34 protein-coding genes (2 of these 34 running past the window's edge) are annotated in these 57,671 nt (G+C 59.1%); 23 read left to right on the top strand and 11 right to left on the bottom strand.

The genetic code is table 11. From position 1 onward, the window contains the following. The 8 genes from P9L99_11185 to P9L99_11150 form a co-directional block, all read left to right on the top strand. Positions 1 to 252 carry the final stretch of a hypothetical protein gene (locus P9L99_11185; protein ID MDP8223915.1) on the top strand. The gene continues 1,512 nt to the left of window position 1, outside the view, so 252 of the gene's 1,764 nt are visible here — the last part of the coding sequence; its start codon lies beyond the left edge, outside the window; the stop codon is at positions 250 to 252. A gap of 23 nt (positions 253 to 275) precedes the next feature. Beyond that, complete coding sequence (locus P9L99_11180; GenBank protein MDP8223914.1) at positions 276 to 743, top strand: hypothetical protein; 468 nt, start codon at positions 276 to 278, stop codon at positions 741 to 743. A gap of 19 nt (positions 744 to 762) precedes the next feature. Beyond that, a complete protein-coding gene (locus tag P9L99_11175; protein MDP8223913.1) occupies positions 763 to 3,360 on the top strand; it encodes an Hsp70 family protein in 2,598 nt (865 codons plus the stop codon). A gap of 24 nt (positions 3,361 to 3,384) precedes the next feature. Further along, positions 3,385 to 6,006 (top strand): Hsp70 family protein, encoded by a 2,622-nt coding sequence (locus P9L99_11170; protein MDP8223912.1) that lies wholly within the window; start codon positions 3,385 to 3,387, stop codon positions 6,004 to 6,006. A 360-nt stretch (positions 6,007 to 6,366) separates the two neighbouring features. Next, positions 6,367 to 6,690 carry an RNA-binding protein gene (locus P9L99_11165; protein ID MDP8223911.1) on the top strand — a complete coding sequence of 108 codons (324 nt, stop codon included), beginning with the start codon at positions 6,367 to 6,369 and terminating at the stop codon, positions 6,688 to 6,690. Between the two features lie 206 nt (positions 6,691 to 6,896). Then, positions 6,897 to 8,612: a hypothetical protein gene (locus P9L99_11160; GenBank protein MDP8223910.1), complete on the top strand. Its 1,716-nt coding sequence runs from the start codon at positions 6,897 to 6,899 to the stop codon at positions 8,610 to 8,612. 233 nt (positions 8,613 to 8,845) lie between these two features. Further along, entirely contained in the window at positions 8,846 to 10,849 is a 2,004-nt protein-coding gene (locus P9L99_11155) for a hypothetical protein (protein MDP8223909.1), read from the top strand. Further along, the gene (locus tag P9L99_11150; GenBank protein MDP8223908.1) at positions 10,843 to 12,723 is read left to right on the top strand and encodes a hypothetical protein; all 1,881 of its coding nucleotides are present in this window, start codon (positions 10,843 to 10,845) and stop codon (positions 12,721 to 12,723) included. The genes P9L99_11155 and P9L99_11150 overlap by 7 nt, the downstream gene beginning before the upstream one ends. Before the next feature lie 15 nt (positions 12,724 to 12,738). On the opposite strand, the gene P9L99_11145 is transcribed toward P9L99_11150, so the two are convergent. The 5 genes from P9L99_11145 to P9L99_11125 all read right to left on the bottom strand — a co-directional run bounded on the left by P9L99_11145 (position 12,739) and on the right by P9L99_11125 (position 17,265). Then, the gene (locus tag P9L99_11145) at positions 12,739 to 13,131 is read right to left on the bottom strand and encodes a hypothetical protein (protein ID MDP8223907.1); all 393 of its coding nucleotides are present in this window, start codon (positions 13,129 to 13,131) and stop codon (positions 12,739 to 12,741) included. Positions 13,132 to 13,140: 9 nt separating this feature from the next. Then, a complete protein-coding gene (locus tag P9L99_11140) occupies positions 13,141 to 15,993 on the bottom strand; it encodes a DUF87 domain-containing protein (GenBank protein MDP8223906.1) in 2,853 nt (950 codons plus the stop codon). An 11-nt stretch (positions 15,994 to 16,004) separates the two neighbouring features. Next, complete coding sequence (locus P9L99_11135) at positions 16,005 to 16,772, bottom strand: hypothetical protein (protein MDP8223905.1); 768 nt, start codon at positions 16,770 to 16,772, stop codon at positions 16,005 to 16,007. Positions 16,773 to 16,784: 12 nt separating this feature from the next. Then, entirely contained in the window at positions 16,785 to 17,033 is a 249-nt protein-coding gene (locus P9L99_11130) for a hypothetical protein (protein ID MDP8223904.1), read from the bottom strand. A gap of 91 nt (positions 17,034 to 17,124) precedes the next feature. Further along, positions 17,125 to 17,265 carry a hypothetical protein gene (locus tag P9L99_11125; GenBank protein MDP8223903.1) on the bottom strand — a complete coding sequence of 47 codons (141 nt, stop codon included), beginning with the start codon at positions 17,263 to 17,265 and terminating at the stop codon, positions 17,125 to 17,127. Between the two features lie 143 nt (positions 17,266 to 17,408). Between P9L99_11125 and P9L99_11120 the strand changes: the two genes are divergently transcribed. The 9 genes from P9L99_11120 to P9L99_11080 all read left to right on the top strand — a co-directional run bounded on the left by P9L99_11120 (position 17,409) and on the right by P9L99_11080 (position 36,970). Continuing rightward, positions 17,409 to 19,826: a vWA domain-containing protein gene (locus tag P9L99_11120; GenBank protein ID MDP8223902.1), complete on the top strand. Its 2,418-nt coding sequence runs from the start codon at positions 17,409 to 17,411 to the stop codon at positions 19,824 to 19,826. After that, entirely contained in the window at positions 19,819 to 22,260 is a 2,442-nt protein-coding gene (locus P9L99_11115; protein ID MDP8223901.1) for a VWA domain-containing protein, read from the top strand. Before P9L99_11120 ends, P9L99_11115 begins: the two co-directional genes overlap by 8 nt. Continuing rightward, entirely contained in the window at positions 22,248 to 25,748 is a 3,501-nt protein-coding gene (locus P9L99_11110; GenBank protein ID MDP8223900.1) for a tubulin-like doman-containing protein, read from the top strand. The genes P9L99_11115 and P9L99_11110 overlap by 13 nt, the downstream gene beginning before the upstream one ends. A gap of 19 nt (positions 25,749 to 25,767) precedes the next feature. Further along, positions 25,768 to 28,347, top strand: a complete 2,580-nt coding sequence (locus P9L99_11105) for a hypothetical protein (GenBank protein ID MDP8223899.1) — start codon at positions 25,768 to 25,770, stop codon at positions 28,345 to 28,347. Then, positions 28,340 to 31,924, top strand: coding sequence for a hypothetical protein (locus tag P9L99_11100; protein MDP8223898.1), 3,585 nt, complete (start codon positions 28,340 to 28,342; stop codon positions 31,922 to 31,924). The genes P9L99_11105 and P9L99_11100 overlap by 8 nt, the downstream gene beginning before the upstream one ends. Before the next feature lie 87 nt (positions 31,925 to 32,011). Continuing rightward, positions 32,012 to 32,539 (top strand): YkgJ family cysteine cluster protein, encoded by a 528-nt coding sequence (locus P9L99_11095; protein MDP8223897.1) that lies wholly within the window; start codon positions 32,012 to 32,014, stop codon positions 32,537 to 32,539. Between the two features lie 185 nt (positions 32,540 to 32,724). After that, positions 32,725 to 33,972: a TerC/Alx family metal homeostasis membrane protein gene (locus tag P9L99_11090; GenBank protein ID MDP8223896.1), complete on the top strand. Its 1,248-nt coding sequence runs from the start codon at positions 32,725 to 32,727 to the stop codon at positions 33,970 to 33,972. 224 nt (positions 33,973 to 34,196) lie between these two features. Further along, positions 34,197 to 36,512: a hypothetical protein gene (locus P9L99_11085; GenBank protein MDP8223895.1), complete on the top strand. Its 2,316-nt coding sequence runs from the start codon at positions 34,197 to 34,199 to the stop codon at positions 36,510 to 36,512. Next, positions 36,509 to 36,970, top strand: a complete 462-nt coding sequence (locus P9L99_11080) for a hypothetical protein (protein ID MDP8223894.1) — start codon at positions 36,509 to 36,511, stop codon at positions 36,968 to 36,970. Before P9L99_11085 ends, P9L99_11080 begins: the two co-directional genes overlap by 4 nt. 7 nt (positions 36,971 to 36,977) lie before the next feature. Here the strand turns inward: P9L99_11080 and P9L99_11075 are convergent, their stop codons facing one another. Next, positions 36,978 to 37,517 (bottom strand): Ser-Thr-rich GPI-anchored membrane family protein, encoded by a 540-nt coding sequence (locus P9L99_11075; protein MDP8223893.1) that lies wholly within the window; start codon positions 37,515 to 37,517, stop codon positions 36,978 to 36,980. 299 nt (positions 37,518 to 37,816) lie between these two features. On the opposite strand from P9L99_11075, the gene P9L99_11070 reads away from it, so the two are divergent. After that, on the top strand, positions 37,817 to 40,195 hold the full coding sequence (locus tag P9L99_11070; protein ID MDP8223892.1) for a GH92 family glycosyl hydrolase: 2,379 nt from the start codon (positions 37,817 to 37,819) through the stop codon (positions 40,193 to 40,195). 67 nt (positions 40,196 to 40,262) lie between these two features. Continuing rightward, on the top strand, positions 40,263 to 42,377 hold the full coding sequence (locus P9L99_11065; protein MDP8223891.1) for a S8 family serine peptidase: 2,115 nt from the start codon (positions 40,263 to 40,265) through the stop codon (positions 42,375 to 42,377). 122 nt (positions 42,378 to 42,499) lie between these two features. On the opposite strand, the gene P9L99_11060 is transcribed toward P9L99_11065, so the two are convergent. Next, a complete protein-coding gene (locus tag P9L99_11060) occupies positions 42,500 to 44,116 on the bottom strand; it encodes a hypothetical protein (GenBank protein MDP8223890.1) in 1,617 nt (538 codons plus the stop codon). Positions 44,117 to 44,763: 647 nt separating this feature from the next. Further along, positions 44,764 to 46,125 carry a Gfo/Idh/MocA family oxidoreductase gene (locus P9L99_11055; GenBank protein ID MDP8223889.1) on the bottom strand — a complete coding sequence of 454 codons (1,362 nt, stop codon included), beginning with the start codon at positions 46,123 to 46,125 and terminating at the stop codon, positions 44,764 to 44,766. Positions 46,126 to 46,228: 103 nt separating this feature from the next. On the opposite strand from P9L99_11055, the gene P9L99_11050 reads away from it, so the two are divergent. Beyond that, entirely contained in the window at positions 46,229 to 47,326 is a 1,098-nt protein-coding gene (locus tag P9L99_11050; protein MDP8223888.1) for a hypothetical protein, read from the top strand. A 64-nt stretch (positions 47,327 to 47,390) separates the two neighbouring features. On the opposite strand, the gene P9L99_11045 is transcribed toward P9L99_11050, so the two are convergent. From P9L99_11045 to P9L99_11035, 3 genes are read right to left on the bottom strand one after another with little or no spacing between them, the layout of a single operon-like run. Further along, positions 47,391 to 48,731: an SUMF1/EgtB/PvdO family nonheme iron enzyme gene (locus P9L99_11045; protein ID MDP8223887.1), complete on the bottom strand. Its 1,341-nt coding sequence runs from the start codon at positions 48,729 to 48,731 to the stop codon at positions 47,391 to 47,393. 9 nt (positions 48,732 to 48,740) lie between these two features. Further along, positions 48,741 to 49,529, bottom strand: coding sequence for a hypothetical protein (locus P9L99_11040; GenBank protein ID MDP8223886.1), 789 nt, complete (start codon positions 49,527 to 49,529; stop codon positions 48,741 to 48,743). 17 nt (positions 49,530 to 49,546) lie between these two features. Beyond that, positions 49,547 to 52,378, bottom strand: coding sequence for a protein kinase (locus P9L99_11035; GenBank protein ID MDP8223885.1), 2,832 nt, complete (start codon positions 52,376 to 52,378; stop codon positions 49,547 to 49,549). A gap of 245 nt (positions 52,379 to 52,623) precedes the next feature. On the opposite strand from P9L99_11035, the gene P9L99_11030 reads away from it, so the two are divergent. The 3 genes from P9L99_11030 to P9L99_11020 form a co-directional block, all read left to right on the top strand. Beyond that, positions 52,624 to 55,839 carry a hypothetical protein gene (locus P9L99_11030; protein MDP8223884.1) on the top strand — a complete coding sequence of 1,072 codons (3,216 nt, stop codon included), beginning with the start codon at positions 52,624 to 52,626 and terminating at the stop codon, positions 55,837 to 55,839. Positions 55,840 to 55,915: 76 nt separating this feature from the next. Beyond that, on the top strand, positions 55,916 to 57,169 hold the full coding sequence (locus P9L99_11025; protein MDP8223883.1) for a hypothetical protein: 1,254 nt from the start codon (positions 55,916 to 55,918) through the stop codon (positions 57,167 to 57,169). Between the two features lie 141 nt (positions 57,170 to 57,310). Next, positions 57,311 to 57,671, top strand: the 5' portion of a protein-coding gene (locus P9L99_11020; GenBank protein MDP8223882.1) for an alpha/beta fold hydrolase. The gene runs 542 nt beyond the window's last position; the window shows 361 of its 903 coding nt (coding positions 1-361); it begins with the start codon at positions 57,311 to 57,313; its stop codon lies off the right edge, out of view.

The raw sequence follows: 57,671 nt of genomic DNA, 5'->3' as shown, positions 1-57,671 counted from the left end.
GATCTGGAGACGGCGGAGAGGTCATTGCGCGAGGCCATCGAGAAATCGAGCAACCCGCAAAAAATGCAGGGCGAGTTGTCGGAACTGCTGGCCACGATCGCGGAAAAAATGATGGACGAGGCCGGCGCGGATTTGTCGTCGGCTACCGCGCTGCCGATCGATCAGAAACTTGAAGAAGCGATTCGGCTGGATCCAGACAACCAGGCCGCAAAAACAATCCGTGAGAAGTTGCGGTCCATGGTTCGGTCTTAGCCGGGCGGGAAAGGAGACGAAACGTGCCTCTTTGTTGGATACGTGGTCGGAACCCGTTTCGCCATAACTATTTCGGCGTGCTGGGCGTGGGACCCAATACGCCCAACAACCATATTTTCGCCATCGCGAAGAAGCTGGCGCGCCGCGACCCGTCGCCGGAATTGGATGGGCAGCCGCTGGACGCGCACGTGATCAACGACGCGGCCGGAAAATTATTGGAAAGCCGCTCAATGGTCGAGGAACTGCTGCTGGTGCACGCCGACCCCTCGGACGACCGTAAGCGGCATAAGAAGATATTCAAGGAAATCAGGGAAGCAGCCGCGCTGCCGGCCGAAACGCCGCCCCTTACTTTGGCGCATCCGCTGGCCGTGCTGTGGTTTTTGCCGACGCTGGAGGCGGACATCATCCCTGTCCCCGAACTGGAAGAACTGCGCCTAACCCGCCCGGGCGACGCGGCCGATGCGGCCTGCGACATTGTATTCGACGGGTGAATGAAGAAGGAGAAATGTGATGGATATCGGTATCGACTTGGGAACAACCTTCAGCGTGATCGCGGTGGATGGAAAAGCGGTGTGCGTGAAAGATTACCCCGAAGGTTATTTGCTCGAGGAATGCGGGGTGACCATCATCCAGACACCCGAATACGAAAAAACCTTTCCTTCGGTGGTGTCGTTTGATCCCGACGACGGCAGCAAGTTCATCATCGGCGCGATCGCCAAGCAGGATGCCGAAAAAGGCATTGCGCCCGTTCAGTGGTCGAAACGCGCCATCGGCAGCGATCAGCAACTGCCGCTGGGCGATACGACTCTGACCGCGAAAGACGCCGCCCGCAAAATCCTGGAGTACCTAAAGCAATGCGCCGAAAGCGCGCTTGGCCAACCCGTCAAGCGGGCCGTCATCACGCATCCGGCCCGCTTCGACCCAAACCAGGTCCAGGAGACGAAGCAAGCCGCCCACGATGCCGGGTTCGACATGTCCGACAGTCGCTGCATGCTCATGGAGCCGATCGCGGCGGCCCTGTCCTATACGCGTTTCGAAGAACGCGACCCCTTGCGCATCATGGTCTACGACCTGGGCGGCGGCACCTTCGACGTGACGATTTTGGAGCGAAAGGGCGGCGTGATCACCAGCAAGGCTTTCGACGGCGACCGCCTGCTCGGCGGCTACACCTTCGACCGCGCGTTGGTCGAGTGGATCATCGGGAAAATCGAAGCGACAGGCCGCAAGGTGCGTCACGACAAAAACAACCCGGAGGATCGCGGCCGCCGCGCCCGCCTCCTGCAGTATGCCGAGGACTTGAAAATCCGGCTGAGCGAACAGGGCAAAAAGAAAAGGGTGCCGGTCGAAGTGCGCCTCGATTTCCTCATCGACACCGAGGGGCGGAAAATTCAGGTGCGCGAGCGCATCACGCTGGAGGAATTCTGCCAATTGATCGCGTTGGACCTGGCCAAGACCGGCGACTGCCTCGAGGCCTGCTTGAGCAAGGCGGAGATGTCCTTTGCCGACCTGGACCTGCTTCTTCTGGTCGGCGGCTCGACACATTGTCCGTGCGTGGTGGATTACCTGGCGAACGAAGTTGTGCCGGAAGACGCCGGCGTGGAAATCCGCAAGTGGAATCCGGACCTCTCGGTAGCCGCGGGGGCCGCGATCATGACCGAGTATTTGGGTGTGATCGCCGAGGGCGGCGACGTGTCGCTGCATGTCCAAACGCCGAAAACCTGGACGCTCCCCTTGGTGGACATCCGCGGGCGCGTGGAGGCGAAAGACGGCCGGGACCTGACGACCTGCAACGTTGTGCTGCGTGACGACGGCGGCGCGACCGTGGCCGAGGGGCACGCCGGGATAGACGGCGGATTTTCGTTCGAGGATGTCTCCTTGGACGAGTTGGCGCCGAATCAGTTTACGTTGCACGTTCTGGACGCGGGCGGCGCCGAGCTCGTTCGACACGCGTTCACCATTGAGTACGACGAGTTCGGCAGTGTGACCGAAGAACCCACGCGCATGCTGGCGAAAGCCATTTCTGTAGAGACGGCGTCAGGACCCGTCCTGTTGGTGGACGAAGCCGAGCACTTGCCGACCCAAACCATCACCACGGAACTGGTCAAGCTGCACGACGACCCGTCCGTCACGATCAATCTGTTGCGCGACAACGAAGTGATCGGCGTCATTCACGTCGAGCACCTGCCCAGCGAAGCCACGGCGGGCTCGGTGATCAAACTCGAGGTTTGTGTGACCGAAAAAAGCACCATCGAAGGCACCGCCAAGGTGTTTTCGCCCAGCGCGAAAGACACGGTGTTGTGCGAGCAACCGGTGCGGGTTGCATTCCCGCCCGCGCCGACACCCGACCTCGGCGACTTGGAAGCGCGATTTCGCGAGTTGGAAGACAAACTGATTCAGGACCTAGCGCTCACTCGCGACGACAACCACCGCATGCGGCTGGCGGGTCTCGGCAAAACGATCGTGAGAGAGATGAAGGGAAAATTCGCGGAGATGGAGCCCGACGTTTTGGAGATCATCCGTCTGATCAAGCAACTGAAAGCCGTCGTTGATCCACCGAAAATCGAGTTGCGACCGTCGCGAGCGGACTTCGACGACGCGTGCGCGTCATGCCGGAGGCTGATCGAGGAAAACGACGACAAGTCGGAAATCGGGACGTATCGCAGCGCCCTGGAATCTTTTGTGCGGCAAGGTGACAAAGCCTATTACGGAGGGAAGCAGAAACTTTGGTCGGCCGCTTACGACGGGGTTGTCGGCCTAATCAGGAAGTTAATGCCGCAGGTAGCATCACCGGGTTGGTCGCATGTGGCGGACCCGGTCCTTACGCAAAGGATGCGGGCGCACCAGAAGGTCGACCGCGTGCGAACGAAGTTGCAGGACAAATGCGAGGCGGTCGCCGCGGAAATGCCGCTGCAAAAGGGGAAGATCGAGGCGCGGGCCGAGCCGATAGATTTGTTGCTGAGAAACATCGACGCGGCCATCGACAAAATCTCGGACGAAATCGATCCGGATAACGCCGAGAGTATTATCGTGAGAGTATTGATGCCACTGAAACCCATCGAGGAAAAGATCGCCATACTCCACATCGATACCGTCCCCAAAAAAAAGTAGCCGGCGGGGCGGAGGGTAAACAAGATGGACATCGGTATTGATTTGGGAACGACATTCAGCGTTTTGTCGGTGGACGGCCGCGTCACGTTGAGCGAAGGCTATCCGAAAGGCTTCTACCTGGCCGAGTGCGATGTTACCGTGATCCCCACGCCCGAGGCGGAACTGACTTTTCCTTCCGTCGTCTGGGAAGCCCCGGAGAATCGCGGTGTCTTCATCGTCGGTTACGGCGCACTCGAGCAAGCCGGCGCCGAGAACGCTCCGGTCATGTTCGCCAAGCGCCGCATCGGCAGCGACGAAGCCATCCCCCTCAACGATCGGTCGATTTCGGCCCGCGACGCGTCACGCGAAATCTTGAAGTATCTCAAAGCGTGCGCCGAACAGGCGTTGGGCCGCCCGGTGGAGCGAGCCGTCATCACCCACCCGGCCTACTTCGACCGCATTCAGGTGGAGGAAACGCGGCAGGCGGCCATCGAAGCGGGCTTCGATATGTCCCTGCCCGACCAGATGGTCATGGAGCCGGTCGCGGCCGCGCTCGCCTATTGCCGCTTCGATAAACGCGACCCCCTGCACGTGCTCACCTACGACCTGGGCGGCGGCACCTTCGACGTCACTTACCTGCGGCGCGAAGGCGGCGTGATTTCGATGAAGGCCTTCGACGGCGACCATCTTCTCGGCGGCTACAATTTCGACCGCGAACTGGTTCATTGGCTGCGGCAACGACTGCAACGGCAGGAACGCGAGGTGCTGTTCGACGAAGACAACGCCGCGGACCGCGGGCGATTGTCGCAGCTATTGCGTTTGATGGAGCAAGTGAAGATTCGCCTTGCGGAAGCGCCCGACGACCAAACCCCCATCGACGTCCGCAGCCCGAACCTGCTGGTGGACACTGCCGGGCGGCGGGTCCAGGTGCTCGAACGCATCACGCGCGCCGAGTTCGTCGAGCTGATCGCGCCGCACATCGAACGAACGGTGGAGTGCTGCCGGCGCACGTTGGAAAAGGGCGACGTCGACTCCGAGCGGCTGGATGAAGTTCTTCTGGTCGGCGGTTCGTCGTACGGGCCGTGGGTGCAAGAGGCGTTGCAGGCGGCTTTTCCCGCGGTTTCGCCGAAACTGTTTTTCCCGGATCTGTGTGTCAGCGCCGGGGCGGCGATTCATGCGGCGGCGATTCTGCCCGCGCGCGTGGATCGGGAGAGCTTTCAACTCGACTTGGATGTGCCGTCGCGTTCGATCATCCGCGAAGTGGATATCGGCGGGCGCGTTTCGGCCAAGGACGGGACGCCGGATCCGGCAGGGTGGCGGGCGACGCTGCAACTGCCGGGCGGCGGGGCGATGGAAGTCGCGCTGAGCGTCGAGGGTGAATTTACATTCGCCGACGTGGAACTGCTGCCGGAACAGAAAAACCATTTCGCGGTCGCGGTCCTCGACGAGGGCGGCGGGGCGCTGATCGAGCACGAATTCGACGTGGTCCACGCGCCCGATTCCACCGACGCGACCGACGTGACCTCGGTGCTGCCCAAGCCGCTGTTTCTCGAAACCCTGGACGGCATGGTGCCGCTGGCGGCCGAAGGCGTCACGTTGCCGGCGCGCTGCAACGTCTCGCTGACGCGCGACACGAGCCACCGCAATTTGACGATCCGCATTTTTCAGGAAGGCTTTCCCGTCGGCGCGATCGGCGTGGAAGACATTCCGACGGAAGGCGGCCGCGGCTCGAAGGTTCACTTGACGGTCAGCGTCGATGAAAAATTCCGCGTGATCGGGACCGCGGAGATCGTTTCACCGGCGGGGAAATCGATCAAGACGGCCGAAGTGTTCGTCAAGTTCGACATCACGGGCGTGCCCGCCGTGGCGCAACTGCAAGAGGAGTTGGCGGCGCTGCGCCGGCGGGTTGCCGAATTGCAGGAGAAGGTCGCTGAGCAGACGGAGATCGATGCGGAGAAAAGAGACCGAATCGCGCAACTGCTGGCCATCGCCGAGCACTTGCTGGAGCAGCAGCCGTTGGAACGGCAGGAAGTGTGGGCCGTGATCCGCCGGCTGGAACTTGAGTTGCGTCCGCCGGAAAACGAGCTCAAGCCGACGAAGCAGGAGTTTCTCGACACCGTGGCGGATTGTCGCGACAGGATCGCGTTCTTGCATCGCCGCGCCGAGGAGACGCTGGCCGGCAGCGAGGGGTCGGAGGACGCGAGGGCCAAGGCGGAGGCGAGTCTGCAGCGGGCCGAGCGGTACGGGGCCGTGTTGGAGCAATATGCCCGGGCGGGCTTGGCGGCTCACGCGGCGAAGGATCGGCGTCGTTGGGCGGCCGTGGGCGAGGCGGTGGATAATCTGCGCAGTCAAATACGGGAGCGGTCGAGCGCCAAAAAGCCGTCCAGCGGTTTGTTGAAGATGTGGGCGTTGGAGAAGGTCGAGCAGCAGAAAAACGTCGTCGAGGAAAAGTATAACCGCATGCAAAGCGAAGGCCGTCTGGACGAATGGGATAGCAATTTCAAGGTGTTAGCCAAGGCGTTGATGGATCTGGAGCGCGACATCATGGCGCTGAGCGACGACCTGCCTTCGGACCAAATGCGCTCGGCCCTGGCGACTCTTTTACTGGAAAATATGGACAAGATTCGTCTGGCCACGGAACGAATTGGCATTGAAGTGCGCAAGTAGAGGCCGCAAAGGAGACGAGAGGCCGTTAATCTTGCACTTGGAAAAAAGAAAAACCGCCTCGTTTTTTTTGTTTTTGTTCATTGACTTATAGTTCGCGGCATGCCATATATTTTGCTGGAGCTGAGACGTTTCCAGAAAAGGCGTGGGTGTAAACCTATTTTCGGGCGTCCAGTAAAGGTCTTTTAACTGGGAGCTTTGAGCACACGGGTAATCCCTTGTCGTTGTTCGGGACCGTCTTGGCAATACGCGCGTCAATCACTTCTTGTAGCGTTTCACTCAGTATAGCCTGACTCCGTAACCACCGAGAGACATTACTGTGTCAACGAAATTGACCTCCCAAAAACAAGAAGGAACGGATCAATGTCGAACAAACTTTTCGTGGGAGGGCTCGCTTGGGCCACGGACAGCGAAGGCCTGAAAAGCGCTTTTGCGGAGTACGGCGAAGTCGTCGAAGCTACGGTCATCACCGACCGGGACACCGGCCGCAGCCGCGGCTTCGGTTTCGTCACGTTTGCTGACGAAGCTGCTGCTAAAGCCGCCATGGCTTTGAACGGTACCGAGCTCGATGGCCGCACCATTCGCGTGGACACCGCCAGTGAGCGGCGTGACCGCGGCGGCTCGCGCTTCGGTGGCGGCGGCGGCGGCGGCGGCGGCGGCGGCGGCGGCGGACGCGGTCGCTACTAAGCCGGAATACTCTTTCCGACGAATTATTTGATAGTAACCGCTCCCCAGTTCCGCTGATGCGGGATTGAGGGAGCGGTTTTTTTGCGAATTTTGCCTATGGGAACCCGTGCGCCTTTCCGTTAATATGGCCGCGTACCACCGCCCGAGAACGGCAAGGTTCCCACGCGAATGGCGACGATTTCCCTACCGTCAAAGGAGATTCTCGGATGTCCTTCCCTCCATCACGGTTGCGTTTTTCACTCTTTTTTCTGCTGCTTATTTTGTTGGCGACGATGTTTGCTTGTGGTTCCGATGATAACGCAAGTGACGACGACGACGATGATAACGACGATGACAACGACGACGATGACAACAACGATGATGACGATAACAACAATGATGACGACAACAACGACAACAATGATAACGATAACAACGACGACGATACCGTTCCGGACGATATCGTCGATCCGCCGTCCTCCCTGCCGTTTACGATCGAACGCGAGCAAGCTGGCATTGCGCCCACGTCGGGGGAAATCACCGCGTTCACGCAGCGGATGAAGGATTTTTACGACGGGGTCGATTTTTTCCGGTGGGCAGCTCGGCATTCCATTGGTCTGGCCGAAGGCAATCCGTGGGGTGAACCGCCGTATATGATTTGGTGGACGAACGCCTACGCCATCAAATCCGGCGACACGGTCACTTTCACATGGCACGGCCCGTCAGATAATTCGACGGCGAAAGTCGGGCGCGTGTTGTCGTTGGCGGTCAGTCTCTATTTATCCAACGGCGACACCGCCGCGCGAGAAGTGGCGCTTGGCTACATGCGGGGCCTTTCGGCGACGTACGACGGCACCGTGTGGGGCGACGAGGACCCGGTCGTCGACTCGATCATGGCGCGCGCGATTTTCCATCGCAATCACACCTATGAACTCGATGGGGGTCGCCAAGCCGCTGTCGATTACGATTCGGTGCGCTACGAAGTGATCGAGCGCCGCCACGATACCGTTCACAATCCCGACAACCCGACCTGGGGAGATATCTGGGTGCGCAACAAGCGCTCGAAGGACGACTTCCCCTATCTGTACCGGAGCATCCCTTTGTTGGCGCGCCTGATTCGCGAAAGCGACGACGAGGAAATGAAGCAGGCGGCGATCAAGCTGTACCGGCAAATCAGCAACATGGCCCGGGACGTGGCCCGGCACGGTTACCACATCCGCACCAAGGGTGTGGACGGTGAAATTTTCGTCCCGCGCACCGAGTACGGATTCGTCGACGACTTCGCCAGTTTCGTCAACTACGAGTTCATCTTCCCCCGCGCGGAATGCAACGCGAAACTTTGCACCGCCTACCTGGCCACCGGCGGCGACGCGCTGGGCAACGATTGCCTGGACGGCCACAGCCGCGGCTACGAACTCATCGCCAATTTCGGCCATTTCTGGTCGGCCAACATGATATGGGGATTTCACATTTCGGCCGTATCGCTTTCGCTCGCCTACGAGAACAACGAAGCCGCGCGGTCTCTTTTGGAGGGCCTCGCGGCGCGCGTGGAGGAAATCCGGGCGAGTTTCTTCTGCGACATGTACCTCGAATGGAACCCGGAGATTGCGCAAACGCTGGTTCTCGCCGCAGCGTACGGTTTGCCGCTGACCAACGAAGAGGCGCGTTATGTGATCGAGCACTTCACCGCTGCCGCCGATCACTACGAAGCGTTCGAATATTGGGATTTGTGGGATGAAACGATTACCGACGGCGAGTACGAGTTTATGCCCGAGCGATACGAATACGATCCCGACGGGGATCCGGTCGCGGCCTACGTACGCATCACCGAAATCGCGGACCTGTACGAGTACTGCTACTCGCCGCTAAAAGACCCCGCCGGGGCGCAATTCGTGGATTGCGAAGCGTTACTGGGTGCTGAATATCGCTTTACGCCCGAATAAAGAATCGATATAATCCCGCAAATTGTAATTCGTTGTAATACACGATTTACGATGTTCCGTGACGGGGACGCACCATTCGATATACATCGTTGAAAACGAAGCTACGGGAAATTTGCGTCTCCGATAAGGTGAGTGACGAAGGTTTCGGGTGAGGGGAGGATCGTCGCCTGCTTCAGGGCCAACGACAACAAGGCATCGTTTCGAAGTAGGTGCCAAAGAACCGGGGGCAACCGATGAACAAAGTGATTCGTCGTTTTGTGTTTTTCCTAAACCATGATTGCGTGACCGGCCAGTCGTTGCCACAAATCCCGCCGGAGGATCTCGGCGAACATAACCGGATTTTTGCATTCAATCCCGCAGACATGCCCGGCAATACCTCGCCGTCGGCCGTACAGGACTTCGTAAAATTGTTTGAGAGCCATTATTCGGGAGACCTGGCCGCGATTAGACGAACGCCGGCCGACCAAGCGAAACAAACGTCGGTGTTGATTACGATGAACGGATACGAGCCGCACGAACGTGAAGCGCTGGTTACGCGGGCGGTCGTTGTCCTTAAGGCGTTTTACGACGAAATATTTGAGAGAGCGGCGGTCGATTTCTGGTTGCATTCCGGGACGAAGGATTTCGAATCGCAAAGCGGTTTTCTGGAACGTGAAATGCAAAGAAGCGCAGCTCAGACGGGAATAAACGCAACGAAGTTCACTCCGGTCATTCAATATACGCCCGATGACACGGTTTTCGAGAAAATCAGGGCGTGGCTTATGTTTTCAACCGTGGAGTCGAGAGAAATCGCGGAGCAGAGGCGCCTGTATCACCTTAGCGTCGCTCATTGGTTGACGCAACAAATCGTGCGCCACTTACCAGCGGAAAGACATATGGATAAGGCGCAGAAAGATTATGAGACGGCAGCCGATGGAGGCCTAGATTTGGCGGCGCGCCTAGAATCCGATTTTCGCAGCGTCGCCGAAGAATGTGAGACATCAGATATACCATTTATCGTTTTTATTGACGATAACCAAACTAGCCCAACTGGAGGACATGTAGACACACTGGAATCGCGTGCAAATATTCTAAAACAACTTTTCATGGATTGCCTACAGTCCGAAACTCGGTCGGGAAACGGTGGCGCTGCCGAAAATCAGCCCATAAGTATCGAATGGCAAAAGCGTTTCTTTATGATTACGCCGCAGCAATTGTACAATGCAACAAGCTTGCGTTCGAAAATTTCGGACATCGCCAGAAACAACATTTGGAGAGAATCCGAAGAACAAACGTTGAAGCCTAATGTCATTGAAGATGATTTGGACGTATTGATCTGGATTACCGGTTTTCAGTTCGTCAATGAAACGGCAGACCGCGACGCGTTCGAACTGTTCGACTTTGGAAGCATTAAAGAATTCGTCGATGGCTTTCGCGGATTATCGTATGTATACATTGGCAGCACGAGTTGGCAAATGTTGCAGCTCGGTACAGCGACCGGGGTTTTTGGCGGACTGCAGGATAACGTTCAATCACGGGTGGGACCGGATCTATTCGAAAAGACAAAGACCGTCCCGAACGAGACCGGGTTAATGCATAAAGGGGCAATCTGGGGCGATTATCAAGATATAAGAAGACAATACGATGACGGGGAAAAGAGCATCGAAAGCTCCAGTGGTATGCCGACGTATCTTCCGCTGCTTGAATTGATCGTCGATCGTCTCGAACACTACCCGCGCCAAATGCTTAAATGGGCAGAAAAAGCGTTGTTAAGAACTTTTGTTGCAGTCGAAGAGGGCGAAGAGGATAACGCCCATGACCCTTACGATCGAGAAAAATGCCCGGTTTTTCAGACTTCAAAAAAAGAGAAACGGGACGACGACGGGGTTCCGATGTGCTGCCGACGATGCTTGACAGCGCACCTTGGAAACTCGTCGGAATTCAGCTTCCATTACGAACGAATCCGCCGGCGAAAATTCTGGAAACGGGTCACTAGCAACTATTGGCGGCGCGAAGTAAAAAAGGCAACCGGCGATCCCGTACTCGAATTTCTACGTTCCGAAAAAATCGATTTGGAAGATGTCGATAGAATTCTGGACTGGTTGTCTTCCGTCATCATTGATTTGGTGGATTCGAACAGGATTTCCGCAAAAAGCAAGGCATACCTTCAACTCATCGTGAACACGCTCGAAAAATACGTCGACGGTAAACGTGTCTATCCTTGCCCGATGCTGATGGAGGCGATGATTAAGTGGTAACGCAGGCGCTTCACCACAAGTATTGGCACGCTTGGCGGTTTGAGGCCGTCTCCAGCGTGTCCGGCGAGCGTGTTGAGACCGTGTTGGTTTTCGACAAAGAACGGCTGGCGTCCTCCCTTCATCGCGAATGGGTTGGCGGCCGTATTTGGCTTTTGACTTGCTCCGAAGAAATGATTGAATTGGAGGAGACGCGGGAGGTCGGTTGCCACGAGAACGGGTCGGGAAATCGCCCAGCAGGGCGGTTCGACGACGAAAAAGCCGTGCGGTCGCGGAACATTTTGTTTTCATTGGAGAAAAACTCCCTGGAAGAAAACGAGTATTTGCTTACGAAATTCGTGCTGGATCATCGCGAGAAAGTGGGCGCAGGAAGTTCGGAGGTCGATAGCGCAGAGTACCTTGTGTTGTTGCACATGGCGGCGCTGTTTCGATTTGGGCCCAACTGGGCGGATGCCAAGATGTTGGCGGAGCGCTTCAAGAAAGATGTACGCAAGTTCAATTCGGGCCGGGGGAAACCGGAAAGTCCGTCGGGATTGAAAGATTCCGAACGCCTCGATCGGCTCGGCAATGCCGAACACGTATACGATGTGGCGAAAACCGTAGTCGATGCATGGCAGAAGGTCCCATTGCTCAACGGGATGCTGCTGCACTACGAAATGCTCGCCAAAGGGGCGTGGGCGCAGAGGTTCAATCATTTTGACGGGGAAACCAACGAGAGAGTCAACGCGCAAACCAAAGGGAAAATCCTCGGCGACAGTTCCTATTCGACGATTCGTTCGGCTTTTGTCAGCTTTCTTTTGCAGCGGTCGAGCGTCGCGGAGCGGCGAACGGTTTCGCGTTTTCAGGAGTTGATGAAGGCCGTGCCCCGCGAAACTATGGCGTTGCCACCGGTGCGGCATACGGATGAGCAAACGTCCTGGGCGCTGACGGAATGTGAGCCGGGATCGAAATGGGGCGTGGCGCCGTGCTTGGCCGCCATCGCCATGGAATGGGCGAACGGGCCGGTCACGATGCAACAAAAGCCCATGATTCGTGAGTTATGCAGTTTTCTGGTGCAGTCGCTTTACGTATCGGAGGCATGGCGGCTGGTTAAAAAAATTCCGAAACAAGGGAAAACGACCGACAGCTCCTGCCTTAAGTTCGGTAGTTTGCGGCGTTTCTACGAGCAGTCGTATTGGTCCAGTCCGTTGTGCGGCTTGCTTTTAGTGCTCTTTTTATGGGGCTCCTGGAGATTCCTTACCGGTTGTTGCGCGATCGTGCCCGACTGGACGTATTGCCAGGGACTTAAAAGCCTCAATAGCGGACTGCGCTTCGAATTCGGTTTTCTGGTTTTGGGCGGTCTTTTCGCACTTTGTTGTTTGGCGTTTTGGGTTCGTGACTATTACCGCACGCCGGATTTGCAGAGTATCCTTTTCACGCGAATCGTGATCGGTGCGGCCGTGACGTGGACATTGCTGTTCGTCGTCGGTTTCAAGAACAGCGAATATGAATACCCGATCGGGTTTGAACAACTTCCTGAAATCGCTCACTGGGCGATCGCTTTTTGCGCGCTATTCGTCATTGGATTTCTCATCAAGCGGGAGGCGCGGATCAGTGATACTTTCGCCGAGCCTTCCAGAAACGGCATTTACCAGGTAATGGCGTACTTATTTGGCTTGGTTGCTTTTTTGGGGATGACGCTGCGATTTGTGACGAAATTCGGCAAGAACCTGATGACGAAAGAATATGGGTGTAGTGAATTCGTCGAAACATTCTTTGGTCAAGCCGTGGAGAAATTCAATGCCGGGTGTTTCGTCGCGCACGTGGCCGGCGTATTGCTGGTGACGCTCATTCTTTATGCCATCATAGAAGACAGCCCGATTATCGAAAAATCGTAGCCGGCGATACGGGGGCTACCGGTCGAGGCGGCGTTGTTGTTTCTGTAATTCCGCGGCTTGGAAGTCGTATTTCGTAGACGTGTCCAGCGGGCCGTCGGCCATGAGGCGGCGCGCCTCGCCGCGCGGATTTATGCTGATCATCTCTTTTTCTCGGCGCAGCGCTTCTTGCGCGTCGACGCCCGGCATGTGCTTGACGCTTTTTTCGAGGCGCTCGAGGCGTTGCTGATCGTCCCGCATTTTTTGGTCCATCGAACGCTGATCCGGCCCCATCTCGGTGATTTTTTGATATTCCCGATTGGCGAAGTCGGCGTCGGCTTTCCGGTCCGTTCGGTCCATGGCGCGCTTGGTCGGCAAATCCTTGGCTTCGGATTCAAACAGGTCTTTGACATCTGATTTCTGATCACTCACCACAGCCTCCTAATCGCTTACGAGTTCGGCGAACGTCCGGTTGATTCGGCCTGGAGTCACTTTCGCCGCGCGGCAGCCGTGAGCGATGACGCAGGCGGCCAGGGCCGGGGGCGGCAAAAGGAGCGTTTCCAACTCCGTTTGGAACCAGTCGCCGACGAAAGCCATCGCCTCTTCCTCGAAAGACATGTCCCGGTTGGGGGCGTCAAACAACATCGAGAACGCCGTGCGGAACATCGGATCCCGCGTCAACCAGCCGACTTCGTACCCGTACGCGCATCGCTGCGGGCAAAGGCGGCAGAACGGAAACGCTCTTTTTTTTGTGACCAACCGCTCGCGCAATCGTTCCGGAAAACCGTGGAATTTCCGGGCCGCTTCGCACATTGCGTCGAACTCTTTTTCCGACCAGCCATAGTGCAGGGCGCGGCGTCGCAGCGCCTGGCGGATGACCGCTCCCAAGAACCGGCCGTCGTCGTGACGGTCATGATCGACCAGCAGATCGCCCGCTTTTTGTTTCAGCAGGTTCAGTGCGCCGTCGGGGTCCTCGCCGCAAATCAACTGGAAGAAGAAGAGGTTGACGTCGGCCTGGAATGTTGCGTCGCTCCACAATGCCTCGAACCGGTGCTCGAAGAGCGTCGTTTTGTACCGCTGCAGCAAATCGGGGCCGACCGCATCCGGTTTCTGTTTCCGGGTCGCCGGCGTGCCGCTGGGGGGGAAGCAGTCGATCATCACGCGCATCGCGCCGTCCATGGGCTCGCCGTGAATGACCGCTTGGCCGACGCGCAAATTGGCCAGCGCCTGCTTTTGCGGATGCAGCAGCACCATCATGTCGCCGACGAAATCGCGGTCTTCCTTGGGTCCGAGGCGATGCACGATTTTCGTGCAGGCGTTCTTCACCACGTCGGCGGCCAGCTTGCTCGGCAACTGCTCGCCAACTAATACCCCCTGACCGTACGCGCGAACTTCGGCCACGATGTTGACGAAAGTCTCAATCGCTTTGCCCTGCATGTCGCCTTCTTCGGAAGACCGCGACTGCACCCGACGCAGCAGACGGTGCGCCTCCTCGACGACCAACAAGTGGCGCAGGTGACTTTGGGGCCCGGCTTGGGCGGCGACGCGATACTCGTACAACCGCGTGAGGATCAGGCCCATCAGCAGCGCTTTTTCCTCGTCGGAGCCCATGTCCTTGATTTCGATCAGCGTGGGCGAGTCGAAGAGCACTTCGCAGGGCACGTTTTCGCCGGAGTTGAGGCACAAGCCCTTGGGTCCGACGCACAAATTGCCGATGCGGGTTTTCAACGCTCCCTTAAGGTTGCGCGTGATCTCATCGTGGTACTGCGCGGCTTCCACGACGGGATCGATTTGCTCCAACAGGTCGGTCATCGTTGGGAAGGCGAGGCGGTCGCGCCCGCGCAGATGCCGGCCGGTGACGATATCCCAGCCTCGCTCCTCGTACACCCGATAGAGCGCCGTTTCCAGCAGGTACGGGGCGGGCGGGAATAGGCCGAAGCTGGCGATGAAGGTGTTCTTCAAATAGTCAATGTGCGTGTGCAGCGGAAAACCTTCCGGGAAAAAGAAAGGATTGAAAAAGAGCGGTAGCTCACCCTCCTCATCCGGCACGGCACCCAACCGGAAGCGCGTCAGCCCCGGAATATGCGCTGCCAAGCCACGGTATTCGCTTTTGGCCGGCTCGATAACCAAAAACGGAATGTTGCGCCGCGCCAGGTGCACGAGGATGAACTGGATGGTGTTCGTCTTACCCGAACCGGTGTTCCCCACGACCACGCAGTGACGCGCGAATTGATCGATGGGCAATTCGAGACGATTGGGTGTTATGCGTTCGCCGTCCATGATCGAAGCGATCTCAATCGTCTCCCCCTCGTTCTCGATGGGGTCGACGTCGAAGGTGGCGGCGCGGGACACGCAGAAACCGGGTCGATCGCGCAGGGGCAGGGGGCACAAGCGCGCCGCTTCGTCGGAAAACAACCACGTGTCGAGGTGTTCGGCGGTGGTTGCCGAGCCGGCGGGCGCGACGAGGCACGAACGAATCGGCAGCGGGTCATCCTCCGGCTTTTCCGGTTCGTGTCGCAGACACCCCGCCAGGACTGAAGCGGCCAGGTCGGCGGCGGTTTCGGTAGCGGCCATCACCAAGGGCACGACGCGCCACATACCCGCCTGCAAGCCCCGCTCAACACGAACGCGGTGCGCATCGACCAAATCGAGGGCCTGCCGGGCGCGGCGGTCGGCGTCGGCTTTTTCGCCGATTTTCAGAAAATTTTGATCGATCGTCTGCGCCGTGCGCTGCAATTGCCGCGCGGCTTTGGCCAGTGTTTCCGGCGGCACCGGCACCGCCAAAAAAACGTAGGTAAAGGGCAGCGACCGCAAGGAATCGAGTAGGACGTCGGCGATCGGCGGGCTGTCGTCCTTTTGCCACCGCGGCACGCCGAAGAGCAGACGGATGTGGCGGAACTCGTCCCACGGCAAATCGTCGCGCTCGGTTTTCCGTTCGGGCGCGCCGATTTCGGCGGTGACCAGATCGTGCAGCAAGCGTTCGCGTTCGGCATCGGTGCCCAACGAAACGTGCACGATGTTGCCGTCGGACCGCAGGACGAAAACGAGCCGCGACCCGATGGCGTGGAAGGAAGCCAACACCGACTCGGGCAAATACGGCGGCTCGGCCTTCGGCCAATCGGTGCGACCGCGAACCCGCTGGTGCGGCGTGTTCTTGATCGTCTGCACGACGTATTTGGGAAACGAAAAAGGCAGCGCTTCGGTTCCGTGTTTGGCAAAAAGCAGACCTTGAGCGATCTTGTTCAAATCGACGCTGTCGGTGTTCAAAATTTCGGTCAACAGGGTGCAGGTCATCCCTACCTCGCTTAGGGGCCGATGATCGGCGTGGATTGGTAGACGGACAGCAGAATCAGGACGCCGGCGGCGAGCACGACCGTCACGAAAAAGGCGGTGCGCCAGGGATTGGACTCCAGGTTGAGGGTCACGTCGAGTGTTTCGTTATAGCTACCCGAGTCGATCCAGAAGGTGCCGCGCCGCGAGCGGCCACGCAGGCGCACGTGGTTGGACTGGCATATTTGGCCGTCGACGAATTCGCCCATCTGTTTGGCCAGCACGAGGCCCGGCGGATTGTCGCGCTTGACGATATGCGAATACACCGGCACCGGTTCGGGCTTGCGGAACGCGGAGCCGATGACATGGAAAATGAGGATTTCGTCGAGCCAGGAGCGGCCGCGGGCGCCGCGGCTGATGCCCAGGATCATCAAGGCGAGTTTGAGGGAAAACAAGACGAGCGCGAGTGTCAGGATCACCGGCCCCAAAAAGATGATCAGCAGCAGAATCGTCCCCAATTTCCACCAATTGAAGGAGGGGCTGGCGTTATGCGGTCCTTTGGTTTCGACCACGTCGCCCACCAGCAGGTTCGACCACTTGCCGGTATCCTCATCTTCCTCCTCGACGGAAAAGTCGGGCGTGGGTGACTCAGCCGTCGGAGTCGGCCGTCGTTTTACCGGCCGCTCGTGGACGGTATCGCCTCGGTCGACGCCGCGATCGGAACCCGACGCGGAGTGGGAGCCGCAAATCGGACACGGCCGACCGGCTTGGACCTCATGGCCACAGATTCTGCACATTGGCATGACTTTGCCTCGTTATTTAAATAAGCCGCGAACGATGATGCTGATGCCAAATACCACCACGGCCAGCGTGATGAGGGGCGTTATCACCCCTTGCAGGAACCCCTGCACGTAATAGTAACCGAACACGAAAAAAGCCGCGGCCAACATCAGCACGCCCAAACCGGCTTGGCGGCTGAAAAGGCCGCCCGTAATGATCAACCGAAAACCAAACACCGAAAACACGATGATAACACCGATGCGAATCACAGATTCACTTATCATTCCATTAGACTCCACACTTGCCCCGGAAGTTTCCGGGAGGCGATTGCGCTAAAAATAGCTGTTACAATAACGAGCGTTTTGTGGTAGAAATTCAACGCTTCAACAATTGACTATAAATCGTCTCAAACTGCAAGAAGGTCGCGGGGATGATGGCCGGGAACCCTTCGAAGACAAAAAAGGCGAAGAAGCAAGCGTTGATCTGGCAGCCCGGCTGCCTGATTCGTTTGTTCATGATGATTCTGCTGGTTGTGGCGCTCTTTTTTTGCGGATCGAAACTCTTAGAAGCGCTCGGTGAGCAATGGAACGCTCCGCCGACGATGTGGTCGGCGCAACCATGTGACGAAAATACCCTACCCCAAACTGCGCGGAGCACGCATGCGCAACCTTAGCCGAAAGAAACGGTCGCTCTGGTTGGCGGCCGGGTTGGCGTTTGTCCTTTTCCTGCTGCCCGGCCTAGCCGCGGCCGAGTCCAACACTTTCATCATTATCGACACCTCGAAGTCGATGAAAAACCAGGACCCCCGCGCTCTGGCGAAACTCGGCGTACTCATCCTTGCCGACCTCATGGCCGAGGGTTCGAATAAAGTGGCCGTGCTGCCGTTTGACGAAACTTTCGTTCTCGGGCAAGCCGCCAGTTTCGAAAAACCCGTTGTATATGATCCCGCGCTGGGCTTGAAGCATTTCGCCACGAACGTCGAGTCAGTTTTAGAATACAAAGCCAATTACACGTACTTCGCCCCTCCCCTGAACACGGCGGCGAACTGGCAGGGATTCAGCGGCCCGGCCAAGCAAAGCGAAAACCGCGTTGTGTTTCTGATAACCGACGGCAACCCCGACGCCGTGCAAAGCGATATCGTCGCGTTCGGGCCGTTGAAGAGGCAGTTACAAGCCAAAAAAATCACCGTGCGCGCCCTGGGCCTGGGCGTGCCTTGTACCGTGTCCTCGTCCCGATATTGCATCAAGGGTGAAACCCCGGCGCTGTTTGCGCGCCTGGGTCGCCAGGGTGAATTCGACTACGTTCGCGGTAAAGACGAGTTGCTGTCGCGTTTGGGCGACGTCATCCGCGAGGAATACGGGTTGACGGTGTTCGACGAGAAGCCGGTGTCCAGGAGGGTGACGCGCAGTATCGAGGTAACCGACCAAGCGGAAAAAATGACGCTGATCGTGTACTCCTCGCGCGATTTCGTAAGCGGTCGCCACTTCAAATTCACCGCCCCGAAGGGCCAAACGCCGAACTTCACTCCGATCAGCGACGAGGTTGCGCATCCCGACAAAAAAGGTGTGGAAAATTACTACATCGGCAAGTTCATTTCGCCGGCGTCGGGTACATGGAAACTTGAACTGAAGCAGCCGCACATGGGCGCGTTGGTGATCATTCACTACAACTTGCGGGTTTCGGTGCATCCGGTCGACTCCCTGGCCGTGGGCGGTAACAACCGGCTTCAGATTCCTTGGAACCAGAAGTTGCGCGTATTTCTCGAACCCGCGACGGTGGTCGGCGGCCAGGAAAAGCCGATGACGGCGCACGCCGCGCAAAGTTACAGCGCCATGGCCACGGTATCGGTCGATGATGGCTCCGGCGGTGCGGCGACATCGAGCACGCAGAATTTGTCGGCCTGTCATTCCCAAACCGGCAGCCCGTTGCCCGACGCTTGTATGGATCAGGGATCGCCCCGGCAGGAGCGCTTTTTCGGCGAAGTCAACCTGAACGTCACCGATGTCGGCAAGCTGTTCAGCGTATTTGCCCACTTGACCTCGGCCAAGTCGGTCGTCTCGCCGAAATGCCGGCCGCTGGAAGTGGAAATCATTCCGGATTTGCAGGGCCATTACGCGGGGCATGCGGTTGCGGGCGCGGGCTCGACGCGCCCTATCCTTAATGCCGGGATGGTCAGTTACCAGCAGCCGGTGTGCCACAAGATCACCCTGAGTTCCCAACTTGTTCCGGCGAGTGATTCGGATGTCGACCGCAAGTTCCGGTTGGTCTGGCGCGGCCTGGAAGACACGGCGAATCTCAAGACTTCGCAGTCGCGGTTCTTGAGAGAGCACGTGGCCGTGGTGCTCAAGGGACACGGCAACCTCCCGCTGGTGATGCTCGATGGCGACCCTTGGGTCAAGACCGCGCCCGAGTTCGACCTGACCAAGCCGCAAGATATCGAGGTTTGCATTCAGTCGAGCATGTACGTTAAGAAAGTCGACCCCCTAGTCGATACCGCCTTGGAGTTGGTGCCTTCGTCGGAACCGCACCGGAAATTTCCCTACGCCGGTAATCGCCTGCTTCTCGACTATCAATTCGATGTGCCTTCGGCATGGGACCGCTGGCGGAAGATCATCAAATGGCCACTGATCTTTTTGGCCATCATCTACTTTTTCTATCGCATTCGCTCGCAGCCGCGCTTCCCGCGAGATTTGGTGATCGAGTGGAACGAGCGGGGCAAGCCCAACGATGAAGGCCGACTAATGCCCGACGGCAAAGAGCTGGTTCGCAGTTACACCAGCGTGCGACGCTTGCTGACCGGTAAGCAACGCCTCGGGCTTTCGCACACCACGCGACCGTCGGGCTCGCGCCGCGGTTGCGACGTGCTCCTCGTACCGCTGGATCCCTCGAAAGACGAGCATGCGCTGTTTGAAATTCACGCGCTGCACGAAGTCACGTTGCTGGAGATCAATCCCTTCGTGGCCGACCATACGCAACACTCGCTTCGCCCGGGGAGAAAACACCATTTCCGGCCGAAGATCGCTGTGTGGTACCGCTTCGAGAACGGTTTGGCCTGGAGGCTCGACTACGATGATTAACGGGCGGGCGCGAGCATTTTGGCTTGTCCTGTTGGCGGCGTTGTTCGCCGTGATGGCGGCGGGCGCGGGTAAGTTTGCCGACGCGGCGAACGGCAAGAGCCAAACGCACTACATCATCATCGTCGACAACTCCAGCAGCATGAGGGGCAATGATAGTAACCGGCAAGCGGTGCTGGGAACGATGATTCTCCGCGACCTCATGCAGAAAGACGACATTGTTGATGTCGTATCGTTTTTAGGTGGCAGTGGTCACGTCGCTTCGGGCTCCCAAAACAATATCATTCGACGACTGGCCGCTTACGATCAAGGCACGTATTACGCGCCGGCGCTTGACAAGGCCGTGGCGCTTTATCGCAAACGTGCCAGTCAACGCCGCGTGTTGGTGTTCATCGCCGACGGCCAAAACTCGTTTGACGTACCCCATTATCAAAACGAATTGCGACAAAAGCTCGGCGTTTCGGAAATCATCACAATTGGTATCGGTAACGTAAATTTTACATACCTGCAACAATTGGCTTCCTTCGGCGGACGCAACGATTTCCACGCCGTGCAGCAGGTCAACGAACTGACGAAGGTTCTGGCCAACACCTATCAGCGGTGTTTGGGCGCCTCCGAGGCGACGTCGGGCAGCTCGCGCGGCGCCTTCGCCAAAGGCTTCACCGATTTCGACGACGAAGCGTTCGTGGCGCTGGTTTCGAAAGATGATATCCGCGATGTTCGCGTGACCGATCCTAATGGCAGTCCAGGCAACAAGGCCGCCAACAAGCATTTTGCCGCGGGGGAAATTACCGACGGCAGCAAGACGTATTGGCATTACCGCATCGTGCACTTGATTCGTCCCAACGCGGGCAAATGGACGTTTGAGGCCGTCGGACCGGACAACGTCGATTATTTCATTGTGCGGCGCTACGGCATGCACCTGAGGTGCGAGGCGAACATCGGCGGCGCGACGGGCGACCCGGTGCATCTGGCCGTGCGGTTGGAAAACAACGACGGCAAGCTGGCGCCGCTACCGCCGGGGTTCAAGGCGGCCTTCGTCGAGATGAAGTTCGGCAAAATGACCGCCCAGTTGCGCGACGACGGCAAAAACGGCGGAAAAGCCAAAGACGGTGTTTTCACCGGCACCGGCACATTCCCCAAAATGGGCATCTACACGGCGGTGTGCGAGCTCAAGCACGCCAAAATGAACCTGCACACCAGTTGCGATGTTACCATCGGCCCTATCAAGCTCTTCCCCGTATACGTCGGGGATCGCGAGGGCTTTGTCGACGTCGATTTCCGCTTGGCGGCCGAGATCCGCACGCCTTCGGGCCGGCCCGTGTCCTCCCCGGCGCGTTTGAAAGATCTAGAACCGGTTACCATCACCGTCGACGGCCAGAAATACGTGCTCGCCGACGATGCCAACGGCGGCGAAAAAGCCGGCGACGGCGTGTACACCTACTATCATCGTTTCGCCAAACCGGGGAAATACCCCGCGACGGTGCAAACCAGTTCGCCGTCGATGGCCATGGCGACCACCGATCTCACCATCGGTGAAATCACGCCCTTTGCCGTGGGTAGGGTGTGTTTCGGGAAAATGCGGGCGTACCAGGAAGTGTGCACGCCCATTCGTTTGGACGGCGTGCCGGTGACGATGCCCTACGAGGTGGAGTTGTCGGTGGACGGCCGGTTGGGCGACGGTACGAGCCTGTGGTTGGATTACGGCGCGACTGACAAAAAGCCGGTCGGCGAAGGTCGCTTCGCGCACCGTTTTACCTTCAGCGACAACCACCGCGACCTGGTGGTGTGCATGCGCAGTCCGCGCTGTATTTTCGGATGCAACGTGCCCGGCGACGGCGCCAAGCTGTCTTTTGCGCCGGTTGTGGCGCCGAAGCAGGTGACGGTTGCGCCGCTCTTCTACAGCACGGATTTCCATTGGAAAAACCTGTGGCTATGCTACGATAAATACATCCTGACCGGATTGCTGTTACTGGTCGTGCTGTTTATCGTTTTCGGTTGGATATGGCCCAACAAATTCGATCGGCGTTTGTATTTTCACTGTGTATCCGCGGCGGAAATGAAGAGTATGGGCAAATACGCCAACGCCATCGCTCAGTTGGTGGAACGCAAGGGTTGGTATAAGCACGAACGCGCCTTCATCGCGCACTGCTTCCGCAACAAGAAGCAGGCGCGCTATGTTTTGTATCCGCGATACCGCGGGGTGATCGCAAGGCCGGCCGGGAACGTGACGCTTATGCGGCGCGTCAAGCGTATCGCCATCGGTGACGAGGGCTGGTTGGAACCGTGCCCACCGGGCGATGTACGGATCGATAAGGATCGCATCTATTCCGATGGCGACTGCTATTTCGTCTTGTCGGATAAAAGTGTTTTCACCGTTGATATGCCGAATCTTAAGACGAGAGGTACAGGAGGGAAAGAACCGTGGCAAAGATAATCGAGCCCGACGGACGGGACGGCCTGATCAGCATGACGAGGGCGCCGGGCAGTTGGATGCCCACGATTTTCGTGGGTATCGGCGGTTCCGGGTGTAAAACCGTATTGCGATTAGCCCAGAAGTTCAACGCCATTCCCAATTTGAATGATGACGTTCGCAACCTGCATGCGTTTATGGCGATTGATACGGACTCGCTCGATCTAAGTGGGTTGAGCGTGGATATTCGTCGCATGGGCTTGAACGTCGTCACGCATAACATTTCGGGCTTCGACCGTCGCGAATACATGAGCCAGCGTCGCAGCTTCAGTGATTGGCACTTCACAGACTGGGCACCGGACTCGTACAAATTTCGACCCGGCGACCATGACGGGGCCGGGCAAATCCGTATTGAATCCCGCCTGTGCAGCCTCCGGTATGAGCGGACGCTTTCCGAAGCCATCAACCAAGGCGTGTTGAAGGTTTTGCTCGACCACGACAATCCCATGCGCTGGGTGCCGCAGGGCGGGACCCAAACGCCCGGCTCGATCGAAGTGTATTACTTCTGCAGCGGCGCCGGCGGCACAGGTAGCGGCGGGCTGATTAACGTGGCCGCGCTGATGAACTATCATATCCGCGCCCGCAATTGGGCGCCGGCCCAGCGAGCCTACGTGTACCTGCCGGACCTGTTTTACGACAACGTGGATCCCCGCATTCGCAGAGATATCAACACGAACATGTACACCTTCCTGCAGGAATGGGATTACGTGTTCAAGCTGCAATATGAGGGCGTGTCCCACGCGAAAGACTTCCAGTTCGTCTTCCGGCAAGACCAAAACAAGAACGATTTGCAGATGGCACTCAGTCCGCTGATCGAAATGTTCTTGGTCGGCCTGCCGCACAACATCCATGTCGATGAAGTGCTTGAGGCGTGCACCGACGCGGTGTTTTTGCGCATCTTCTCGCCCGCCGAGGACAAGCGAAGATCGGCCATGGACAACCTTACGAAAAGCCAGGCCGCCCCGGCCGGTTGGAAAAAGGGTTCCGGCCTGCAATACGCGCCAAATTTCGGTACGATCGGCGCGGCCGTGCTGCGCGTACCGGTTGGCGAAATTCTGGAATTCTGCGCGCTATGCTTCGCCGAACGGGCCCTGCGCGAATCCTTGACTTTCCACCGCTCCGAGGATGACGGAACGACCAAGGGTAAAGGACTTACGGCGGGTCTGGATTATTCCTCGCAGAATTTCCTTGACGCCGATCCTAACGAGCGCGAGCGCATGATCAACACGGATTTTCTGCAGTATGTCCAGATGATGGCGACGCAGAAGATCGCCCAGTTAAAGAAAACACGGTCCGCCAATCCGAACGAGGCCGTCGCCAAGGGCGTTTTCCTCAACATCGTGGAGAGCGTCGATGGTCCGGAGCCGGAACTCGCCGAAGAACATGATGTCGGGAAAGGGTTGCTGGAGCGCGTGATCGAGGAAGTTGAAGAACGCGTGACCAACGTCATCAACGGCCTCGAATTCGGGGCGATGGATCCCAGCACGCTGCAAAACCCAGCGCGCTACACCCAGATCCTCAATGCTTTCAGCATCAACATGAAAGCGGCCTGGGCGCGGGTGCAAACCGCGCAGTTGGCGATTATCAACAACATTGAAGCGGGCGATTTTTTCCAGCGCGTGTTCGACGAAAAGAAAATTTCGCCGATGACCGAGTGGTACTTCTACGTGCGGCTGCGCCAGATGTTGGAATCGAGCAACAATCCGATCAACACTCACCGCGAGGCCGAGAAGGAACTACGAAAAAAATTCCATTGGCTGGATGACAAAGATCTACAGGCACAGTACTTCGATCAAGATCCGCATAAGCGATTCAATGACGAAGTTAAGGACGAAGCGTTTTGGAAAAGGTTCTATAACAAACAGGAAGACCGTTTGCAGGAACTCTGCCAGGACGCCTACAACCAATATACGTTGCTGGTCAACAGCTCCGAGCGACTGCTGAAGACCGCGATGTTGTTGGCGATTTGGGAAGCCATGTTGCAGGTCGCCATCGAGAAGTGCCGGGCGTATCGGCCCCTGGTGGAAAAAGCCGAGCAGAAAATCCAACAGTTGCGCCGTATGCAGAGCCAGATGCTCTTGACCGGCCGCAGCTACGACCCGGCAAAAGAGGGTCGGGAGTTCCACCTGCAAGTCGAGGTCCTGCGCGCTACCGGCGTGCGGGCGAAGCGCTATTGGCGGGAGCTATATCGCGACCAGTTTGTCAACGAGAAACCGGAAAAGGGCCAGTTGCGCAAGGGAGATCACTATTTTGACTTAAGCGAGATTTCCGAGGCCGTCCAGCAGGCGCTCGCTCCTCGAACCGCGCCCGGCGGCATCGTGGTCAAACCGACGGCGGACGACTCCATTGAAACTATTGTCGAGGCGCTCATCGAACTGGGAAAAGGCAAGTTCGGCAGCCAGATCATGCCGCGACTGGACAACATTTCGGAGGCGAAGCCCGAGCAACTCGGCTTGACGATCGGCAAAGCACTGGAATTGGAAGCGAAGTACGTGGCTGGAGATGCCGGCCAACAATTGGGCTCGGGTGAGGCTTTCGCCCGCGGTCACATCATCGACAAGGTGCGCTTTGCTTTGAATAAATCCGGTTTGCTGGCCGGCGTTTCGGATTTGGAGCAAACCGACCTGATGGAAAACGTGCATCCGCACGAAGAAACCGTCGCCCTCTTGCACCCGATGTATTTCGGCAAATCGGGCGGCGATTTCCAGATGTCTGATTCCACGGCGCCGGAGGATGAGGGTAAGGGACAAGATGCCGGCAGTTTCCGCGGCGTGATGCGCGAGGCGTACCCGGGCCTCAGTTTCTATAAGGGCGTGGACCCGTACCATGTGATCTTCCTGCGATCGGTGAGCAACATGCCGTTGCATTTGTTCCGGCGCGTCGGCGAGGAATACGAGGACGATTTCTTCGCAGCCGAGCGCAAGGGTATCGGCCGCGGCTATCCGCTGTACATCGACACCCAGTGGGAGAAGGATCCGCTGCCCTACATCGACCCGGTCGATGAAACGAGACGCCTGGAAACCGTGGCCAAGCAACAAGAAGAATCGGAACGGCAGGCGCGGGTGGATCGCGACAAGGACGAAATCGACACCGCCGACGCGCTGACGAAACCGATGTTGTTCGGCTTTGTACGTTTCGATCCGAAGAAGAAGCAATGGTGCGTGCGGGTGACGGTTCGCGGTGAGGAAAAGGTCTCGCCCATCGGTTCGGGGCTGCTTGACGTGAGCCGCTGGTTGAATACCGACGTCGGGCAAGACTCGATGGACATGATCAATGACTTTGTCGTGGAGAGGGAAGACAAAGAAAGCGACGACGTCGCCGAAATGATCAAAGCGGCTCACAGCAGGTTGCGCGATCGCACCGGCGAACTGTTCGACGATCCCAGTGACGAGGCTCGTTTTGAAAAGAACGTGATTCGCCGCATGCGCGAGGGCCTGAAGGAACTGCAATAAGAAGTAAAGGCTTTCTTTTGTGAGAATTCTCGTTATCGGTGTGGGCAACGACGGTGCCAGCGCCGTAAAGCACATGGCCAAAGAACGCAAGCACTGGTCCTCCGATATTTCGCAGGACATCGGCTTGGTGTGCATTACCGAGGAAGACGATTCTTCCGCGGCCGAACTACCCATGATTCCGTGGAAGACGCAGGCCTTGGAGGGCTTGATCCACATTACGCACGGCAAAGGGTACCTCGAGCCGAATTGGCATAAGCGGCTGGACGACCACATGCTGGGCCGCACCATCAAGGATATGCTTTCCATTCCTCAAAATCGCCGTCGCGCCTTGGACGTATTGTTGATTGGTTCGCCGGTAGAGGCCGGACTGGAAAGAACGTGCGAGCCGATTCTCAAAACGATACACAATCTGCGCTACGAACTTTGCTTTCCTATGCGGATATTTTTCTTGGCGTGCTGGCCCTCGGGATTGGTCGACGTCAATTGGCCGATCCTGCAACTGCTGGGCGATCTGAACCAAGAAACATGCGCCGCGGGTCAGCAGGCAATCTGTTCCGGCGTCTGGATTTTCCCCAGCAGCGACGCCAGTGAGCCCGGTAGCGAGGACTACGTCGGGTCGCTCGTCGTGTTCGTGGAATCGGCGTTGCGCCTCGGCCTGAACAAGGTCGTCCACGAACCACTTAAAGGATGCGACCATTTCGCGGTTCACCAATACAAGCGGCTGCCCGGAAACGGCGCGGACGTGGACGCGGACGAGGATGAGGACGCGGAATCCAATCGAGAGAACCCGAATCTCGTGTGGTTCATTCGCGCGCGGCGGTATCGTTTTTCCATCAAGGCGATGGAACGGCGTGCCTGCGACAACACCTTTTTGCGCATCAAGACGCTGCTCGTGGACCGGCCCGGAGAAGGCATGCCACCGCCGCCGCTCACCGAGGGTGAGAACCTCATCGAAAGCAAGGTGTTCGCGCCTCTAGATCAAGCCGTGGAAAAATGGTCGCAATCCGGCTTGCGCATGGTGGAGAGCGCCTTGGCCCAATTGGAGCGGACGATCCCGCTCGATAGCGCCAACGTGGAAATCGAACCCAACTGGACAACGAACAATATTCTAAATCCTTTGGTCGAACAGCTTAAAGATTTGGTTGCCGTGGAGATCCCCACTCTCCTGGCCGAAATCGAGCGCAGCCAAGGCGTGCTGTCCAAAGCGCGCGGTGACTGGAAAACGTGGCTTACACAGGTGTTGGCGCCGCCGGGCGAGGGGCGATTGCCGTTTCCGTTGCCGGACATTCGCGCCGGCATTCGCGCCCGCGCCGAGCATCTGCAAACTCACCGTCATGTCGAGCCTGGGCCAAGTTCGCCGCTTGACGATACGAGTTTCTACCAAAACGCCGAAAGTCGGTTTTCGCGCGTCAAAGAGCGTTTTCAGCGCGGGCGGGAAAAGCTCCAGGCCACGCCGGCGGCGAAATTCGCCGGTAAGTGGGTTCCGCTCTGGGCGGGTATTCTCGCCGCATTAGTGGCGATCGTGTGGCAAATGGGCTTCAAACAAATGCCGATTCCTCAAGGGCCCTCGCCGTGGCCGTTATTGTCCAGCAACGCATACGCGGGTTTGTATGTATTCGTGGAGAAAATATCCTCGCCGCCGATTTGCCTGGCTTTTAGTTTCGTCTTTTTCTATTTCATCGGTTCGGCTTTCCGCGGTTGGCTGCGAAAGCGGACGTGGGAAAGGGCGATGAAATTTATCCACGGCGAACAGGGCAGCGTTGCCTCGGCGGCGCGTCATTTCCTGGAAGACAACCTGGTTCCGCTGGCGCACCAGAAGAAGAAAGAGCAACTCACAGGATACATGGAAAAACTCAAAGTGATGCTCGCCACGGAATTGGAGCGGGTCAACCGCGAACTCACCATGATCGAGGACATCGTGCGATTCCATTCGGAAAAGATCGCCACCTCGTTGGGCGCGCGCATTCCGGGCAAACGCTTGCCGGAGACCGCGGAAGAGCGATTGCGCCCGTGGGACTGGTCGACGAATTGGGATACGTCTTTCGCTACGGTGCAGGATTTTCACACCATGGTTCACCAGCGATTCGGCGAAAAGGTGGATACCGTCGCCAGGTTGGTGATGCACTCCCACGATTTTCCGCTGCGCAAATGGATCCGCAACGTGGCCGCCGAGCAGCCCGGGCATCAGCGCGACATTTTCAAAGCCTCGCACGGCGACCCGTGGCCATTCCTGCAGTTGGAACACCTGTTTGCGGTCATTCACGAAAATCTTATCGGCAGCCAAAATCCGCTCCAGCCCGCGCCGGAGCGTGAGGATGAGTTGATCGAGCAATTCAAGGATAAGGTCGTAGCGATGCGGGCGGCGGAGAAGAACATCTTCTTTGAAAGGCACCTAACCTCGAGATTTCTTTTCTTCGGCAAAAAGCTCGAACCGTACTTGAGACGAACGCTGGGGTGGAGCAACGCCCGGTACAAAGACGCCCTGGAAGATTTCGAGTTGATCGGAATCGAAGAGACGGACGAAGGCGCGCCGCTCGCGCATCTACAACGAGTTTTGCACGGCGCGGGCCTCGACGACCAGGAGCCGGGCCATGCTTGATTTCGTTGTCGATCACAGCTTTTTGTGCGGCTTGGCCTTGACGCTGGTGGGCGGCGGCGTCACGGCGGTCATTTTGTGGATCAGCCAGTGGCTGTCGAAATCTCCAGACCACGGCATGTCCAAAATCGTGACCGCGTTGGCGATATACACCGGCATTTATGTTGCGGTGTTGATCTTCAGCTATGGCGTCGTGTTCTTTTCGGATTGGAACGTGCAACCCACGCCCGCCAATCCCTCGCCCCTGCTGATTCGACCCTACTTCCCGCTGACCGACCTCTACCGTCTTCTCGATGTACCGACCAACCAGCAACAAGCCGTCAAAAGCGCCACGTTGGCGTGGCTGTTGATCGGCGTCGTGTGGTTTGTGGTATCTGCGGCCTGTGCGGGCCTGGGTTCACGGCGTCGCTCCTACGCCAAGCGAGAAGTCGCGGACTTGCGCGGCTGGCAGAGCGGCGGCAAAGACGTCGATCCGTGGAATTGGTGGTACCCGATCGGCTTGGGGATCTGCTGGCTTGTGTGGGCGGGCAACCTCTTCCAGTCACCCCACGAAGTCGGCATGGCGTGGATCAATTTCACACCCACGCACCCCAATCCTTACCTCGCCGTGCCCGGCGCAGTGCAATTCGGGATCGTGCCGATACTCACGATGTTGATCTTGCTGTATTTCGTTCCGCGCCCGCGGCGCGACCCCCGCGAGGACCCCGTTGTAGTGACCGAACAAGCGCCTGGGTGGGGACAAATCAATGCGGCGCAGGTTGTCTATCGCCTTCGGGACCAAGGCCTGCTTTGCGACATGCTTGGCAAGGAGTTGGAAGGCATGGCGCGGAACTCCGGCTACGCCGAGCAAACCACGCCGCAAGCCGAGGACCACGAGATTTTCCGATCCTTGTTGGTTTTTTCCAACGATCACAACCGCACCAAATTGTGGAAGGATCAGGACCGGGCCATTTCGGCGGCCAAGACGCAAAAGCGCGGCAAGCTTTCTTTGTGGATGGGTAAGCACGGCTGCGGCAAGACAACCGCGGCGCTTTTCATCGCGCTGGTCGACAAGGCGCGAACCGGCGGCCACACGCTGATTGTCTATCCCGATTTGGCCCGCGCTCGCGAAACCGTGACCCGCTTGCGCAAAGCCGCGGCCACATCCATTACGCGGCACAAAGTGCGCGTCGTATCGTGGGTCGACGAGGAATCGAGCGGCAACTACGCCGATTTTCAGGACGACCTGGGAATGATCCACGTCACCGACGTCGTCGGTTTCTATCGGGATTTTGTGCACAAGCTGCCCGAGGATTACGCCGAGACGTTTTTCCCGCGGCTGAAGCTGATCATTTTTGAAGACGTCGAAACCTACGGCGGCGTCGAATCGGGACACCTCGCTTACATCCTGCAGCGCTTTCAACGCATGCTGAAATCGCATCGCGTCGAGCCGCAGTTCATCGTCACCACGTCAGCGGACTCGGGCGGTGATTCGTCGTTCCCGCCCTACGTCGGCGAACTGTTCCGGCTGGAATCCAAGCCAATCCCCTGGGTGAATACGGCGCAGGTGCGGCAACGATTCGCCGTGTTGAATGTCGTGGATTACCGGCATCTTTTTGCCAAACTGGAAGACATTGGCCGGCGGCTCCATCTCGCCAGTTGTCTACCCACGACGCTCGCCACCGCCGTCGTACGAGCCCGGCCGCTGGATACGAACTACGAAGTCTCGGTCGAAAAAAACAGCCCCTTCAACGACGGCCCCCTCGCCGGACCCGACGAAGTGAAGCAGACTTTCCAGGTTTGGGGGCACGCGGCCATCGTGCATCGTCGTCTGCTGGAAGGTCCGATCCGCGAAGAGCATCGTACGGCAGTTGCCGAACTCTTGTCCGACCAGCCGCGTCCCGACATCGAAACGTCGCGTCAACTTCGCGAGCAGGCGCACGTCAGCTTCGTACCGGCAACGCTGCGCAACCTCAACGACCTTTCCTTCCTGTGTTCTCCCGGCGGGCGGCACATGCCGGTTCCCGCGATCGATCACTTGAATGTGTTGGTGCCCATCGATGCCAACCCCTTCGTTCACTATTTGCTTGATTCAGCCCGTATGGACACTGCGGTCAAAGGGCGCGGCATCCCGGATTTCCAGAAGGAAATGCTCATTCCCGTGTTGGACACCGAGAACCCGACCATCCTCAAGATCCATTTGTTGCAGGCCTTGAGACAGGGCCAACTGACGGAAAAAGAGCTGGCCGAAATGTTCGTCGGCTTGTGCACATACGAGTTGTTCCGCGGCACCGTGGAAGACATGAAAAACGATCACTGGATCCAAACGGAATGGACGGTGCGCGTCAAAAAGGTTCCGGGGCGCGCCGGAGTGATCGTGGAATCGGTGCAGCGCCTTAAGGTGACCGACATCGCGCCGATCCTCGACCCGAAATCTTTGCGCAGTCTGTTGGATGCCAGCGAAGCCGTCCAAATCACCGCCGGCAACAACGAAGTGATCGACATCGTCGACAGCGCGCGATTGTTCATGATTTATTACCCCAATCGTGTCTTCACCGGTCCGAATGGGCAGGTCTACCAAGTGCCGGAATACGACAAGAAGAAGGAAGTCATTTCGCTCGGCGAGCCGATCGACGTTGTGGACCAAGGCTTGCCGACCGTGGAGTTCGTGCAGCAAAACGACAGCAACATTCCCAACGGACCGCTGCGCACGACGCGCATCAGTTCGGCCTACGGGTGCATACCGATCGGGCTGTCGGAGGCCAAATGGACCGAGCATTCCATCATGGCGCTGCATATCCGGCATACGATGATGAACGTGAAATACCTTGAAGAGATCGTGGGCACGCGTTACTGGCGCCGCACGAATCCGACCCAGCCGCTATATCCGTTCTCGTGGAAGAGGCAGCAGCACCGACTTCGGTCCGAATTCAAGACCAACGCCTTCATCATGAAATTCCCGTCCGAGAAGAACGGCTTCGACATCGATGCCGCCACCTTGCGGGGGCTCGTCCACGCGTTTCGCTGCGTGTTGCCGGTGCTTTTCCGCGTGCCGGATGAAACCGTCGACGTTGTGCCCTACGTCGAGCCGCAAACCAATGAAGAAAAAACCAGGGTAGATTTTCAGCTTGCTATGCTCGGCCACGATGTCCAGCCGACCGGCATCGCGATTATGGACACGTTCCCGGGAGGCATCGGCGTCGTCAAGCGTTTGCACCGCATGGACAATCCTGCGCTGCAACAGCTTCTACGCTGGACGGCCGAGTGGGTCAGTCGGTCCGGCTACATGAAACCGACCTGGCTGGTCGAATCGGAGCGGAACGGCATGTTCGCCTGGGAGCAGGAAACCTTGCCCAGTTGCCTATACATCGAAGACTACCGCTACGACATCGAGCGCCCGGACACTCTGGAACTGAATTACGACGGCGTCCGGCGACTGCTTTCCCGCATCGGTGTGCCCCAACTCGATCAGCCGGTGGGCGCGCCCATGGCGCCGGAGGAACCGGAGCCGGTGCGTATGCTGGACCCCGAGGAAGCCGAACTGGCCGAGGAACTCGAAGTCATCCCCATGGGCCCGCCGGAAGACGACGATCTGCAATAACCGCAGGCCGCTTTCCGATTGATACCCGGTGCAGTTGTGGTAGGGTCGCGTCGCCGACGAGGGCGATAAGACCCAAGGAGTCGAGGCGTGAGCCGCATCACCGAAGCAGAGCTACTACAAAAGCTGCGTGAACTTCACGCCCAGGTTGACCGCACCGCGGCGGGCATTGTCGAACGATTGCCGCGCTCCCTGAAGTGCGGGCCGGGCTGCGCGTCGTGTTGTCAGGACGATCTCACGGTTTTCGCCGTGGAGGCGCTGCGTATCCGCCGCGAGTTCCCGGACGTGCTCAAGGGCGGCGTCCCGGGGCCGGTGGGGCGCTGTGCGTTTCTTGACGGGGAAGACCGCTGCCGGGTCTACAGCGCGCGACCCTACGTGTGCCGCACGCAGGGGCTACCGCTGCGCTGGCTGGTGGAGCAGGACGGCGAATGGGTGGAGTACCGCGATATCTGTCCGATCAACGACGACGATTTCCCCCTCGTGGAACTGCCGGAGAGTGATTGCTATCCGCTCGGTCCGGCGGAGGAAGTGTTGCGTGAGTTGCAGTTTCTGCTTGGTGGCGACGACTTAACCCGGGTGGCGTTGCGAAGTTTGATTTCCGAGGCCACGGGCCGCTGAGGTAACAAAAGACGGGCGCGCCGTTCGACTCCCCCGTTTCCGAGATTTGCCGGTAAGGATTGATTTTCGGAAAAGGTGACATATGATTTCGACAACCCGAAGCGAAGCGACGGCGTTGTTTCCGCGGCCGGAGAAGGAGTTTTCGCTTTCCCGGCCGTCGTCATAATCGGGAAAGGTAGGCACGTTTGGTCATTTGGCTGTGGATATCGTTTCTCATCCTCATCGGCGGATTGTTGGCGCTGGACCTCGGCGTTTTCAACCGTCGGCCGCACACCGTATCCATGCGCGAGGCCTTGGGCTGGACTGCTTTCTGGATTGCACTGTCGTTCGTCTTCAACGGTTTTATTTTTCTGCTTTACGAGCATCATTGGTGGGGTGTCGGCGAGACCATCGGCAAGCAACTCTCGGGGCACCAAGCGGCGCTGCAATACCTGACCGGTTACCTCATCGAGAAAACCCTCAGCCTCGACAACATCTTCGTGATCGCGATGATCTTCACCTTCTTCGGTGTGCCCAACGCCTATCAGCACCGCCTGCTTTTCTGGGGCGTGCTGGGCGCTATCGTCATGCGGGCCGTGATGATTTTCGCCGGTATCGCGGCCCTTGAGCACTTCGCGTGGATGATTTACGTGTTCGGCGGCTTCCTGATTTATACCGCCCTCAAAATGCTCGTGACGCACCATGAGAAGGTAGACCCCGAGCGCAATCTGCTGGTACGGGCGGCGAAAAAACTGCTGCCGATCACTCGCGAAATCGAAGGCCCCCATTTCTTCGTCAAGCGTGAAGGCAGGTGGTGGGGCACGCCGTTGTGCATCGCACTGGTTGCGGTCGAAAGCGCCGACCTGCTGTTCGCCGTCGATTCCATTCCGGCGGTCATCGCCGTGACGCGCGACCCCTTTTTGGTGTTCACGTCCAACGTGTTCGCCATCCTGGGCTTGCGGTCTTTGTATTTTGCCCTGGCCGCGCTCTTGGAACGCTTCCGCTACCTAAGATACAGCCTCGTGTTCCTGTTGGCGTTCGTCGGCACCAAGATGATCCTCACCCACCACTACCCGATTCCCACCACGGTTTCGCTGATCGTGATTGCCACCATTATATTCGCCGGCATCCTCGTTTCCGTCGCGGCGGCGCGACCCAAGCGCCAAATTCCGCCGCTGGAAAGCCAAGAGGAAATGTTGCAGTGGCTCAAAGCGACCGGCCGCCGCATTCGCAAGATATTCGTTGCCATCGCCGGCGTGACCCTGCTTCTGGTCGGCGCCGCGTTACTCTTCCTGCCGGGGCCCGGCACGGTGGTCATCGCCGTCGGCCTCGGGCTGCTCGCCACACAGTTCGTATGGGCCAAGCGGTTGCTCAAGCGCATCGAAAAAGAGGCCCGTGACGCCGTCAACGCCGCGCGCGGTCGCTCTTCGCAAAGCGATGAAAGCGACGAGTAACACGAGGCGCTTCCAGTAACGGAAACCATGGAATAAAGATGCGACCGTCGCTCAACAACCGTAATCGTTAACCAGATTGCAGCCGTATCCGGCTCCAAGTAGAATTACCCGATATTTAGAGGCGGCGCGCGCCTCATCGACGAGGTACTTTGGCCATAATGGCCCGGCGCGCCCGATCCCGGGAGGGACGTTCGCGTCCCGCCGAATCAAAAGAGGAGTTTGCAATGAAAAATATCCGGTTTTCAGTCTATTTGCTTATGATCGTGGTCATCATGTTTGGCGGCTTTTTATCGTGCTACTGCGATGCGGCTGAAGAGGACGATAGTGGCGACGATGACGCTTTCAACGAAGACGACATTCTCTCCAACGACGAAGATCTGAAAAACGACGGCGTGGCCGACCCGCCGCCGATGTTCGTGGACCCCGAGCGCCCACTGTCGAGTTCGGCGGTGGATGTCGTTATTGAAGTGGATAACGCCACGAGCATCACGCTTATCGTCGATGGCGCGGGCTGCGGTTCCGTGGTCGGAGCGAGCGGCGCTTCGCCCTTGGAAGTCTCCGGCATCTCCGCCGCGAGCGGCTCGTGTCACTTGTCAGCTACCGCGACGTTGAGCGACGGCGGCACCGAAATTCTCGAAGGTTTCTTCGAGGTGCAAGCGAGCGACCCGGACATTCCGCCCATCGAGGTTACCGGCGGCGTGTTCAACTTCGAAGACCTGCCCGCGTCCAGCGGCACCGCCGAGGCGCCGGTCATTACCGCCGTAACCGGGCCGGCGACCTACATTAACGGCTCCAGTTCCACCTACGAAGTATCATTCACCGGCGCGGAAGACGTCACCCATGTGCTGATCGGCGTCAGCGGCTTCCAAGGATACTACCTCACACCGGTGAACGCCTCGGGCGGCACGGTGGAGTTCGAGTTGAGTTTCGATTCCGACATTTTCGATCAGTTGACCGCCAAGGCCAACGCCGTGAACATTATCGTCGAATTGCTCGACGGAATCGGCGCGGTAAGCGCCCTGTACGACCTGCTGCTCGACGGTGTGGAAGTTGCCGAAGGCGAAGTGAAAGTCAGCCTCAGTTGGGATACCCCAACCGACGTGGACCTGCACGTGATGGAGCCCAGCGGCGAGGAGATCTATTACGGTCACAAAACCTCGGCCACGGGCGGGCAGCTTGACCTGGATTCCAACCCCGGCTGCAACATCGACGGCATCAACAACGAAAACGTGTACTGGCCTGAAGGCGCTTCGCCGTCCGGCGAGTTCATTGTCAGCGCGGAGATGTACGCCGACTGCGAGGTCGGCGGCGCGAGCGGCACGGTAACCATCACCTACTGCGGCGACGATTCCCCCTTGGTCGAGCCGTTCGGCTTGGGCGGGACGGGCAGCAGCGACATTTGGTTGGTCGAGTCCTACTGCGGCAACAGCGTGTCGGGCACGATGAAGTATGAAGACTTCGCGATCAAGAAGACGGGCCTGTCGGCTACCGGGCAGATGGTGCCGGTGCGCTTCGCCAAAGTGCAGGTTGTGCGCGAAGACGACGACGAAGTGCTGGCCGAAGGCCACACCAACTCCGAGGGCGAGTACGAACTGACCTTCATCAACGAGGACGAGCCGGGCTACTTCGTGCGGTTGGCCGCCGAGGCCGACAAGGACGGGCTGAAACAAAGCGTTAAGAACCTCGACAGTAAGCTCTATACCTGGAAGACCGAAACAATCGACGAGCGCGACGACCCCTTCAAAACCGATCTCAACATCGAGGTAAAGCGCGAAAAAGAAGGCGGCGCCCTAAATATTTTCGAGGTCGGTGTGCGTGGATGGCAGTTTGTCTGGTCGGCGAGCGGCAGAAAAATGCCGCTGGTTCAGTTTTTCTGGACACGCGGCCAAAAGCCCAAAGGCCAGGCGTCGTCGTTCGCCACCAGAGACGGCAAAGTCTACATTTTGGGCATGGAATCGGACACGGACGAGTATGACGACGTCATCATCGGGCACGAGTACGGCCACATTGTGCATGCGTCGATCAGCAAAAACGACAGCCCGGGCGGCGGGCACTCGTCACAGGACCGCGTCAAACCGTCGTTGGCCTTTGCGGAAGGCTGGGCAACCTACGTCGGCGTATCGGCGAACAAAGTAACCACCTATATGGATACGGACAAAGACGGCATGGGCGTCTACTACAGCATCGAAACGCCGCCTGCTAATCGGCCGAAAGGCAACACCGGCGGAAAACTAGACGGCGGCCTCAGCGAGGCTATCGTCTCGGCCGTGTTGTTGGATCTAGCCGATTCCACGAATGAATCCAAAGACACGATCAGCAAGCGCACGAACGTCTGGAACATCATGACCGGTTACCTGCAGTCCGGGAACGCCAAATTCAAAGACCGCGGCAAGGCCGGGCGCGACCTGGTCGATTTCCTCGACGGATGGTTCTGCCTGGGCTACGGCGACAAGGGCGATAACACCAAGGGCGTGCAGGGCAACGTGAAGGGCTTGCATGAATTAAGTTACGATTTCGCCGCTGTGACGTCGTGTAAATGAAACGAACACTGATCACGATTCTGCTTGCGTTGTGCCTCGCATGCGGCGTGGCGGCCGGTAAAGAACTACACCCGCTCGGCGGCGACATATCGCCGGAGAAAATCCAGGCGAAGGTCGGGCGGGTGTTGGTTTTCGAACTGTCGATCGAACCGCGCACGGCGTTCGAACGGGCCGGGCTGACGGTGGAAACGACCAAGGGGCTCACCCTGTTGAAGGGGGTGCGGAGCGAGGTCCTTTCCAACCTGAAGCCCGGCACGAAGACCCACTTCACGTTTCAAGTACGAGTTGTGGAACCGGGGCCGCAGGAACTGCAGGTCACGCTAAGCGTGCTCGATCTGCCCAATGAGGAAATAATCAGCCGGCTTTATTTGGCGCAAGTGAATCCGAAACCGTTGCCGAGCTATCCGACGAAAACCGACGACCACGGCAACGAGTTCATCGAAATCGAAGTCGACTAACCCGGCCCTACCACACGCGGCTGGCCGGCGCGGCGATGGTGAAAGCCTTGCTCAGATCCTGGTACGCGCCGTGGTACATGTAATAGACCTGCACTTGGTAATCGTCGTCCGGCGTGAGGTCCTGCGGTACGGCAAAGGAGCATGACCGCGCCGCGGCGGGCAGGTTGTCGCACAAGTGCTGCCCGGTCCACGCGCCGTTCTTGAACAGGCTGGCGCGAATCGACCAGTTTTCGGAATTGTGCGCGTTCCACGTCACGGCCTGTTCGGTCCCAACCTCCCACACGTCTTCCGCCGCCGGGGTCAGTATCTGCACGAAAGGCTCGGTCGGTGCGGCCACCGAAAACGCGCCGCTGAAATCCTGATAGACGCCGTGTCCCATGAAGTAGACCTGCACCTGATAGTCGTCGCCCTCCGCCAAATCATCAGGCACCGTGTAGTCGCACGAGGAGGCGGTCGCCGGCAAGTTGTCGCACAAGTGCCGGCCGGTCCACGAGCCGTTTTGGAACAAGCTGGCGCGGATATTCCACCCGTCCGTCCCGAAAACCACGAGCAGCCCGCGAAAAAAAAGGAAGCGACATCAGTTCGGGATCGACGCCCACATTAAGTTATCGACGCCGATGGGTACCGGCATGAGGCGGAATCTGAAAAAAACCATGAATTTTGAGGGCTTACGACATGCAAGCAGAAGATAGTGGTCCATTACGGACCACGCGCATTTCGTTTTTACCGGAACCCGGCCCGTTAGGGCCTCGCGGCAAACGCTTTTTTTAGGCGGGAAACGCCGAATATGGTATTTTCGGTCGAAATTCCGTTCGGTCGCCACACCGTTCGAGGAGGGCGTTTTTCATGAGCAAAACGAAGTTTTACTGGAGCATTTTTGTTGGCCTCGCGTTGCTTCTCGCGTTGGGATGCGGCGTTAGCGATGATGACGACGATGCGTCCGCTTCGCCGATCGACGACGACGAAACTGCGACGGACGACGATGACAACGACACGGCGCTCGATGACGACGATGATGATGATGACGACGACACCGCGCCCCCGCCACTTCCCGAACCGATCGACTTGGTCGATATGTTTACCGGCACCGGCGGTGTCGGGTACGGCGCGGCGCAACTCCACCCCGGCCCCCAAATGCCCAACGGCATGGTTCGTCCCGGCCCCGACACCTCCATCGGCACCGCGTACTACTTGCCGGCGTTCCATCACTACGCGGGCTATTGGTTCGAAGACAGCCACATTCGCGGCTTCAGCCAGAACCGGATGATCGGCACGGGCGATAGCGACTACGGCAACGTGCGACTCATGCCCGTGCTGGGTATGGATAACGATCTCGTGCGCGACAACGGGTACCTGGGGCTGAAGATTCCCGGCTCCGAAACGGCGGGCGTCGGGTACTACGCGGTGAAAGTCGGCCCGACCAACACCTCGGTCGAACTCACCTCCGGCCGATGGTCGACGCTTTATCGTTTCACCTACGACGCGGGCGCGGAAACTCCCTACCTCGTGCTCGACCTTGGCGGCTCGATTCGCCCGCACGATGTCAGCGACGCGGCGCTCAGTATCGATGTCGACGAGCAGGAAATCAGCGGCTCGTTTTGGCAGGCCGGCGAGTTCAGCGACGACTACGACGGCCTGGGTGTGTTCTTTGTCGCGCGCTTTTCGGAACCCTTCGCCGATTACGGAGCGTTCGACCCTGCCGGACGCACGCCGCAAAGCGAATCGGCCGCCGGAGACGACATCGGCGCGTATTTCGGTTTCGCGTTGACCGGCGACGAGCCTCTGCTGGTCAAAATCGGCCTTTCCTACATCAGCGTCGATCAAGCGCGCGCCAACTTGGAGGATGAAATCCCGGCCTTTGATTTCCCCGCGCTGGTCGCCAATAACCGTGACGCCTGGCGCGATCTTTTCGGCGTGGTCGAAGTGACCGGCGGCACGATCAAACAGCAACGGCTGTTTCATACCTTCCTATACCGCTCGTTCATCATGCCGACGCTCTTTACCGAGCAGGGCGGCGCATACATCGGCTTCGACGACGGCATTCATCAAGCCGAGGGCTTCACGTACTACACCGACATGTCGCTGTGGGATACTTTCCGCACGCTGCATCCGCTCATCACGTTGTTGGACCCCGGCCTGTCGCGTGATTTTGTCGTCTCTCTGCTGAAGATGGCCGAGCAGGGCGGTTACCTGCCGCGCTGGCCGCAAGGCAAGGGTTATACCGGCAGCATGATCGGCACGCACAGCGACAGCGTTATTGGCGAGGCGTACCTGAAGGGCATTACCGATTTCGACGTTGATTTCGCCTACGACGCGATGGTATTGCACGCCACCGAGCCCACGCCCCATGCGGGCCGCAGCGATCTCGAGCACTACCTGACCATCGGGTACTGCACCACCGACAACACCGGCCACTCGGTCTCGCGCACCTTGGAATACGCCTACGACGACCACTGCATCGCGGGCTTGGCTGCGGCACTGGGACACGAGGAAGATGCCGAAACCTTCGCCCAGCGCGCCACGAATTACGAAACTCTCTGGCACGCGCCGAGTGGGTACTTTCGCGGTCGCGACTCCGAGGGCAACTGGCGACGCGTCCTCCTGGCCTGGTATCCGTGGGGCGAAGACTACACCCAAGGCAGCGCGAGGCACTGGCGGTGGTTTGTCCCGCACGACGTGCCCGGCCTCGTTGCGCTATTCGGCGACGCCGCCGTTATGGTCGCCACACTCGACGAGTTTTTCGCCGAATCCGTGCGTGATCCCGTCGACGCCTTACCCAATCCCTATTACTGGCACGGTAACCAGCACGACTTGCAGGCCGCCTTCATGTTCAACGACGCCGGTCGACCCGACCTCACCCAGAAGTGGTCGCGGCATGTCCTGGAACACGAGTACTTCGTGGGTCCCGACGGCATCGCGGGCAACGAAGACGGCGGTACCTTGGCGGCCTGGTATGTATGGGCGGCGATCGGCTTGTTTCCGCTCAGCCCCTGCACGCCGGAGTACCAGATCGGCAGCCCGGTATTCGACGAAATCAGACTTCATTTGCCGGGCGGGGAGTTCATCATCACCGCCGAGAACAATTCGCCGGAGAATATCTACATTCAATCCGCGCGGCTAAACGGCGAGCCGCTCAACGAACCGCGTTTGGCCCACGAAACCATCGCCGGAGGTGGGACGCTCGAATTGGTCATGGGCCCCGAACCATCCGCGTGGGGCCGGTAGTCGGGTTCGACGCCTCCGACCGGAGTTGGTTATACTCGACGAACCACTTGCAGTGGGGAGAATCGTGATGAAACAAATCGTAAGTTGGATCGCATTGGCGATGCTTTTAGTCGCCGGCGTGGCGCACGCGGCGTGGATCGATCCCACGCTCGAAGAAGAATTGGCCGCGACTCCCGACAATGGGACCGTTCGTGCCTATGTGATGTTGCGGGACCGCGTCGACGTGCGGTCGCTCGCGGCGCAACTCACCACGGAGCAGGCGACCTTCGCGCGGCGGCACTATGAGGTGATTGCGGCGCTGCAGGAAAAAGCGGCCGCTACGCAGGCACCCTTGCTCGAAGCGGTCGCGGCGCGGCAGGCGGCCGGCGAGGTGGCGAAGCTGCGCGCGTTCTGGATCGACAACGCGCTGGCCGTGGAGGCAACGCCCGCCTTTTTCGATTGGCTGGCCGAACGCCCGGAGGTCGGCCGGATTTACTATGACTATCCGATCGAATTGATTCGGCCCGTACGCGAGTCGGCCGGTGACCCCACCGGATCCAAAGGCGTTGAGTTCGGCATCGAGTTCGCCCGCGCCCCCGAATTGTGGGCGCTGGGTATCGACGGTACGGGCGTCATCGCCGCCGACATGGACACCGGCGCGGACGGCTCGCACCCGGCCTTCGCGACGCGTTGGCGGGGTCTGGTGGCCGACCCGGCCGAATGCTGGTACGACCCGGCGCAGGGAACCGACTTCCCCTACGACAGCGGTCGCCACGGAACGCACACCCTGGGCACCATCACCGGCGGCGACGACGGCGAGAACCAAATCGGCATGGCGCCCGGCGCGTTGTGGATCGCCGCGGCGGTGGTCGACGTGCCCGGCGTGAGCATCTACACCGAAGCGGTGGCGGCGTTCGAATTCTTCGCCGACCCGGACGGCAACCCCGGCACGACCGATGACGTCCCCGCGGCGATCAACAATTCCTGGGGCATCAGCAACATGCCCTTCGGCGGATGCAAAGACGACTTCTGGGCGGCGATCGACACGGCCGAAGCGGCGGGTGTTGTGGTGGTGTTTGCGGCCGGCAACGAAGGCCCGTTCGCCCGTACGCTGCGCTCGCCGGCCGACCGCATCGAAACCGATTTCAACGTGTTCTCGGTCGGCGCCCTGCGGCAAAACGGGCAACGCATCGTAGGATTTTCCAGCCGCGGCCCCTCACGTTGCGACAGGGCGACGATCAAGCCCGAGGTGGTCGCGGTCGGCGAGGAAGTTCGTTCTTCGATCCCCGGCGGCGAGTACAGCTCGATGGACGGCACCTCCATGGCTTCGCCGCACGTGACCGGGGCGATGTGTCTACTGCGTCAGGCGTATCCGGATGCCACGGTCGACGAGTTGAAAATGGCGTTGTACTACTCGGCGGTCGACATGGGCGATCCGGGCGAAGACAACGACTACGGCATGGGCCGCATCGATTTGGTGGCGGCGTATGACTTCCTGATGGACCTGTGCGATCAGGACGGCGACGGGTACGACAAGCCCGATTGCGGCGGCGACGACTGCAACGATTTTGACGAGAACATCCATCCCGGCGCGACCGAAGTGTGCAACGGCATCGATGATAATTGCGACGACACCGTGCCCGACGACGAAATCGACCACGACGAAGACGGCGTGTTCGAATGCGCCGGCGACTGCGATCCGCAAGATCCCGACGTGCACCCCGGGCATCAGGAAATCTGCGACGGCAAAGACAACAATTGCGACGGCGACCTGCCCCAAGACGAACTCGACCAAGACGGCGACGGCCTGTTCTACTGCAACGGCGACTGCATGCCCTTTAACGAGGACGTGTACACCGGCGCTCCCGAATTGTGCGACGGCCTCGACAACAACTGCGACGAAAACGTCCCGGCGGACGAACTCGACGTCGATGAAGACGGCTTCGCCCCCTGCGCGGGAGACTGCAACGACGAGGACGAGGCGATTCATCCGGACGCGGAAGAGATCTGCGACGACGGCGTCGATAACAACTGCGACGAGTTGACCGACGAAGAAGATCCGGCTTGTCAGGAAGTCGACGACGACGACGATAACGATGACAACGACACCGTGCCGGTCGACGACGACGACAACAACGACGCCGCGGACGACGATGCGACCGATGACGACGATGATGACGACGACAGCGGCGGGTGCGCCTAATCGCTGAGCAAATCACGCGCCCCGGTCGGCAATGCAGGCGGTTGAACGGTTGTGGAAACGAAGGCCGATAAACGCCGGATGACAGGTCTATTCGACGCGGCACTCGCGACCGCGCCGGAGGATCAGTAGCGCATCACCCACGCCTCGCGGCGCATTTTCAGAAACTCGACCTCGAAGGCGAGCAGGCGGCCGTCGGGGCTGAAATTGGGGCCGCGACGATAGCCCAATTTTCGGGCCGGCAAACGTTGCAGGCCGGAACCGTCGAGCCGCACCTCGAACAGGTCGGTGACATAGTTCGTTTCCCCCCCGACCATCCCCAGCGGCGTGGCAATGGCCTCGCTTTTCGGCTTGTCCGGATTGATGAACACCCCCTCGAACACGAGTCGCTCGCCGTCCGGGTGAAACGCGAATTCATTGAAGCCGACGTACTGCTCGCCCTTGGAGAGCACGAGCCGTTGATCGCCGCCTTCCAGGTTCATCACGAACAAGGCGTTGTCGAAACTGTCGACGTCGTTGTGGGCGAGGTAGGCGATGCGGTCTCCCTTCGGCGTAAAGACCGGATTGCGGTAGACGCCGCCGGTGGTGAGGCATTTCGTGGTCCCGGTCGCCATGTCGTAGATGAAAATGTCGCCGGTGTAGGAAGCTCGGGTCGCCGCCGCCGCATCTTCGCGGTCGCTTACGTCCTTGGCTTGGAATGCCAAATACCGGCCGTTGGGCGAAAAAATCGGGTTCGACGCCGCTTGTCGCGTTATCAGTGACGGAGCGCCCGATCCCATGTCTTTGACGAACAGCCCACCGGCGATGTCTTCGAGGCGCGAGGTGGCCGGGTTGAAGCGGTATTCAGGCGGCTCGACGTAGGCGAGCTTCAAACGGCCGCCCTCGGAGGCGAAAGCGTATTCGCGCGTCTGGGCAATGCGCTGCGGTTCACCGCCGTCGGCGTTGGCAAAGAAAAGCGTGGAGGTGGACGTTTTCTCGTCGTAGTCCGCAAAGGCCAACGCGTCGCGCCCAGGGACCCAGAGGAAATCGCTTACGTTCCAGGAGTAGGTGAACGTCGCCACTTTGATGATTTCTCCCGTGGCCAGGTTCTTGACCATCAAAGCCGTGTCGCCGGGCGATTTGCCCGCCATCATGTCGACCATACCGAACAACGTGAATTTCGGCGTCTTGATAAACGCCACGCGGGTGCTGTCGGGCGAAAATTTCGGCAGCACGGCGTCGGCCTTCTCATACTGCGCCAGCGGATACATCGCGGGCCGCAACACGCGGTAGGCCACCCACCCGGCAGCGAGCAGCGCCAGCGCCAGGGCCGCATAACCGACCAGGCGCGTGTAGCGCCGCGTTTTCCACATCTCCAACTCGATACCGGCCGCCGAGGCGGAGGCGGTCGGGCCGCCGATCAAGATCTTGAGCTTCTGCTTCAAGTAGGAATTGTGGGGGTCGAGTTCGATGGCCTTTTCCAGGTTTTCCGCCGCTTTGTCTTGGAAGCCGATCTCCTGGTACGCGGCGCTTAGCTGCACGCGCAACGCCACCGACTGCGGATTGTTGCGGCGCTGCGCCTCCAAATCGCGCAAATGCATGGCGACCGTTTCGGGCAGTACGGCCAAGCGCGCCGCGAAGTCTTTCTGTTTTTCCTCGCGTTTGAGCTCGACGGGGGCTTTTGCGCCGCAGGCGTGACACAGCGGATCGCCGGCCAGCATGGGCGCACCACAGGATTGGCAAAGCAAACAATCATCGACCATAGCGCCCTCCCAGTGGACAAAGTCAGGTTACCGCACCCGGTGGCGAGGGAAAAGACGCGCACGGAAATCAGTTCGAATCAAAATATTAACATAGCATTTACAATTTTGCGGTCCCCACGACATCAAAGCTTTTCACGCGCGGCGCGCTCCGGGGCAGGGCCAACCCTCCAATCACCCTGGTCCGACTTCCATGAAATTCCGGAAAAACACAAAACGGCCGCCGGGATTCAGGTTTTCCCGGCCGCCGTTACTTGGCACCATCATCAGGCCGGCGGGAGCCCCGAGATCAGCGCGAAAACCACACAGATCAAAATCATCAGCCAAAGGCCGAATTCCGCGATGTCGCCCATGATAACCTCCTGGCTTTTTCCTCCCGCCGGTGCGGGGACTTTATTGAGGTACCCGTCAGATAATCGGTTGACCCGCTGACCAACCCTAAGCGTCGCAAACCCCGTGCCAACGCCGGGCCGGATCCGTCAAAGTGTTGTAATTATGGGCAAAAAACGAACGAAGGGAGGCCGTCGGGCGCCAGATTCTAATAATTATGATAGAAGTAAAGCCTACATGTGCATGAAAAATTGAGCGGAGCGCGGAAAAGTCAGCGCCCACCGTGCCGCCGACGGCTGTTTCGACTAAGCCGCTGGAACCTAGGGCAACGTGGCCGCCTCTCGTTCGGCCCGGCGGCGAAAGTCGTCCATATCGACGACCTTCTCACGCAGCCGCGCTTCTTCGGCGGCAAAACAAATCATGTGCGCTTCCAGGCAGTTTTTCGCGCTGGTGAGGATATCCTCGCCGTTCTGTTCGCGCACAGCACGAGCAAACTCCAGCAGAATCATCTCGTCGCCGCCGCCGTGGATGATGCCGTGATACGGGATGTTCTTGCGGCGCAGGCGTCCCGGCTGGTAGGTGCGCAGTTCCAGCTTGCCGGAGAAATCCGCCGACCGCAGTTCACCGGCCGTGCCGTGCAGGTTGAGCGATCGCTCCCACATCAGGCTGAAGCCGTTGAGTTGGAACGAAGCCGTCACTTCGTTGGCGAACTCGATGCTTACGGTTTGGTGATCGACCACATCGTTGTCGGCCCGAAACACGCACGCGCCGTTGGTCGTATCGCGCAGGTTCTGCGTCACTTTTTCGCGCGACACGTCGTGCGATATCACTGAAGCCAGCGTGCGAAAACGAGGCTCGCGAATCACGTCCCATGCGGCTTGCGGGGACATCCCGGTCAGTAACCGCCACGGGAAATCGGGACGCCCCGGGTCGACGAACTGCTTGTATGCGTTGAACAAGCAAGTGTCGAAAACCGGGCAGCCGTCCAGGCATTTCTCCGGCGCGCCTTCCGGCGCGTTGTCGGCGTTGAAGTACGACAACTTGCCGAAGGATGCAACCTTTTTGGCCGGTGCGCCGGCGAACCATGCGACCAGGTCGAGGTCGTGCACGCCCTTGGCCATCACGAAAGAGTGTGAGTCGCTCGCTCGGTGATGTATGCCGCGCACGTATGACATGATGAAATGCCAATAGCCGACGTTTTCCGCGCAGTCGATGCTCATCAATCGGCCGACATCGCCGTTGTCAAAATGCCGCCGCATCTGGCTATAGATTTTGTTGTGCCGACTTTGTAGCGACACCACCAGCACGCGCCCGAGCCGCTCGGCCTCGGTCGTCAGGTGTACGGCATGAGCGGGCGTGAGCGCCATGGGTTTTTCGAGGAAAACGTCGTACCCGGCCTGCAGCAGTGCCAGCGTCGATTCGTAATGCATGCGGCAAGGCAGGGCGTTGATCGCGGCGTTGGCCAGCGGCTTCCCGCCCGCCAGGTCGCGCCAATCGCCGACGGCCTTTTCGGGCGCGATATTGTAGCGACGCATGACGGTCTCGCGTCGGTCATCGTCCGCTTCGGCCACGCCGGTGATGGCCATCACGTCGCCGTGGCGACGGACCAAAGTACCCAGATTGAGTTCGCCCCGCGCGCCCGCGCCGACCAGAACCATGGAAATGGGTGCATGCTTAGCCATAGGGATGTTCCTTTGAAAAACACGAGAAAAAATACATCTTCGTCTTATACCTACTTGGCTTGATGCGCAAACGACCTATGGATGGACCTGGCAAGCGAATCCATTGGTTGACTTTGCTGAAATGCTTTGTGTACTCTCACGAGCGAGTTTATCCCAATTATCATTAAGTCAGCTGCGAAGCTGCGGAACCCGTAATTATGCAGGGGAGGAGTTTGGTATGGATTGTCTGAAGAGAAATATTGGCCGGCGATTGGTTTTCGTCGCCTTTGGTATCGCGTTGATCGTAGCCGTAGTCGCGGCGTGCGGTCCGTCGATGCATTCCAGTTCATTTTATGTCTATGTCACGAAAAAATCGATTGCCGTGGGTAGTGCTAACACCGACCCCGAAATCACCGCCACGGCACGTTATAAGGAAATTATCCCCGAAACGCGCTCCATAGCGTATCGTCCGCCCGATAGCTGTTTCGACCAATCCGCCAGCGCCGCCACCGGCAAGGCTTCGGTACAAGCGCAGATTCTTACGACCTCCTGCGGCGTATGGTTGGCCGAATTGGAGCGAGCGCTCGCCCGTAACGGTTTCGAAGTAACTTCGTGGCAGACGCTTATCGGCAACATGGGTGGCGCGAAGATTTCCGGCGACACGGTTATTTCGCGTGCCAAAGAACTAGGCGTCGAAGTGTTGATGATGATCAACTCCCTCGATGTCGGGCGGGTTAATCTCGACTCTCGCTATTCGACCAACATCCGTTTTTACGAGTCGAACAAAAAAGGCGTTCGCAAGGATCCGCTGCCGCTCGATCCGGCTCGACAACGAGCCTTGCTTGCCGGCATTCCCGGCGGGGCAGGTGTGCCCTATCGCGCTATTTCCGCCACGGTCGACGTAACCGCCATCGACCTGAAGACCAATCAGGCCGTATGGTTTTTCCGGCAAACGATCTCCGAGGAAGTCAAACGCGAGTACGCCTTCGAGGGTCTGTTCCTTTGCATGGAGCAGAGTTATAGAGGGGCGCCGACTTCCCGCACCTGCAACCGACGTATCCCGGTCGGAAGGAAGGATATCGAGCAATCCATGTCGGAAATCTCCACCCAGGGCCAGTCAACCGGTGGTGCGGTCAACCCCGACCAAAACGAAAAATACAAGATGATCAAAGGAGTTGTGAAAAACCTGTCCGACGAATTCGCCCGCGGCCGGCGGCAGTAAGTACAGAAACCAGCCAACTACGAGTACGCCCCGAAGCGCCGAAAGCGTTTCGGGGCTTTTTCGTTTAATCGCCTGCGCAGCGGAAGCCGGTGGTGGGGTCGGTGAGCACCGAATTCGTATCCGACCCAAAATGGCGATCCGACGCCCGTAACCGCCCGGCCGGGTCAGTCCAACCGCCGCCGCGTAAGACTCGTCCCAATCCGGCGACGGGACCTTGCGGATCCTCACCGGGGCTCGAACGGTAGAATCCCGAGTGGTAATAATCGCCGCACCACTCGGCGACGTTACCGGCCATGTCGTACAAACCCGACAAGGTTTTTCCCTTCGGCTTTTTGCCCACCGGCCAGGTTTTGTCGCGGAAACACCCGGCCCAGTCCTCATTCATCACGGCGCGGTCGCACGTCGCCGGCGCGTTGCCCCAGGCGTAAATGTTGTCGGAGTTCGCATCGCGCGCCGCGCGTTCCCACTCGGCCTCGGTGGGCAGTCGCTTGCCGCGCCACTTGCAGTATTGCTCCGCCGCGTACCAGTTGACGCAATTCATCGGGTGGGTCATGCGGTCGTCGCGCCCGTAATTGCATTGCGGTTGATCGGTGACGATCACGAAGTTTTCGTTACAGCCCTTGGCGTGCACACAAGCCTCGAATTGCGCGACGGTCACTTCGTACGCGTCCATATGGAAGGACGAAACGGTAACGTAGTGTGGTGGGCTCTCGTCCGCTTCGCACAAAGGATCGCCCTGCGTGCAGCCCATGCGGTACGTGCCGCCCGGCACGAGCACCATGTTCTCGCGATCTTTTAGGTAGCGCAGCCACTGTTCCACCTGCGGGCGGCATTCGCGATCGTCGGGACGATCCTTCAAAAACTGCTCGAACACAGCCTTTTTAGCCGGCCCCGGGATCGACTCATCGCCGTGGATTTCGGCCATCGTGGCGCAATCGTTCGTCACGCGGGTGTGGGTCTTTTCGTATTCCCGCGTTTTTTCCACGAGCAACGCCCGATAACCCGACGCTTCGGATTGCAGTGTCACCGATTCCCGGATTTCCCGACCCGCCGCCGGCGTGACGACCACCTCCACGACCTGCTCGCCGCGGCCCATCGTGATGATGCACGACATCTCTTTAGCGATTTGCGAGCCGGTGAAGGTTTTTTGCACCTTGCCGTTGCGGAACACTGCGACGCTTTGCGCGGCGTCCGGGCTGATGCCTTGCAGATTCCAGGCAACCGTCACTTCCTCGGTATCGATCACCGCGCCCGCTTCCGGCGCGACGATCACGACCTTCGCCCCGCTTGCCCGGCCCGTTTGGGAACCCGACGGCTCCACTCCGGCCCAAACCTGCCATACGAACGCGAGCGCGAACGCCGCCGCGACGCTCCCAAAACGAATCCAACGAATTCTTGTATCCATGGTTTGCTTCTATTCCTTCTTTTCCAGGTTTTGGGCGGCTTTAAAGGCCTTCGCCAGTGTTGCGGTGTACCCGCAGCCAAGTCGCATGAAAGGATTAGGCCAAGATTGAGTCGTCCGCATCAAAGAACTACTCTGAAGAATGAATATCGCCACGTTTCCTCGACCACATTCTTCACTGAATCGTCCCGAGTCCTTCCAACAAGGCAGAGACGGCAGATTAAAAGTAACCGAATATCCTCCATCCCTTGGCGAAATGACGCCTTCGACCGTTTCGCCCGATTCGGGCGTAAGTTTCACGAGGCAGCCGTTTTGCTCGAGTGAAAAACGTTGTTTGCCGTCATACATACGAGTTACCAGTGGATACTCTCGGCCGTTATATTCCCCCGGCGACGTATCTTGTAACTTGAAAACGAAGCTCCACGCCCCCTCCAAATTGACGGTTTGGCCTTCGCATTGACACCTGGGGTCCGGCGTGGGTTCGGGGGCCGGCTTTTCCGTGGCGCCCAGAATCGCCAGGTAGTTTCGCGCTTTGGCGGCGTAGGGCGAGTCGGGGTACAGGGCGATCAACCCCTCGAAGCCTTTGACGGCTTGCTCGCGCTTGCCTTCTTCCACCAAGGCGGTCGCCTTTTCGAATAGTTTCTGCGCCGGGTCGGCGGCGTGATAGGTTTTCTTCTTGACCGGTTTCGGGGTTGGCGTTTCCGGCTCCACACCGGCGACGGCCATCCCTACGGCGGCGCCCAAAAAGGCCACGAACAAGATGAAAATCGGCCAAACGGCGCGAAGCTTGGATCTGGGCACGACGTTTCCCCCTACTTCTATTTTCCCTTGGTCGCTTGCGGAACATTGAACGCGGCCGACAACCGGTAGTTCCCCGTTTCACGGTCCACCGCCGGCGGCCTCGGGTACTGCACCGTTTTCAAGCCTTTGCAGATGCACGAACCGATCGCCACGTTGTTGTCGGGCACGTTGGCGAGCACGCATTCGTCAAGTTGCCCCGCTGCGTCGATGGACATCAACAGCCTCGTGCGATACAACGCCGGTTCCTCCTCGCCCTTCTTCACGTAACAATTCTTGACGACGCTCCGAAAACCGACGACCGTCTTGAGGATCTCGAAATCGTACGCCACCGGCGCCACATCGATCGTTTCGATGCGGCCGTCCCGCGCGACGGTGAGCCCTCTGCTCCGATTCTGTTCCTCCAAGTACAACGACGTCGGATTTCCTCCTTCGTTGAACGCCTGGCCCGCCGCCGCCAAGAGCACGTCACCGGCCTTGAGTCCGAGCTTTGCGGCCGGACTTTCGGGAAAGACGGTTTTGATCGTTCGGCCGACGCCAGGCGGCAGCGGTAGCCCATCGTCGATGGACTCGCGCATTTCCCAGGTTAAACCCAGGAGTAGGTCTTCCATTTTTTCGAGTATCTCATCGGCGAAATTGCGCCGCGCGTAAAACTCCGGTGCTTGGATTAATTTGGCCAATACGGTCGTAGGCGTCCCATCACGCAGCAGGGAAATCGAAACCCGCTCGCCCACCGGCAACGCGGCCTCCAGCACGGCCAAATCCGCCGCCGAGGACAGCGCTACACCCGAGACTTCGGTAATGATATCGCCGGGCCGCACCCCGGCTTCGGCCGCGCCGCCGGAAGCGAAAATCGCCGCCACCGCGATTCCATGCCCGGCTTCATCCGGTCCGGGAATGACGCCGAGCCAACTGTTGAGCCATAGCGCGCAGCGAAAACCGACATCCTGCGCCACAACGCCGCCGTTGACCCGATACCGCCACGAAGACCGCAGCGTTTTCGCTGTCGATTGCCAGCCGCCACCGCGCACGTGCCCATTGTCGGTCCATTCGTACACGTTGCCCGACATGTCCGACAAACCCGATGCGGTGTCGCCCGCCCGCGCTTGGCCCGCCGGAGCCGTGCCGTCGCCGCAACCTTTCATGCGCGCCAGCGAGCACGACGGCAACCCGTTGCCCCACGGATACACATAGCCGTTCGGCCCCCGCGCCGCCGCTTCCCAATGGTTGTCCGAAGGCAATTTCCAGCCGCGGCTTTCGCAATACTGCCGCGCTTGCTCAAGCGTCACGCAGTTCATGGGGTGGCTTTCACGCTCCCCTTTTGCGACGAGCCAGTTGCACTTCTCCCGACCCATCGCCGCCTTGCTCGGCGCCGTACAGCGTCCACCTTCCACGCACGCCCGGTATTCACCCACCGTAACCTCGCGCCGCTGGATCGCGAACGCCGGGAGAAACACAAACGGCGTCTCCGACGGCTCTTTGCAGAACGAATCGATGCCTATCGTGCAGCCCAAGCGGCATACCCCAGCGTCAACCGTTACCATGTCGGCTGGGACTTGCACCGTCGGCATCTGCAACTGGGAGCTAGTTGGCGTCGCCACCGTCTTTCCCGCGTTGGACGGAAACAGCTTCTCGCGCCCGAACACGAACGCCAGCACGGCCACCGCAATCACCGCCGCCGCGAAAAGCGCTTTTGGGACCCACCGGCGCGGCTTCCGGGGCGCGGATTCGGTTGGCACTTCAACTTCTATGGATTGCGTGGTTCGCGCCCGGGTTACGACGCGGGTGCCTTCGTTGTCGGGAACCCCGGTATCGGCGGGCAGCGCGGTATCGTCGCCAAAATCCGGTATCGCCAGATAAGTGCGCGTGCGGCTGGAGGTTGGACACTTTTCGCAGGCGGCCCAGAGCGCGCGTCCCAATTCGTCGGCCGAGGCGAAGCGCAACGCCGGGTCCTTGGCCAGCCCCTTGAGCAGGGCGCGGTTGACCTCATCCGGAACGCGCGGCAGTGGCTCGGGCATGACCTCGCAAACCAAATGCCGCAGTTCCATGGCGTGAATCCACGGATGCTCGCCCCCGAGGCATTCGTACAGCGTCATCGCCAACGCGTAGACATCCGACTGCACCGTGGGCTTGGCGCCCATGTACACTTCCGGCGCCAGATACAGCGGGGTGCCCGAAAGGTGCTGGCCGGTCAGCTTTGTAAGCTGCATGCGCAATTGCATCGCCAAGCCGAAGTCGGTGATTTTCAGCACTTCTTCCGGCCCGTGGATCATCAAATTCGCCGGCTTGATGTCGCGGTGCAAAATCCCCTTGCGGTGCGCGTAGGCCATCCCGGCGCAGGCTTGCGCGCCCCACGATAGGATCGAGCGCAATTCCAGAGGCCCTTTCACCTTGTTAAGCATCGATGAAAAAGTCGGACCGTCGATGTACTCCATCACGATAAACGCCAGTTCGCCTTCGGTTTCGAAGCCGCTGACCGCCACGATGTTCTCGTGATGCAAATCCATTGTCAGCAGCGCCTCGCGACGAAAGCGATCCACCGCTTCGGGTTGTTGCGCGAACTCCTGCGGCAATACTTTGAGCGCCACGTGTCGTTGCAGCATGCGGTCCGTGGCCAGATACACCACGCCCATGCCGCCGCGACCCAGCAGTTTTTCCACTTCGTACTTGTCGCGTAAAACCTGCCCCTCGGTCAGGCGCTCGACGGTCAGCCCGGCGGTCGTGCGGCCGCGTTGGCTGCCGGCCGGCATCGGCGTCGCAGGCGCTTCGGCGAGTAAGCGATCAAACTCCGTTTGGGTGATCTCTCCCGCGGCCAGGCGGCGTTCCAATTCGCTTCTGATTCTTGGATCCATGGTGCCCGCTTATTGAGTAGTTGCTGCCTAAGAAATCATCCAATAAAACCCGCACCCCAACGGTCGTTGACGTTACGACAATGCCAAGGTATAGGATATTCTAATAGATATCATCTTCATTGGTAAAACATCAAGCGAGCGAGATGAAGAATTTGATCGCGGCCGGCCGGTCGTGTGGATGGAGCACGGGGTACATTCCAAACAGCGAATGTAGCAGGATTTGATCGGGCAAACGGAGGCTATCCATGGCTAAGTATTCAGAAGAAGAGTATCAGTTTGCGCAGGAAATATTCGCCCAGGAACTTCAAATGAGCGTCGGCCAACCCGAGTCTCTGGACCCGTTTCTCGATCAACTGAGCTCCACGTTATCCACCGCGAATAATGCGGAACTGAGCCTCGCCGGCGTTCTGCAAGAGGCTGCCGGAACGGCCAATTCCCTCAAGGTCGCCCGTACGGCCGACGGTGGTTTTTTCGTTCATGGCATTCAATTCAAGGATGAAACCATTGAGTTCAAGGCCGAAGTCGACGACACCCTCGGCGGCGTATCACTGACCGACGGCCATATCTCCCAAGGCAAGGAAGCCGACACGAACCTCGGTGCCGACGCGCACGGTGAGGTTAGCCTCGGGGGAGTGAGTTACCGCGGCATGTATATCGGGCAGGACGGCAGCATCACCGAAGCGGAGGCATATTACGAAGCGCCCAGCGTTAAGGCGGGAGCCAACGTCGAAGTCGATTTGGCCGACCCGGTAAACTCCGGGAAAATGGAGATATACGCGAAAGCCAGCGCGGGCAAAATCGGCACGAGAATCACTCACGCCACAGACATTGACGAAAACGGAAACCAGGTTAGTGGCACGGTCGATGGTAGTGTTGAAGTTGCCGCCGAGGCGAAAGTCAAATTAGGGGCTGACGGCCCGGAAGTTGTCGGCAAGGCCGGAATTATCCCCGATGTCGAAGTTGAAACTGAAACCAAACACTACGATACGACGCAGGAAGGCCGCCAGAAAACGGGCGAGTACCTGCAGGATCATCAGCAAGCCGACAACATCGATATGCCGAAACCGGCCGACGAAATGCAAGGAGCGACGCTCGATCAAGACGGCATAAAGGCGCAAATATTAGAGGGTATGGCGCAAGACGCCATGGACCACCCGCAGAAGGATTCCGAGCCGGCGGCCGCCGATAAGACCGAGGGGCCCAAGTTGCCACCCTTACCCGCCGATGCCGTTCAAAGCCAATATCCCCAATACTCGGATGTACCGAAACCCGACGAACAGGATCACGGCGGCAGCGAAGCTCCCGACACCAGCGCCGATCTTCACGCCCAATCGGAGCAGATGGACGACGTTCTCACCGACATGAAGGGCAAGCAGGAAGTAGCGGGGGAAATCGTCAGCGACGTCGAGCAAAAAGCAGCCGATGTTCATGCGGGCGTGGACGACGGCCGGGTGCAGGCCGACGAGATGGACGGCATCAAGGACGACATCGATGCCGGGGTGGCCGATGCGCAGGCGGGCGTGGACGACGGCCGGGTGCAGGCCGGCGAGATGGACGGCATCAAAGGCGACATCGAAGCCGGGGTGGGCGATGCGCAGGCGGGCGTGGACGACGGCCGGGTGCAGGCCGACGAGATGGACGGCATCAAAGGCGACATCGAAGCTGGGGTGGGCGATGCGCAGGCGGGCGTGGACGACGGCCGGTCGCAGGCGGACGAGATGGACGGCATCAAGGGCGACATCGATGCCGGGGTGGCCGATGCGCAGGCGGGCGTGGACGACGGCCGGTCGCAGGCGGACGAGATGGACGGCATCAAAGGCGACATCGATGCCGGGGTGGCCGATGTGCAGGCGGGCGTGGACGACGGCCGGGTGCAGGTCGACGAGATGGACGGCATCAAAGGCGACATCGAAGCCGGGTTGGATGAGATTCAGACGGGCGTCGACGACGGACAGTCGATGCGCGACGAGATGGACGGCATGCGTGACGAGACCGGCGATGCACGTGACGAAATCGCCGACCGGCTGGACGAATCACAAGACGACCGCGACGATATCGCCGACCGGGCGGATGAATCGCAAGACGATCGCGACGAAATCGCCGACCGGCTGGACGAATCACAAGACGACCGCGACGATATCGCCGACCGGCTGGACGAATCACAAGACGACCGTGACGAGGTCGCCGACCGGCTGGACGAATCGCAAGACGATCGCGACGAGGTCGCCGACCGGTTGGATGAATCGCAAGACGATCGCGACGAGATTGGCGACCGATTGGATGAATCGCAAGACGATCGGGACGAGATTGCCGACCAACTCGACGAATCGCAGGACGATCGCGGCGATATCGGCGACCTCAAAGACGAGTCTCGGGACGACCGGGAAGAAACCGGCGATCTAAAAGAGGAAACCCGCGGCGATCGGGAAGAAACCGGCGACCTAAAGGAGGAAGCCCGCGGCGACCGGGAAGAAACCGGCGATCTAAAAGAGGAAACCCGCGAGGACCGCACCGAAACCGGCGACTTGAAAGAGGAAACCCGCGAGGACCGCACCGAAACCGGCGACTTGAAAGGGGAAACCCGCGAGGACCGCTCCGAAACCGGCGACTTGAAGGAGGAAACCCGCGACGACCGCTCGGAAACGGGCGACCTCAAAGACGAGACTCGCGATGACCGGGGCGAAGCCGCCGATCTCAAAGACGAAACTCGCGATGACCGGGGCGAAGCCGCCGATCTCAAAGACGAGACTCGCGATGACCGGGGCGAAGCCGCCGATCTCAAAGACGAAACTCGCGAGGACCGGATCGAAACCGGCGATCTAAAAGATGAAACCAGGGATGACCGCACAGAAACGGGTGACCTCAAAGACGAAACCCGCGGTGATCGTGAGGAAACCGGCGATCTAAAGGATGAGTCCAAAGAAGACCGCGAACAAACCGACCAACTCAAAGACGAAACCAAAGAAGATCGGGAAGAGACCGGCGAACTCAAGGAGGAAGCCGAAAAAGACCGCGAGCAAACCCAAGAGGAACGCGATCAAGCCGAGGAGGCGCGCGAGCAAGCCGAACGGGAGAAGGATCAGGCTGAAGAGGCCAGGCAACAGGCCGAGCAGGAATTGGCCGACGCGGAATCCGCGCGCGGCCAAGCCGAAGCCGAACTCGAAGCGGCCCGCGCCGCGCGCACCGAAGCCGAAGCAGAAGCGCAAATGGCCCAACAAGCCGCCTCCGACGCTTCCGATGCCTTGGCCGACGCCGCGTCATCGCGCGCCGACGCCGAATCGGAAGCTTCGGCCGCCGAAGCCGCCGCCGCGGAAGCTGAAGCCGCCGCCGCCGCCGCGCAGGCCGCCGCCGAAGCCGCGTGTGCCGCTGCCGCCCGCGCCCAGGCATGCGCCGCCGCCGCTGCCGCGGCTGGTTCCGGCGGTTCGGATTCGGGCGACTCCGGTTCAGATCCCGATTTCTAGGCGATTATGCCTGTCACGGTCGTTGTTTGCGGAAAGCGAGCAGGGTCGACATGATACGCAAGAGGGATAAGCAACCATGATTCGAACGCACGATCCCATCTCCGAATTCATCCTGATGACCAAGTACGCCAACGAGCCGCTGTGGTCGGATGAGCGGCGACAGGCGTTCGGGCTGCTCTACGGCCGAGCCTTGGAGATGCGCCGCGAGGAAAGCCCCGATTGGCTCGCTCTGTACCGCGAAGCCATTGAACTGGTTCACGGCGCGATGGACGAGCTGGAAAATGAATCGGCCCGCCTTGCGACCGAAGTTTCCAGTCTAACCGGCGCGCAACTGCAGGAATCCCGCGCTCAGTCGCGCGACGTCGATGTTCTGCTCCGGCAGATGAAAAGCGAAATCGACAAATCCATCAACTATTGGAGCGGGAATCGCGGCCGTCTGGCCAAACAAGAAGAGCAAATTATCAACGCCTTTGCCGGCGCTTTCGACGAATTCACGCTGGAGGAAATACGCCGCGGCGGCGTGACGGAGTTGACGCTGCCTGCGGAATTGAAGGACCGCATTCAGCAGTACTTCGACGAGATAATGGCGCATTGGCAATCGCAGGTTCGGGAAGACTTGCCGCGCTTCGTACCCGGTGAGTCGCCCGCGTTGATGCGTAAAATCGACCGGCTGGCCAACCAAAACGAGGCTACCGCGTTTGATTTCGAACTCGTCACCACGTTGCCGAGCAAACCACAATTGCAGTTGGATACACTGCGCACCGAAATCAAGGCCCCCAAGATGCTCGGGCAGGTGTTCCGCTCAGTCCGCCAGGCGATGATCGGCATCAGCATCATCGTCGGCCCCTATGTTGCCGCCGGCAGTTATTTCGCTCTTTCGGGAACCAGTATGACGTTGCCGCGGAAGCTGCTGATGGCCGGACTACTACCTGTCATCGTATTCTTCGTCATTCTTTGGGCCAGAAGTCAGAAACAAGAAGCCATCAAAAAAATGACCGATGCCGAACACGCACGGCTAAAAAACGATCTGCGCCGCCACATCGGCACGCTGCTGTCGAGTTTCCGTGGCCATCTGGAACGGCTCGTGCTGACTTATTTCATGGATGAATCACGCCGCTTCGCGCACTGGGGAGATGACATCCAAAAGCAGGTCCGCCGCAAGACGACTGCCGAGGCGGCACAGATCCAAGCGGAGACCAAAGCGCGACAAATGGAATTGAATCAGAAGCTGAACCGCGTGCGGTCGGTGGGCAGCTTGATGAGCCAGCGGGTCGCGCCGGCTTTGGAATTGCGCGCCCAGGAATTGGAACACGAACAAACGACCAGATAACGAAAACCCACCATTGTCCGCGAATTTTGGCTTCATGATATAAAGCCCGTGTAACCAGCACGTTTATATGAAAAACATGGGCCACGCCTGGGCGAGCCGAAGGAAGTCGTGGCACGAAACGCGAAAAGGTGGGGTCGGGCCGTGAGGAAAAGCCGCAAAATCGCTCTTGGCGTCGTCTTCGCGTTGGTCGCTGTGTTGAGTGTCGTGGCCGCCACGGCCGCCTACATGCTTTTGCACCGCGTGGAAGGAAGCTACTTTGTTTCAGACGGCATCCGCCTGCATTACACGGAAGAAGGCGAGGGCCCGCCGGTAATCCTCTTGCACGGCTTCGCAGTCAACGCAGATCTCAATTGGCGGTTGTCCGGTATTTCGCCTCGGCTCGCCAAGGAATTTCACGTGGTTGCCTTGGACTTACGCGGTCACGGCCTGAGCGACAAACCCCGCACCGCCGCCGCCTATGGAATGCAATTAGTCGAAGACGTACTGCGCCTGATGGATTTAT

The sequence above is a fragment of the Candidatus Lernaella stagnicola genome (assembly GCA_030765525.1).
GTDB lineage: Bacteria > Lernaellota > Lernaellaia > Lernaellales > Lernaellaceae > Lernaella > Lernaella stagnicola.
Note: the sequence above shows the minus strand (reverse complement) of the source record. Positions and strands in the feature narration are given on the sequence as shown.

Coding starts and splice junctions, on each gene's coding strand:
- P9L99_11135 (MDP8223905.1), bottom strand. CDS start 16,772: ATGCCAATGTGCAGAATCTGTGGCCATGAGGTCCAAGCCGGTCGGCCG.
- P9L99_11065 (MDP8223891.1), top strand. CDS start 40,263: ATGAAACAAATCGTAAGTTGGATCGCATTGGCGATGCTTTTAGTCGCC.
- P9L99_11025 (MDP8223883.1), top strand. CDS start 55,916: ATGATTCGAACGCACGATCCCATCTCCGAATTCATCCTGATGACCAAG.
- P9L99_11130 (MDP8223904.1), bottom strand. CDS start 17,033: ATGATAAGTGAATCTGTGATTCGCATCGGTGTTATCATCGTGTTTTCG.
- P9L99_11100 (MDP8223898.1), top strand. CDS start 28,340: ATGCTTGATTTCGTTGTCGATCACAGCTTTTTGTGCGGCTTGGCCTTG.
- P9L99_11055 (MDP8223889.1), bottom strand. CDS start 46,125: ATGGCTAAGCATGCACCCATTTCCATGGTTCTGGTCGGCGCGGGCGCG.
- P9L99_11030 (MDP8223884.1), top strand. CDS start 52,624: ATGGCTAAGTATTCAGAAGAAGAGTATCAGTTTGCGCAGGAAATATTC.
- P9L99_11085 (MDP8223895.1), top strand. CDS start 34,197: ATGAAAAATATCCGGTTTTCAGTCTATTTGCTTATGATCGTGGTCATC.
- P9L99_11080 (MDP8223894.1), top strand. CDS start 36,509: ATGAAACGAACACTGATCACGATTCTGCTTGCGTTGTGCCTCGCATGC.
- P9L99_11060 (MDP8223890.1), bottom strand. CDS start 44,116: ATGGTCGATGATTGTTTGCTTTGCCAATCCTGTGGTGCGCCCATGCTG.
- P9L99_11115 (MDP8223901.1), top strand. CDS start 19,819: ATGATTAACGGGCGGGCGCGAGCATTTTGGCTTGTCCTGTTGGCGGCG.
- P9L99_11045 (MDP8223887.1), bottom strand. CDS start 48,731: ATGGATACAAGAATTCGTTGGATTCGTTTTGGGAGCGTCGCGGCGGCG.
- P9L99_11165 (MDP8223911.1), top strand. CDS start 6,367: ATGTCGAACAAACTTTTCGTGGGAGGGCTCGCTTGGGCCACGGACAGC.
- P9L99_11170 (MDP8223912.1), top strand. CDS start 3,385: ATGGACATCGGTATTGATTTGGGAACGACATTCAGCGTTTTGTCGGTG.
- P9L99_11070 (MDP8223892.1), top strand. CDS start 37,817: ATGAGCAAAACGAAGTTTTACTGGAGCATTTTTGTTGGCCTCGCGTTG.
- P9L99_11175 (MDP8223913.1), top strand. CDS start 763: ATGGATATCGGTATCGACTTGGGAACAACCTTCAGCGTGATCGCGGTG.
- P9L99_11155 (MDP8223909.1), top strand. CDS start 8,846: ATGAACAAAGTGATTCGTCGTTTTGTGTTTTTCCTAAACCATGATTGC.
- P9L99_11140 (MDP8223906.1), bottom strand. CDS start 15,993: ATGACCTGCACCCTGTTGACCGAAATTTTGAACACCGACAGCGTCGAT.
- P9L99_11035 (MDP8223885.1), bottom strand. CDS start 52,378: ATGGATCCAAGAATCAGAAGCGAATTGGAACGCCGCCTGGCCGCGGGA.
- P9L99_11120 (MDP8223902.1), top strand. CDS start 17,409: ATGCGCAACCTTAGCCGAAAGAAACGGTCGCTCTGGTTGGCGGCCGGG.
- P9L99_11160 (MDP8223910.1), top strand. CDS start 6,897: ATGTCCTTCCCTCCATCACGGTTGCGTTTTTCACTCTTTTTTCTGCTG.
- P9L99_11125 (MDP8223903.1), bottom strand. CDS start 17,265: ATGAACAAACGAATCAGGCAGCCGGGCTGCCAGATCAACGCTTGCTTC.